Annotated in this window: 47 protein-coding genes (1 of these 47 running past the window's edge); 27 read left to right on the forward strand and 20 right to left on the reverse strand. The window is 70.9% G+C overall.

All coding sequences use genetic code 11. The annotated features are described in order from the left end of the window. The coding region (locus GTY96_RS36245) for a DUF2380 domain-containing protein (protein ID WP_161667095.1) at positions 1 to 884 on the forward strand (884 nt) is incomplete at its 5' end. Continuing rightward, positions 881 to 1,351, forward strand: a complete 471-nt coding sequence (locus GTY96_RS36250) for an NUDIX hydrolase (RefSeq protein WP_161667096.1) — start codon at positions 881 to 883, stop codon at positions 1,349 to 1,351. The genes GTY96_RS36245 and GTY96_RS36250, both read left to right, overlap by 4 nt. A 202-nt stretch (positions 1,352 to 1,553) precedes the next feature. On the opposite strand, the gene GTY96_RS36255 is transcribed toward GTY96_RS36250, so the two are convergent. Further along, complete coding sequence (locus tag GTY96_RS36255; RefSeq protein WP_407926997.1) at positions 1,554 to 2,279, reverse strand: SIMPL domain-containing protein; 726 nt, start codon at positions 2,277 to 2,279, stop codon at positions 1,554 to 1,556. A gap of 153 nt (positions 2,280 to 2,432) precedes the next feature. After that, positions 2,433 to 3,080, reverse strand: a complete 648-nt coding sequence (locus GTY96_RS36260; RefSeq protein ID WP_161667097.1) for a hemerythrin domain-containing protein — start codon at positions 3,078 to 3,080, stop codon at positions 2,433 to 2,435. A 303-nt stretch (positions 3,081 to 3,383) separates the two neighbouring features. Between GTY96_RS36260 and GTY96_RS36265 the strand changes: the two genes are divergently transcribed. Continuing rightward, positions 3,384 to 4,355, forward strand: coding sequence for a PDR/VanB family oxidoreductase (locus GTY96_RS36265; protein ID WP_161667098.1), 972 nt, complete (start codon positions 3,384 to 3,386; stop codon positions 4,353 to 4,355). Between the two features lie 114 nt (positions 4,356 to 4,469). Further along, positions 4,470 to 5,123 carry an RDD family protein gene (locus GTY96_RS36270; RefSeq protein ID WP_235686122.1) on the forward strand — a complete coding sequence of 218 codons (654 nt, stop codon included), beginning with the start codon at positions 4,470 to 4,472 and terminating at the stop codon, positions 5,121 to 5,123. A 27-nt stretch (positions 5,124 to 5,150) separates the two neighbouring features. Here the strand turns inward: GTY96_RS36270 and GTY96_RS36275 are convergent, their stop codons facing one another. Further along, complete coding sequence (locus tag GTY96_RS36275) at positions 5,151 to 7,451, reverse strand: serine/threonine protein kinase (RefSeq protein WP_143903374.1); 2,301 nt, start codon at positions 7,449 to 7,451, stop codon at positions 5,151 to 5,153. 344 nt (positions 7,452 to 7,795) lie between these two features. Here GTY96_RS36275 and GTY96_RS36280 point away from each other — a divergent pair, with 344 nt between their 5' ends. The 3 genes from GTY96_RS36280 to GTY96_RS36290 all read left to right on the forward strand — a co-directional run bounded on the left by GTY96_RS36280 (position 7,796) and on the right by GTY96_RS36290 (position 11,483). Further along, entirely contained in the window at positions 7,796 to 9,550 is a 1,755-nt protein-coding gene (locus GTY96_RS36280) for a S8 family serine peptidase (protein WP_161667099.1), read from the forward strand. 233 nt (positions 9,551 to 9,783) lie between these two features. Then, positions 9,784 to 10,188 (forward strand): hypothetical protein, encoded by a 405-nt coding sequence (locus tag GTY96_RS36285; RefSeq protein ID WP_143903371.1) that lies wholly within the window; start codon positions 9,784 to 9,786, stop codon positions 10,186 to 10,188. A gap of 131 nt (positions 10,189 to 10,319) precedes the next feature. After that, entirely contained in the window at positions 10,320 to 11,483 is a 1,164-nt protein-coding gene (locus GTY96_RS36290; protein WP_143904213.1) for a cytochrome-c peroxidase, read from the forward strand. Here the strand turns inward: GTY96_RS36290 and GTY96_RS36295 are convergent. The 3 genes from GTY96_RS36295 to GTY96_RS36305 form a co-directional block, all read right to left on the reverse strand. Further along, positions 11,480 to 12,919: a M24 family metallopeptidase gene (locus tag GTY96_RS36295; RefSeq protein WP_143903369.1), complete on the reverse strand. Its 1,440-nt coding sequence runs from the start codon at positions 12,917 to 12,919 to the stop codon at positions 11,480 to 11,482. The two genes, GTY96_RS36290 and GTY96_RS36295, sit on opposite strands and share 4 nt — an antisense overlap. Positions 12,920 to 13,066: 147 nt before the next feature. Then, positions 13,067 to 14,089, reverse strand: coding sequence for a Kelch repeat-containing protein (locus tag GTY96_RS38465; protein ID WP_328701122.1), 1,023 nt, complete (start codon positions 14,087 to 14,089; stop codon positions 13,067 to 13,069). Between the two features lie 258 nt (positions 14,090 to 14,347). Further along, positions 14,348 to 14,662 (reverse strand): DUF2171 domain-containing protein, encoded by a 315-nt coding sequence (locus tag GTY96_RS36305; RefSeq protein ID WP_143903366.1) that lies wholly within the window; start codon positions 14,660 to 14,662, stop codon positions 14,348 to 14,350. A 212-nt stretch (positions 14,663 to 14,874) separates the two neighbouring features. Here GTY96_RS36305 and GTY96_RS36310 point away from each other — a divergent pair, with 212 nt between their 5' ends. The 4 genes from GTY96_RS36310 (at position 14,875) to GTY96_RS36325 (ending at position 19,344) form a co-directional block, all read left to right on the forward strand. Then, positions 14,875 to 15,072 (forward strand): hypothetical protein, encoded by a 198-nt coding sequence (locus GTY96_RS36310; RefSeq protein ID WP_143903364.1) that lies wholly within the window; start codon positions 14,875 to 14,877, stop codon positions 15,070 to 15,072. A 548-nt stretch (positions 15,073 to 15,620) separates the two neighbouring features. Then, positions 15,621 to 17,942 (forward strand): glycosyltransferase, encoded by a 2,322-nt coding sequence (locus tag GTY96_RS36315; RefSeq protein ID WP_235686124.1) that lies wholly within the window; start codon positions 15,621 to 15,623, stop codon positions 17,940 to 17,942. Next, positions 17,939 to 18,667: a WG repeat-containing protein gene (locus tag GTY96_RS36320; protein WP_161667102.1), complete on the forward strand. Its 729-nt coding sequence runs from the start codon at positions 17,939 to 17,941 to the stop codon at positions 18,665 to 18,667. Before GTY96_RS36315 ends, GTY96_RS36320 begins: the two co-directional genes overlap by 4 nt. Next, complete coding sequence (locus GTY96_RS36325; protein WP_161667103.1) at positions 18,664 to 19,344, forward strand: hypothetical protein; 681 nt, start codon at positions 18,664 to 18,666, stop codon at positions 19,342 to 19,344. The genes GTY96_RS36320 and GTY96_RS36325 overlap by 4 nt, the downstream gene beginning before the upstream one ends. A gap of 14 nt (positions 19,345 to 19,358) precedes the next feature. On the opposite strand, the gene GTY96_RS36330 is transcribed toward GTY96_RS36325, so the two are convergent. After that, entirely contained in the window at positions 19,359 to 20,372 is a 1,014-nt protein-coding gene (locus tag GTY96_RS36330; protein WP_161667104.1) for an ABC transporter ATP-binding protein, read from the reverse strand. Positions 20,373 to 20,592: 220 nt separating this feature from the next. Between GTY96_RS36330 and GTY96_RS36335 the strand changes: the two genes are divergently transcribed. Further along, positions 20,593 to 21,636 carry an oxygenase MpaB family protein gene (locus GTY96_RS36335; RefSeq protein WP_143903360.1) on the forward strand — a complete coding sequence of 348 codons (1,044 nt, stop codon included), beginning with the start codon at positions 20,593 to 20,595 and terminating at the stop codon, positions 21,634 to 21,636. A 1-nt stretch (position 21,637) separates the two neighbouring features. Here the strand turns inward: GTY96_RS36335 and GTY96_RS36340 are convergent, their stop codons facing one another. Further along, positions 21,638 to 21,922, reverse strand: a complete 285-nt coding sequence (locus GTY96_RS36340) for a DUF427 domain-containing protein (protein ID WP_161667105.1) — start codon at positions 21,920 to 21,922, stop codon at positions 21,638 to 21,640. A 39-nt stretch (positions 21,923 to 21,961) separates the two neighbouring features. Then, a complete protein-coding gene (locus GTY96_RS36345) occupies positions 21,962 to 22,789 on the reverse strand; it encodes an alpha/beta fold hydrolase (protein WP_143903355.1) in 828 nt (275 codons plus the stop codon). 155 nt (positions 22,790 to 22,944) lie between these two features. Here GTY96_RS36345 and GTY96_RS36350 point away from each other — a divergent pair, with 155 nt between their 5' ends. Beyond that, positions 22,945 to 25,002 carry a HEAT repeat domain-containing protein gene (locus GTY96_RS36350; protein ID WP_143903353.1) on the forward strand — a complete coding sequence of 686 codons (2,058 nt, stop codon included), beginning with the start codon at positions 22,945 to 22,947 and terminating at the stop codon, positions 25,000 to 25,002. 4 nt (positions 25,003 to 25,006) lie between these two features. Here GTY96_RS36350 and GTY96_RS38470 read toward each other — a convergent pair whose 3' ends face one another. Continuing rightward, entirely contained in the window at positions 25,007 to 25,132 is a 126-nt protein-coding gene (locus tag GTY96_RS38470; RefSeq protein ID WP_268904003.1) for a hypothetical protein, read from the reverse strand. 319 nt (positions 25,133 to 25,451) lie between these two features. On the opposite strand from GTY96_RS38470, the gene GTY96_RS36355 reads away from it, so the two are divergent. From GTY96_RS36355 to GTY96_RS36385, 7 genes are all read left to right on the forward strand, one after another. Beyond that, positions 25,452 to 26,972, forward strand: coding sequence for an FG-GAP-like repeat-containing protein (locus tag GTY96_RS36355; protein WP_161667106.1), 1,521 nt, complete (start codon positions 25,452 to 25,454; stop codon positions 26,970 to 26,972). 171 nt (positions 26,973 to 27,143) lie between these two features. Further along, positions 27,144 to 28,757, forward strand: coding sequence for a TolC family protein (locus GTY96_RS36360; protein ID WP_161667107.1), 1,614 nt, complete (start codon positions 27,144 to 27,146; stop codon positions 28,755 to 28,757). Continuing rightward, entirely contained in the window at positions 28,745 to 29,947 is a 1,203-nt protein-coding gene (locus GTY96_RS36365; protein ID WP_143903347.1) for an efflux RND transporter periplasmic adaptor subunit, read from the forward strand. The genes GTY96_RS36360 and GTY96_RS36365 overlap by 13 nt, the downstream gene beginning before the upstream one ends. A 9-nt stretch (positions 29,948 to 29,956) precedes the next feature. Further along, positions 29,957 to 33,157 (forward strand): efflux RND transporter permease subunit, encoded by a 3,201-nt coding sequence (locus tag GTY96_RS36370; RefSeq protein ID WP_143903345.1) that lies wholly within the window; start codon positions 29,957 to 29,959, stop codon positions 33,155 to 33,157. Positions 33,158 to 33,244: 87 nt separating this feature from the next. Beyond that, positions 33,245 to 35,116, forward strand: coding sequence for a cyclic nucleotide-binding and patatin-like phospholipase domain-containing protein (locus GTY96_RS36375; RefSeq protein ID WP_161667108.1), 1,872 nt, complete (start codon positions 33,245 to 33,247; stop codon positions 35,114 to 35,116). Beyond that, on the forward strand, positions 35,113 to 36,081 hold the full coding sequence (locus tag GTY96_RS36380; protein WP_161667109.1) for a 3-oxoacyl-ACP synthase III family protein: 969 nt from the start codon (positions 35,113 to 35,115) through the stop codon (positions 36,079 to 36,081). The genes GTY96_RS36375 and GTY96_RS36380 overlap by 4 nt, the downstream gene beginning before the upstream one ends. Then, entirely contained in the window at positions 36,078 to 36,833 is a 756-nt protein-coding gene (locus tag GTY96_RS36385) for a lysophospholipid acyltransferase family protein (protein WP_143903339.1), read from the forward strand. Before GTY96_RS36380 ends, GTY96_RS36385 begins: the two co-directional genes overlap by 4 nt. Here GTY96_RS36385 and GTY96_RS36390 read toward each other — a convergent pair. After that, on the reverse strand, positions 36,815 to 37,357 hold the full coding sequence (locus tag GTY96_RS36390; protein WP_143903337.1) for a DUF2378 family protein: 543 nt from the start codon (positions 37,355 to 37,357) through the stop codon (positions 36,815 to 36,817). The genes GTY96_RS36385 and GTY96_RS36390 overlap by 19 nt on opposite strands. A 278-nt stretch (positions 37,358 to 37,635) precedes the next feature. Between GTY96_RS36390 and GTY96_RS36395 the strand changes: the two genes are divergently transcribed. The 3 genes from GTY96_RS36395 to GTY96_RS36405 all read left to right on the forward strand — a co-directional run bounded on the left by GTY96_RS36395 (position 37,636) and on the right by GTY96_RS36405 (position 42,195). Then, entirely contained in the window at positions 37,636 to 39,906 is a 2,271-nt protein-coding gene (locus GTY96_RS36395; RefSeq protein ID WP_143903335.1) for a hypothetical protein, read from the forward strand. 27 nt (positions 39,907 to 39,933) lie between these two features. Then, positions 39,934 to 41,193 (forward strand): tetratricopeptide repeat protein, encoded by a 1,260-nt coding sequence (locus GTY96_RS36400; RefSeq protein WP_161667110.1) that lies wholly within the window; start codon positions 39,934 to 39,936, stop codon positions 41,191 to 41,193. Positions 41,194 to 41,334: 141 nt separating this feature from the next. Next, the gene (locus tag GTY96_RS36405) at positions 41,335 to 42,195 is read left to right on the forward strand and encodes an SDR family NAD(P)-dependent oxidoreductase (protein WP_143903331.1); all 861 of its coding nucleotides are present in this window, start codon (positions 41,335 to 41,337) and stop codon (positions 42,193 to 42,195) included. Here the strand turns inward: GTY96_RS36405 and GTY96_RS36410 are convergent. Further along, the gene (locus tag GTY96_RS36410) at positions 42,185 to 43,054 is read right to left on the reverse strand and encodes a methyltransferase domain-containing protein (protein WP_201756725.1); all 870 of its coding nucleotides are present in this window, start codon (positions 43,052 to 43,054) and stop codon (positions 42,185 to 42,187) included. The genes GTY96_RS36405 and GTY96_RS36410 overlap by 11 nt on opposite strands. Positions 43,055 to 43,061: 7 nt before the next feature. Continuing rightward, positions 43,062 to 46,541, reverse strand: a complete 3,480-nt coding sequence (locus tag GTY96_RS36415) for a serine/threonine-protein kinase (RefSeq protein ID WP_235686125.1) — start codon at positions 46,539 to 46,541, stop codon at positions 43,062 to 43,064. 260 nt (positions 46,542 to 46,801) lie between these two features. On the opposite strand from GTY96_RS36415, the gene gor reads away from it, so the two are divergent. Beyond that, positions 46,802 to 48,232 (forward strand): glutathione-disulfide reductase, encoded by a 1,431-nt coding sequence (gene gor / locus GTY96_RS36420; RefSeq protein WP_161667112.1) that lies wholly within the window; start codon positions 46,802 to 46,804, stop codon positions 48,230 to 48,232. Positions 48,233 to 48,307: 75 nt separating this feature from the next. On the opposite strand, the gene GTY96_RS36425 is transcribed toward gor, so the two are convergent. Both GTY96_RS36425 and GTY96_RS36430 read right to left on the reverse strand, forming a co-directional pair. Continuing rightward, complete coding sequence (locus GTY96_RS36425) at positions 48,308 to 48,778, reverse strand: NUDIX hydrolase (protein ID WP_161667113.1); 471 nt, start codon at positions 48,776 to 48,778, stop codon at positions 48,308 to 48,310. Continuing rightward, entirely contained in the window at positions 48,775 to 49,965 is a 1,191-nt protein-coding gene (locus GTY96_RS36430; protein ID WP_328701124.1) for a DUF2380 domain-containing protein, read from the reverse strand. Before GTY96_RS36430 ends, GTY96_RS36425 begins: the two co-directional genes overlap by 4 nt. A 595-nt stretch (positions 49,966 to 50,560) precedes the next feature. Here GTY96_RS36430 and GTY96_RS36435 point away from each other — a divergent pair. Next, positions 50,561 to 50,698, forward strand: a complete 138-nt coding sequence (locus tag GTY96_RS36435) for a hypothetical protein (RefSeq protein ID WP_161667115.1) — start codon at positions 50,561 to 50,563, stop codon at positions 50,696 to 50,698. Between the two features lie 87 nt (positions 50,699 to 50,785). Here GTY96_RS36435 and GTY96_RS36440 read toward each other — a convergent pair whose 3' ends face one another. Further along, positions 50,786 to 51,115 carry a hypothetical protein gene (locus GTY96_RS36440; RefSeq protein ID WP_143903321.1) on the reverse strand — a complete coding sequence of 110 codons (330 nt, stop codon included), beginning with the start codon at positions 51,113 to 51,115 and terminating at the stop codon, positions 50,786 to 50,788. A 381-nt stretch (positions 51,116 to 51,496) separates the two neighbouring features. On the opposite strand from GTY96_RS36440, the gene GTY96_RS36445 reads away from it, so the two are divergent. Continuing rightward, complete coding sequence (locus GTY96_RS36445; RefSeq protein WP_161667116.1) at positions 51,497 to 52,102, forward strand: RICIN domain-containing protein; 606 nt, start codon at positions 51,497 to 51,499, stop codon at positions 52,100 to 52,102. A gap of 88 nt (positions 52,103 to 52,190) precedes the next feature. Here GTY96_RS36445 and GTY96_RS38475 read toward each other — a convergent pair whose 3' ends face one another. Continuing rightward, positions 52,191 to 53,438, reverse strand: a complete 1,248-nt coding sequence (locus GTY96_RS38475) for an RNA polymerase sigma factor (RefSeq protein WP_161667117.1) — start codon at positions 53,436 to 53,438, stop codon at positions 52,191 to 52,193. A 1-nt stretch (position 53,439) separates the two neighbouring features. Further along, positions 53,440 to 53,811: a YciI family protein gene (locus GTY96_RS36455; RefSeq protein WP_235686126.1), complete on the reverse strand. Its 372-nt coding sequence runs from the start codon at positions 53,809 to 53,811 to the stop codon at positions 53,440 to 53,442. Positions 53,812 to 54,208: 397 nt separating this feature from the next. Here GTY96_RS36455 and GTY96_RS36460 point away from each other — a divergent pair, with 397 nt between their 5' ends. Next, a complete protein-coding gene (locus tag GTY96_RS36460) occupies positions 54,209 to 54,865 on the forward strand; it encodes an NAD(P)-binding oxidoreductase (protein WP_143903315.1) in 657 nt (218 codons plus the stop codon). 20 nt (positions 54,866 to 54,885) lie between these two features. Here the strand turns inward: GTY96_RS36460 and GTY96_RS36465 are convergent, their stop codons facing one another. Together GTY96_RS36465 and GTY96_RS36470 are read right to left on the reverse strand one after the other, a co-directional pair. Further along, positions 54,886 to 55,695 carry a carbohydrate ABC transporter permease gene (locus GTY96_RS36465; RefSeq protein WP_143903313.1) on the reverse strand — a complete coding sequence of 270 codons (810 nt, stop codon included), beginning with the start codon at positions 55,693 to 55,695 and terminating at the stop codon, positions 54,886 to 54,888. Beyond that, on the reverse strand, positions 55,692 to 56,465 hold the 3' portion of the coding sequence (locus GTY96_RS36470; protein ID WP_201756730.1) for a carbohydrate ABC transporter permease. It continues 51 nt past the right edge of the window; the window shows 774 of its 825 coding nt (coding positions 52–825); the start codon falls outside the window, past its right edge; its stop codon occupies positions 55,692 to 55,694. The genes GTY96_RS36465 and GTY96_RS36470 overlap by 4 nt, the downstream gene beginning before the upstream one ends.

Genomic DNA, 56,465 nt, shown 5'->3' on the forward strand with positions numbered 1-56,465 from the left:
CGATGTGTAGCGTCGAGAAGCTGTTCGCCGACCTTCATCGCGTGCAGGGAATGATGGAGCCCACGCTGGCGGACCTCGCTTCCCTGGACCCGGAGCGGGTCGAAGCGGCGACCCTCGCGATGCCCGAGTTGATGGGGAAGCTGACCCGTGAGTTCGGCACGCTCCAGCGAGAGACCCGCTCGACCATGAAACTCGGCGGGCAGGTCATCGCGGCGATGAAGGCGTTGGAGATGGTCGCCATGATCTCCACGCTGAAGATGTCGCTGCCACGGCTACCTCCCGCTGCCCCCGCGACGCTCGGTGTCGGCCTCGTGATGAGTTCGGGTGGAGTCATGGTGGGCTCACGGATTGTCGTCTCCGCCGAGTGGGTCGAGATGATGCGAAGGCTCGTGCAGGCGGGCGTCATCTCCGTGCCCGCCGTCGGCGCGGCCGTCCTCATTCAGGGCGGACAGGTCCTGATGGCCCAGGCGCATCAGGACCTACCCAAGGGTGTGCGCGACGCGCTGGGAGACAGCCCCGAAGTGCGCGGCATGCACGAGACCGGCAGAGCGGGGGCGGGCATGTCCGACGCACCCAAGCACCACGTGTTGCCGCAAGAGCACCGCGAGTGGTTCGAGCAGCGCGGCTTCAAGGGCGACATGGACATCGACCAGTTCTGCGTCCGGTTGGAGCAGGCTCACCACGAGGCGATCCACGGTGGAGGGAACTGGAAGCTGGGACGCATGTGGCCCGGTGAATGGAACCGGATGATCATGGAGACTCTGATAGATGCCGAGGTTGAAGCCGGACGAATGTTGACGCGGAATCAGGTCCTGGACATCGTCGCGGAGCGTATGAAGGGCTACAAAGTCCCGATCACGTTCACGACAGGGCGGAGCCGATGACCGACGGACGTTCATGGGACGGCAACTGGAAGGCCCGCTTGTATGAACGCGTCCGCGAACGGGGCTACGACTCACTCACGGCATTTGCCGAGGCCCGTCCCACCGCATCGTTGGTGGCGCTGGCCGAGGAGCTGGGTCCGGACGACGTTGCCGGAATTCAGGTGTACGACGGATTGGTGGCTGAAGCAGTGCGAAGCAAACGAGTGACCCGCTTGGTACGTGGACAACTTGTGCGCGAGCTGTGGGGGAGCATCCCTGAGGGTTGGCCGACCGTGTTGGATGACGACAACCGATTCAAGGTCGCCAAGGCGCTTGGCCTTTGGTCCGGCATTGTCCCAGAAACGCATAAGGCGAGGGTTCGACTGGCTAGGGAGGCACTCCGCGCCAATCCCCCCCCTTCAGGCTGGCGTCCGCTCGGTCCCGACGACGAGCTTCTCCGCACGCTCTTGCCGGACGAAGAAGCCTGACCGGAAGCGGCGACCCTGCGAGCCGGTGCGGGAGCCGCCATGTGCCCCCAGTGTGCCCCTCCAGCATGGAATGAGGGTGCACACCAGGGGACGGCGTGAGACGGGACGGGATAGCGAGCCCGAGTGAAATCAGGGCGATAGGGGGTAACGGCGCGTCCTGCCTGGGGCTTCCTATCGTCCTGACTACCGCACGGGCCCGCGACTACTGGATCGCGAAGATGAGCGTCACCTTCGCCTGCACCGTCTGCTCCTCCGGCTGGATGGACGTGGCGGGTGCGGCGCGCGCCCCGGCCATGTCCATGGCGAAGGTGGCCGGGTACAGGCGCGGAGCCTCCGTCACCGTGCTCGCGTCCAGCACCGCGCCCAGCTTCACGTTGAGCGCCGAGGCCAGCACCTCCGCCGACTTGCGCGCGCGCGTCACCGCCTGCCGCAGGGCCTCTGCCTGCACGGCGTCCTGACGGCTCAGCCCGAAGCGCACCGAGTCCACCCGGTTCGCCCCCGCCGCCAGCGCCTTGTCCAACAGTCCGCCCACCTTGGACAGGTCCGTCACGTGGACGCTGACCAGGTTGCTCACGCGGTACCCCTTGAGCTTCGGCTCTCCCCCCTGGGGCGGTGGCGGCATGTACTCCGGATAGACGTTGTAGTTGCGCGTCTGCAGGTCGCGCTTCGCGATGCCCGCGGACGTCAGCGCCGCCAGCACCTTCTCCATCTGCTTCGCGTTCTCCTCCCCCGCGGCCTTCGCGTTCGCGGCGGACGTCTCCACCGCCACGTCGATGAAGGCCTCATCTGGCTGCGCCTTCACCTCCCCCGTGCCCTCCACCCGCAGCGTGCGCACCTGCGGATCCACGGGAGGCCGCGCCTGCGGCGAACCGGGCGGCGGGACCTGCGCTTGCGCGGCGGCGGTGAAGCCCGCGAGTACCACCAGCATCGACAACATCCTGCGAACAGCGGACATGGCGCCTCCTTCCCAAGGCGAAACCGGGACCGTCCCGCGTCTAGCGCGAAAGCCCCCTGTCTCCAAGACGCCCCGGCCCGGCGGACATTCACCGGCCCCGGGGCGTCTGGCGCCCGTCGGGATCGACTAGTGGGGAAGCGACTCGCCCGTCCGGCCCAGCGACGCGACCGATTCCAGCGGCTTCTTCAGCGGACGCCGCGCGGCCTTGCGCACCTGCGTCTCCGCCTTGCGGCGCGCGGTGCGCAGCGCGTCCCGGCCCATGTCCATCACCGCCGCCACCGCGCCCGTCAGCAGGTTGCCCGGCGGGCTGTCCGGCAAGGCCGGGTGCGGATGCGTGGGCGCCGCCTTCTTCGCCTGCGCCAGCGCCTCCCCCATCTGCCGCAGCTCCTGCGGCTTGAAGACCTTCTTCACCTCCGGGAAGAGGTACTGCTCCTCCTCCGTGACGTGGGCGCGCACGCTCTCCATCAGCACGTGCACCTTCGCGTCGAAGCGCTCCGACTCCGGCGGCAGCACGTCCAGCTCCGACAGCACCCACTTCATCACGTGGTGCTCCTCCAACGCGCGCAGCACGTCCTGCGACAGCGCCTCCGCCCGCGCGCGCACCGCCGGATAGAAGACCTGCTCCTCGATGGCCGCGTGCACGGACAGCTCCCGCACCATCTGTTCCACCAGCCTGCGCTTGTGCGCCAGCGCGTGGTCCCCCGCCTTCTCGAACTTGCGGAACAGCTGCTCCACCGTCTTGTGGTCCGCCTTCAACAGCATGATGGCATCCATGGGCCGTCTCCCTTCCTGCATCGGGGGGCCGCGCCACCCCCTGATGAGCGCGCCCGGGCCCCCTGAACCCTGGCACAGCGCGGCACGGAGTGAAGGGTGGGGATGGATTCCCGGCCGCGCCCACCCGTGCCTCCCTGCCCCCCGCGTCCGGATGGAGGGCAGGCGGACAGGAGCCCCCGGAGTGTCCAGAAGGCGTCGCGAATACCGCCCTGCCCCCCACTCCCCAGGACGCGGCGGCATGCACACCGTGCGCGCTCAGATTCGGTCTCGCGCGGGCGGCGGGCAAGGGAGCGGGGGCATACCGTGACGACGAAGACGCTGCGCGTGCAGGTGGCACGCATCCTCCGCGAGGCGGAGGGCATCCAGTCCTACGAGCTGGTCGCCGAGGACGGCGGCGCGCTGCCCGAGTTCGAGGCCGGCGCCCACCTGGACGTGCGGGTGCCGGGCCTGGACGGCATGCGCCAGTACTCCCTCTGCAACGACCCGGGCGAGACGCACCGCTACGTCATCGCCGTGCAGCGCGACGCCCAGGGGCGCGGCGGCTCCAAGGCCATGCATGACCGCGTCCGCGAGGGCGACGTGCTCACCGTGAGCGCGCCCCTCAACGACTTCCCGCTGCTGTACGGCCGCAGCTACGTGCTCATCGCGGGAGGCATCGGCATCACGCCGCTGCTGGCCATGGCTCGCGTGCTGGAGCGCACCGGCGCGGAGTGGGTGCTGCACTACTGCACGCGCAGCCAGGACCGGACCGCCTTCACGGAGCTGTTGTCCTCACCGTCGTTCGCGGGCCGCGTGCACGTGCACCACGACGGAGGGGACCCGGCGAAGGGGCTGGACGTGCGGGCGCTGCTCGCCAGCCGGGGCCCGGGCACGCGGCTGTACTGCTGCGGCCCCGCGGGCCTGATGAAGGCCGTGCGCGAAGCGGCGACGCTGCACAAGTGGCCCTGGGAGAAGGTGCACTTCGAGGCCTTCACCGCCGAGGGCACCGCCGCCACCCACGCGAAGCCGGAGGAGGACTTCGAGGTGGCGCTGAAGAGCACCGGCCAGGTGCTGCGCGTCCCGGCCGGCAAGAGCGTGCTCAACGTGCTGCGCACCCACGGAGTGAAGGTGGAGAGCGACTGCGAGGCCGGCTCCTGCGGCACCTGCGTCACCCGCGTGTGCGAGGGCACCCCCGACCACCGCGACACCTTCTTCCAACAGGAGCCCGCGGGCGACGCGCGGATGCTCGTCTGCGTCTCGCGAGCCCGGTCCAAGCGGCTGGTGCTGGACCTGTAGCCGCCCCTCGACACGCGGCGATGCATTGAAGCGCGCCTCCACGCGGCGGGCCGCCTATGCTCGCGCCCCGCTCGCACACAAGAGAGGCTGATGAGCCACGGGATGTTGTTCACCATGGACACCCCTCCCACGGAGGCCCGCTACCAGGGCCGGCTGTGGGTGGCGGATCTGCTGGACCTCACGGGCGCCGCGCTCGTGGGCTGGGGCGCGTTGCGCGCGGCGGAGCAGGTCTCCACGGCCGGCAAGCTCGCGCTGGCGGGCGTCGCCGCGTGGCTGGTGCTGTCCGGCGTGGGCGGGCTCACGGGCCGCACCCCGGGTCGTCACGCGCTGGGCCTGAGGCTGGAGCGCGCCGATGGCGCCGCGCCGGGCCTGGGCACGGGGCTCGTGCGCGCGCTCACCGCCCCCGTGGAGCTGCTGCTCCAGGTCGTGCTGCAGCGCCGGCCCCTGGACGAGCGGCTGGGGGTGCACGCGGGCGCGATTCCAGGGGGCTTGCGCGGCTGGCTGCGCGGCCTGCCGCTGCCGCTCGTGGGGACCGCGCTGCTCGCGGGCGCGGTGTGGAGCATCGTCACGCCCACCCACCAGGAGATGCTCCAGTACCTGGACCGCACGCTGACCGGCTGGCACTGCTGCCACGGCACGCGCGAGGTCACCTGGCAGTGCCGCACGTCCTTGTCCCGCGCGGTCCGCGACGCGAAGGGCGGCGACACGGAGGTGGCCGGCTTCCTGCGCACCGAGTGCCCCGTGGCCGCCGCGCGGTTGGCGCCTTGAGGCGCGGGGCTCCCTGAGCCCGCGCGGCTACTGCTTGCGCAGCGGGAAGTCCGCCTGGCCTTCCTTGCAGATGACGCGGACCACCTGTTCGGCCACCATGGGGGCGCTGGCCTGCACGGAGAAGTAGGGCGCCCCCGTCTTCACCTTGTGCTCCCGGTAGGGCTCCAGCCCCGCCATCAGCGCCTGCTGCCGCCGGGCCAGGATGATGCGGCACTGCGACCAGGAGATGGTGTCGTCGTTGATGAGCGTCAGGGTGCGGTTGAAGTTGCTCCCCAGCAGGCCATCCACCAGCGCCTTGCCCAGCAGTTCGCGCGGCGCCGCGGGCTTCTCCTCGCGCACGGGCGCCGCGACCGGCGTGGGCTCCGCTGGAGCCGGAGCCGCCACCGGGACCGAGGCCGCGCGCGTGGCCAACACCACGAAGCGCGGCTCCTTCGCGGCGTCCGCCTCCGCGTCCAGCCGCAGGGTCATCCGCTTGCGGTCCGGCTTGATGTTCAACACGGTGGCCGTCCCCAGCAGCGGGTGCTTGCGGGCCCCGCGCGCCCGGGGCCCCACCACCTGGAACACCGCGCCCGCGTTGATGCCGGACGGCACGGACGTGTTCGCCACGCGCTGGCCGCCGCCCGTCTCCTTGATCTCCACCAGCGGCGCGTCCACGGACACCAGGAGGGCCTGACGCACGGGCCGCTTCGTCCCCGGAGCCGGCTTCACCCCCGGGTGCGTGTCGCCTCCGCGCACCGCCTCCACCCCCATGCCCGCGTCCGGCGCCGCGCTGTCGGCGATCACCGGCGGCTCCTCGGACGGAGCCACCACCGGCGGCGGGGGCGGTTCGACCTTCGGGGGCGTGGCCACCACCGGCTCGGCCGGAGGCGGAGACCGCACGGCGGGCGGAGGCCGCGCGGGCGTGCTCGATGACCGGAGGACGTACGTGGTGAGCCCCACGGAGGCGCCCACCAGCAGCAGCGCGGCCATGGCGATCCGCGCCACCGGCCGGCCGCGCTCGGGCCGCGCCAGCGCCTGCTCGGGCGCCGCGGGCGTCCCCACCGCGGCGGCGGCCTGCCCCGTCGTGGCGGGCAGGTGCACCGCGGTGGCGCCCAGCGCGGCCGCGTCCACGGCGTCGTTGTTCCGGGCCACGCCGCCAGAGCCGGAGGAATGGGACACGAACGTGCCGCTGGGCCCCCGCGCGGAGCCCTCCGTTTCGATGCGCCCCGTGTCCCGCCGCCCACCGTCCGGCGGCCCCACCGTGCGCAGCGCCGTGGCGTCGAAGGCGGCCCCGTCCGCCGCGTTGCCAGCGCCATACAGGCCGGTGCCCGACGAGCCGCTCCTCGCGGCCGGTGACGGCGTGCGCCGCTCCCCGTGCACGCCGGACGTCAGCTTGCGCTGCTCGGCGAAGGCCTCCGGGCAGACGGCGCGGACGAACTCGCCCACCTCCTCCGCGCCCACCGGCGCGCCCGTGCGCAGCAGCTCCGCGTTGAGCGAGCGGCCGAAGTCATCCGCCCGCGCGTACCGGTCCGCTGGCAGCGGCGCCAGCGCGCGGCGCACCGCGGCCTCCAGCGGCGGCTCCACGTCCGGCCGGAAGTCCGTCAGCGACGGCACCACCGGGTTCGACATGGCCGCCATCATCTCGCCCACCGTGCCGTGGGGAACCAGCCCACGGCCCGCGAGCATCTCCCACACCACCACGGCGCAGGAGTAGATGTCGCTGCGGTGGTCCAACGGCTCGGCGCGCACCTGCTCCGGGGACATGTAGCCCAGCTTCCCCATCACCGTGGACGGCAGCGTGTACTTGCTGCGCGCGGTGGACTTCGCGAGGCCGAAGTCGATGACCTTCACCTCGCCCTCGTACGACACCATCACGTTGTGCGGGGACACGTCCCGGTGGACGATGCCCAGCGGCTCGCCGTCCGTGCCCGTCTTGCGGTGCGCGTACCCCAGCCCCTCCGCGATGCGCTGGCCGATGTAGAGCGCCACCGGCGCCGGCACCGCCCGCCCCTGGGAGCGCGCCTGCTCCAGCAGGTACCCCAGGTCCACGCCCGCCACGTACTCCAGGGCCATGTAGTACGTGCCGTCCGCCTCACCCATGTCGTACACCTGGGCGATGGAGGAGTGCACCAGGTGCACCAGCACCTTGGCCTCGTGGTGGAACCGGTCCAGGAACTGCCGGTCCTTCACCAGCCCCGGCAGGATGGTCTTCACGATGCAGGGCTTCTCGAAGCCCGCGGCCCCGGACAGCTTCGCCAGGTACACCTCCCCCATGCCACCTTGGCCCAGGAGGTGGACGAGCTCGTAGCGCCCGAAAAAACGGGGGGACTCTGTGGGTGCGGTGCTCATGGACTCGGCTCCGGAGCGCAGCACGGACTCCCCCATGGAATCAAGCCGCGCACCACGCGCCTCCCCTTCTTCTCAGAACCCAGACACCTCGCGCGTGGAAAAGAGAAAGTCCCGGGGCCGACGGAATTCCCGAGGCCCTGTTCCGGCTGACAACAGGTGAGGTGTGCACCCGAGCACGTCCCACCGCCCGCGCCCCCCGGGACGTTGCGACTCCGACCCCAGATGCGTTCCCTCGGAAGAGCGCATCGCTTCCTTCCCCTGGGAGGGAGGCGTGCAGCTCCCAGCCCCCTGGCGCTTGGGGGTGCCGCCCTGCGGAAGGCCGTCCTGCCGGAAGGAGTCGCGTCATGAAGCAATGGGGAATCATCGGGTTGCTGGCGCTGGTCGCGTGTGGGCCCGAGTCGTCCACGGGGACCTCGGTCCAGGGACAGACATGCCCCGGGGTCGTCGCCGGAGGAATGACCGCGCGCCAGGGATTGGACGACATCCAGCCCTCCGGGGCCGTCAGCGACGGGCGCATGCCGGTCATCATCCGCTTCCGCTCCCTGGGCCACACGCAGGCCTCGCGAGTCACGGCGACCGGCGCCCAGCTGACGGCCAGCACCGGCGCGAAGGTGAGCGCCGTGTACCGCAACATCCCCGCGGTGGCCGCGCGCGTGACGCCCCAGGAACTCCGGACCCTGGAGGGGAACGAGTGGGTGGAGAGCGTGGAGGTGGACCAGGTCTGGTCCGCCCAGGCCCTGACGCCCGGGCTGCTCTCGCCGCTGCCGCGCCAGGTGATGGCGGCCACCCCCGGACCGCTCGACGAGTACACCGAGGGGCTGCGCCTGGTGCAGGCCCCGGAGGTGTGGGACGCGGACGGGGACGGCGTGCTGGACGCGGGCGCGCCCACCGGCGAGGGCGTGCGGGTGTGCGTCATCGACAGCGGGCTGGACATGGACCACCCGGAGTTCCAGGGCGCGGTGGTGGGCAGCCACGACTTCCTGGACGATGACGGCGACGCGAGCGACCGAAGCCCCCAGGGCGAGTGGGGCCAGGGCCACGGCACCCACGTGGCGGGCATCATCGCGGCCCGCATGGGCCAGGGCGGCGTCACCGGCCCCCGGGGCTACCCCGGCGGCATGGTGGGCGTGGCGCCCCGGGCGTCGCTGCTCATCGCGCGGGTGCTGGACCTGCGGGGGAAGACGCAGATGAGCCTGGTGCTCTCCGCCATGGAGTGGTGCGAGTCCCAGAACGCGCGCATCGTGTCGCTGTCGCTGGGCGGAGGCACCCCCACGCGCAGCACGGTGGATGCGTTCCGGGCCATGCTGGACCACGGCCTGCTGGTGGTGGCCGCCGCCGGCAACGAGGGCGGACCGGTGATGTACCCCGCGTCCGACCCGTCCGTCCTCGCGGTGGGCGCGGTCGACGCATCCGAGCGGCGGGCGGGCTTCTCCTCCGTGGGCGTGGAGCTGGGGCTGATGGCGCCGGGCGTGGACGTGCTGTCCACCTTCCCCCGCGGGCTGGGCGCCTCCGCGGAGATGTCCGTGAACGACGCGTCCCCCACGTCCCGCTCGCTGCTGTACTCCCCCACGGGAGACACCGCGGGGAAGCTGCTGGACTGTGGCCTGGGGGACTCGCTCGCGTCGTGTCCGGGCGCCACCTGCGACGGCTTCATCGCCTACGTACGGCCAGGCGCGCTGCCCGTGAACCAGGCCATGGCCAACGTGATGATGCAGGGCGCGCGCGCGGTCATTTTCGGCGCGAACGGCGGTCCCGCGGGCGCCACCGTGGACATCTTCTCGCTGCCCCGGAGCGGCCACTGGGCCCCCGCGGTCAGCGTCAGCCAGGCCGCCAGCACGGTGCTCCAGGAGCGCCTGGGCGCCAACGCGCGGCTGAGCCTGCTCCCGGTGGACTACACCCACGTGTCCGGCACCTCCATGGCCGCGCCCTACGTGAGCGGCGTGGCCGCCCTCCTCTGGAGCGCGCGGCCGGAGCTGACGCCGCGCCAGGTGCGCGAGGCGATGGAGTCCTCCGCGCGCGACCTGGGCACGCCGGGCAAGGACCCCGTGTTCGGCCACGGCCTGGTCCACGCGCGTGACGCCTTGTTGCGACTGCAATGAACGCGGTTTCTCAGCGCCTGGGAGGCCGAGCAACACGGAGCGCATGGATGTTGAGCAACACGGAGCGCGAGGAGTCGGGCGTGCGGGAAAAAAGCGCCACGTAACGAAATCGAGAACGCACTTCTTCGTGGAATGAATGCGCGCCTGGGTTGTACGTGGCGCGCGCCCAATGGCCGCCGGGAAGGCAGCCAACCGGCGCGAAAAACCCTTTCATTCTTGAATTGAGGACATCCATGTTGCGAATTGCTGTTGCCGCCCTGGTCGTTGCCGCTACGGGTTGCGCCGGGTCGAGTGGCGCGACGGTCGCGGGTCGCGGGGGCAACGCCACCGTCACGGGCAGCATCACGTATCCGGCGAGCGGGCTGCAGGGCGACCCGTGCACGTCGGTGCGCGTGAAGGTGACAGAAGGGGAGGCGGCGGCGCCGGGGGCGGCCGAGGTGAAGCAGAGCCGCAACAACCGCTGCAGCTTCATCGTGGCCGGGCTGCCGGACGGCAAGGACCTGAACGTGGAGCTGGTGGCGGACGCGAGCCTCAAGTGCGCCAGCGGCGCGGCGCCCGTCATCACCCCGGGCCCGACGACGATGAAGATCGCCAAGTACGCGGCGCCGGTGGTCAGCTTCAAGCTGGCCTGCGAGTAGGGCCCCACACAGCGGAAGCAGGTCGGGGCGCGCCTGGGTGCGCGCGGCCCCGGCCTTCGTGCGGGTGAAGCTAGACGTCAGGACAGGGACCATTGCTTGCCGCACTCAAGGGCGCGAAGCTGCCGCGGCCCATGATTGCCTTCCGTCCGCGTACCGCGCTGCTCGCCCTGGCCCTGCTGGGCGCGGGTTGCGACTCCGAAGTGCCGTTCCCCACCGAGGATGAGCTCGACCAGCTGAGCGGCCTGCATACGCAGAGCGCGAAGCCGGAGGTGGACCCGACCAACAAGTGGGGTGACAACCCGGACGCGGCGGCGCTGGGCCACCGGTTGTTCGAGGACCCCGGGCTGTCGCGTTGCGGGACGGTGTCCTGCAAGAGCTGCCACACGGGCGAGTCCTACACGGTGGAGACGGCCACGGCGGAAGGCTGTGGGGGCAACCAGACGGTGCGCAACCCGCCCAGCCTGCTGAACGCGGGCTACAACCGCTGGTTCATGTGGGACGGGCGCGCGGACCGGCTGTGGTCCCAGGCGGTGCTGCCGCTGATGAACCCGCTGGAGATGAACTCGGACGCGCAGGTGGTGCGCGCGCGGCTGGTGGCGGACCCCACGTACACGGCGGCGTACACGCAGCTGTTCGGCAAGGCGCCCGCGGACGAGTCGGACTCGGACCGGCTGCTGGCCAACGTGGGCAAGGTGCTGGCGGCGTACCAGCGCACGCTCAACCGCACGGACGCGCCGTTCGACGCGGACGTGCGGCGCTTCCTCCAGGCGGTGGAGGCGGGCACGCAGGAGAAGGACCCGGCGTACCTGGGGCTGAAGACGTTCATGCGCAAGGGCCAGTGCGTGGTGTGCCACAAGGGCCGCTCGCTGTCGGACGACAAGTTCCACAACCTGGGGCTGAAGGACTCGGGCGGTGGGCGGCGGGGGCAGGCGGACGCGGTGGACGCGCTCCTGTCCTGGAAGTTCAACGCCGGGGGCGCCTACAGCGACGCGCCGACGGGCATGGACGCGGCGCGGCTGTCCACGCTGAAGGCGCAGGCGCAGAGCAAGCCCACGGAGGTGGAGGGCGCCTTCCGCACGCCGTCGCTGCGCAACGTGGCGCTGACCGCGCCGTACATGCACACCGGCGCGGAGAAGACGCTGGAGGACGTGGTCGACTTCTACGACAAGGGCGGCGACGCCGTGGGCACCTTCGCGGGCGTGCGCACGGAGACCATCGTCAAGCTGGACCTGAGCAGCGAGGAGAAGCAGGCGCTGGTGACGCTGCTCAAGTCCATGACGGGCGCGGCGCGCTAACGCACCAGGTGGAAGGCCGTCTGGCGTTGGAAGGCCCAGTGCACGGCGCCTTCCGCGTCCAGCACCACGTCCTCCTCCTGGGCGGAGCGCACGGGCTGGCCGTTCCACTCGGGGACGGGGCTCGTCGCCTGCAGCTCGATGGAGAACCAGGAGCTGGGCATCACCTTGTGCTCGCCGTTGCCGGGCACGCCCTCCTGGCGGTCCCACATGCCAATCATCGGGCCGGCGCCGTGGCCGTGCAGGCCAATGGGGTGTGAGTACACGGTGCCGTCGATGCGTTCGGCCTTCATGCGCGCGAGCGAGGCGCGCAGCACCTCGTTGCCGGTGCGGCCCGGCTTGATTTCGCCGGTGACGATGTCCTGGAGCCGGTTGGACGCCTTCAGCGCGGCCTTGAGCCCTTCGGGGACGTCCGTCTCGCCTTCGCGCAGCACGTAGCCCATGTGCTGGGTGTCGGTGTTGAGGCGGAGGGCGGTGATGCCGTAGTCGCAGTGGAGCACGTCGCCGCGCTGGATGACGGGGGCTTCGCCCAGCTGTTCGTCGGTGAAGCCCTGGCGCTGCACGTCCACGTCGGGCTGGAACCAGGTGTCCAGGCCCTCATCGGCCAGGCGCTGGCGCATCCACCACTCCACGTCCTTCGTGGTGGTGGTGCCGGGGGTGATGACGGCGTTGGAGAAGGCGGTCTGGATGATGTCCCAGGCGTGCTTCGTGAGGTCCTCGTAGAAGCGGACCTCGTCGGCGCTCCGCCAGCCGAGCACGTCCAGGGGCAGGCCCCCGGCGGGCTTGAAGCGCTTCACCCAGGTGGGGCCCAGGGCCTGGGCCATGCCTTCGTATTCGCCGTGGGTGAGGCCGTCGGCGAAGGCGATGGCGGGCGACACGTTGATGGCGATGGAGTCGGGCTTGCGCTCCTCCACCACCTGCTTGAGCAGCTGCCACTGTTCGGGGCCCAGGAGCTCCGCGGCGCGGCGGGCCCCGCCGCGGTCCACCAGCTGCGGGGCGCGGCGGGCTTCATAGAGGCCCCCCTGCGTGCTGCCGCCCAGGGCCAGCCGCTCCACGCCCTGGCCCTCGCCGCGGTCGAAGAAGACGTAGATGGTGCGGCGGCGCGCGGCGAAGGTCGTGGGGGACACGAGCGCCTTGAAGACGGGGTCCTCGTTGTACTCGCGCATGGGGACGATCCACATGCGCACGCCATGCTTGCGCATGAGCTGGGGCAGCGCGGTCTCCAGGCGCTCGCGGAGCCACGCCTGCTGGCGGTCGGCCTGCTCGCGCAGCGTGCCGAAGGGGCGCACCGGCGCGGCGGGAGCGGGGGCCGCGGACACGGGAGCCACGGGCGCGATGACGGCGGCCGGGGCCTCGGGCTTCGAGGGCGCGACGGGCGCGGTGGCGCAGGCGGAGGAGCAGACGAGCGGGACGACGAGCAGGTGTTTCCAGGAGCGCATGGGCGCGCAGTCTGTCACGCGCCCTGGTACGCCGTCGCACCGATGCGCGGCGGCGGGCTCCGCGTTGCCGGTCAGCCGTGGAAAAGCCAGACATGCTGTCCTGGCTTCACTTTGAATCCATGGAGTGTCTGTCCAAGAAATTCCGGATCATGGCTCTTGCGGGGCCTGGGCCACGACGGGCGTGGCCGGGACGTACTCCTCGCTCGTGTCCAGGGTGCCCAGCTCATTCACCCCGCCCACCACCAGCACGGTGCCCCGGTGCAGCCACACCGCGCCGGCTTCGCCTCGCGGCTCATGCAGCGTGGGCGCCTGCGCCCAGATGCCGCGCACTGGATCGAAGCGCTCCGCGGACGCCAGCGTGCCTCGCGAGGAGTGCTCGCCGCCCACCATCAGCACCATGCCGTCCCCCGTCAGCAGCGCCGCATGGTGCTCTCGCGGAACGGCCGGGTCCTCCACCCGCTCCCACGCGTTCCGCTCCGGCACGTACACCTCCGCCGTCTCCGCCGCCCGCGACGTGATGCCCCCCACCACCAGCACGCGCCCGTCCGGCAACAGCGTCACGGTGTGCCCCAGCCGGTGCGTGCCCGCCGCGCCGCCCACCGCCCCCGCCTTCTCCCAGTGCCCCGTCGCCGGGTCGTACAGCTCCGCCTGCAAGCCGCTCGCGAAGAGCACCTTGCCCGTGCGCAACACCACCGCCGTCCCTGAACCTCCTCGCACGAAGCCCGGCGCCTCCGCGGGCCGCCACGTCCCCGTCGCCGGGTCGTACAGCTCCGCAGAGCGCACCGGCCGCAGGTCCACGTCCGTCCCTCCCGCCACCAACACCCGCCCGTCCGGCAACACCACCGCCGCTGGATCGTTCCGCGCCTCTCCCATGGGCGCCGCCGCCGTCCACGTCCCCGCGTCTGGCGCGTACAGCTCCGCGCTCGCCAGCGCGCCCACCGTCACGCCGTTGGAGCCCCCCACCACCAACACCCGCCCATCCGCGAGCCGCACCGCCGCGTGGTTGCGCCGCGACGTGCGCAGCGCCCCCGTGGGCCTCCACCGCCCCGTGTCCGGCTCGAAGACCTCGCAGCTGCCCAGCGTGCGGCTCCCGTCATGCCCCCCCGCCGCCAACACCCGCCCGTCCTCCAACAGCACGTAGGGCAACAGCCGCCGCGGCGTCGACAACACGCCCGGCACTGGCGCCTCCACCCCGCCCGCATCCGCTCTCGGACCGGGCCCGCACGCCAACACCACTCCCAACCACAGTATCGTGACGCAAGATGTCGAAAACCGTCGCATGACCCCACCGGGACGTCTGGCCGAGGGGTCCGTTTACCGGGCCGGTCTGACATGCAAGCCGCGCAAGGCCTTGTGATTCCAAGGCTTTGTCCTGCCCTCCAGGTCGGATTCCCCGGACGCCCGAAGGGCGGAGGCGCCGTTCCGGCGTCAGTGCCGCATGGGACCCAGGGGGTCGCTCGAGGGCTCCGCGTCCAGGCCCTCGCTGCTTCGCGGCGGCAGGGCCCCGCCGTCGTCATCCACCTCCAGCGTGAGCTGGGAATGGTCAGCGGGCTTGAGTTGGATTTCATCCCCGCGCACGGAGTCCACGTCGCTGAACTCGACGAGGTAGTCGCGCCGGGGAATGGGCACCAGCCCCTGCTCCAGCTCGAAGTGCGTGGCGCCCACGCCCGCCACCCGGCCCAGCGACTGTCCGTCGGCGGTGCGCACCGCCATGCCCTCGCGCACGTCTCCCGCGTGAATCATCGTGTCGCTCCTCGCGCTCGAAGGGCCCGGGAGGCGGGGCGCCGCGTCCGGGCCCGGGGGTCCTCACCAAGAGTGGGGCCGCTCCCGCCGCCGTGCGCGCCCCGCCAGGCGGCCCAAGGAGCCCCCGCGCCGCTCCCCTCCACGGCGGGAGGACAGCCCCTCGCGCGACACCGGTGCGCGGTGCCTAACGTTCCCGCAGGAGGCCTCCCGCCATGCTGCTGGAACTGTCGAACGACGAATCGCGCGTGCTGAAGGACGCCATCGATTCCTCCCTGCACGCCCTGCTGGAAGAGCTCGCCCACGCGGAGCAACGCGAGTTCAAGGAAGCCCTGCGCCAGCGCTATGACCGGCTGGAGGCGCTCCAGCGGCGCCTGAACCCCGCCGTGGAGAGCGAACAGGTCTACGCCTGACTCCTCTTCAACTTCAACCCCAAAGCTCGTCAGCGTAAGCAGGATTGCAAGTCACAACTGCCTATGCATTTCTTGCAGCACTCACATGGAAACGAGCCTAGACAGGTTTTCCAACCACATGGATCCGTGGACGTCGGTTTGGGCGGAGGCTTTATTGGCCGTCGAGTCCGGCATGACCATCGATGCACCATCGGCAACTCCGACACTGGGGATGACCCATGAGCAAGTCATCGAAGCAGCACAACCCCTCGCAGGCGGAGCTCGACAACCACTCACGCCAGCGAAACTCCCGGGATGATGCGTACTGGCAATCCCGAGGCGAATCGGGTCGCCCCTTGAATTAGGAAACGGATGCGGCGAAACCCCAGGCTCGCAGGCCCCTCAGCCCGCAGTGAAGGAGCGGTCCGGCCACACAACGTGGCTCGGCTTCGCACAAGCGAGCGGAACTGACGCCTCGAAATCCTCTCACACCAGAAGTATCGTGGCGCAAAGCGCCATGGCAGCCGGGCCCATTCATGCGAGTCCTCCAGGTCATCCATGGCTATCCCATGCGCTTCAACGCGGGCTCCGAGGTCTATACCCAGGCACTGGCACAGGGACTGTCCTCTCGAAACGAGGTCCAGGTCTTCACGCGCAGAGAAGATCCGTTCCTTCCAGACTACGAACTGACGCACGAGTGCGACCCAGACGACCCCCGCGTCGTGCTGCACTTGGTGAACCTTCCCAACAGCCGTGATCGCTACCGGCATGAGGGAGTCGATAAGCGGTTCGCGGAGGTCCTGGATGACTTCCGGCCGCACGTCATCCACGTTGGCCACCTGAACCACCTGTCCACGTCCCTGCTCGCTGTGGGCGCCGCACGTGGGATTCCCATCGTTTTCACCCTGCACGACTACTGGCTCATGTGCCCCCGGGGCCAGTTCCTGCAGATGCATCCCGCTCCCTCTAAAGAGCCCTGGTCCACCTGCTCGGGCCAGGAGGATCGAAAGTGCGCGGAGCGCTGTTACGCACGGTACTTCTCCGGAGCACCCGAAACCCGCGAAGACGATATTGCCCACTGGAGCCACTGGGTCCATGAGCGGATGGCGCACGTACGGCAGATGCTGGAGCACGTCGCCCTCTTCATCGCCCCCTCCCGCTACCTGCGGGAGCGATTCCAGCAGGACTTCGGGCTGCCTGCCGCCAAGGTAGTGCATCTGGATTATGGCTTCGATGTGGAGCGCCTGCGCCACCGTCAACGGAAGCGTGAGCCCAACATCGTCTTCGGCTACATCGGCACCCATATTCCGGCCAAGGGCATCCATCACTTGCTCCAGGCTTTCGGGCAGGTGCAAGGCAATGCCCGGCTGAAAATCTGGGGACGACCTCGCGGCGAGCACACTGAAGCCCTCAAGTCCTTGGTACACACCCTTCCCGGTGACGCTAGCACACGCGTGACCTGGCATCCCGAGTACCGCAACACGGACATCGTGCGGGATGTGTTCAACCACGTGGACGCCATTGTCGTGCCCTCCATCTGGGTGGAGAACTCTCCGCTGGTCATCCACGAGGCCCTTCAGGCTCGCGTGCCCGTCATCACTGCGGACGCGGGGGGCATGCGCGAGTACGTGCGAACTGGAGAGAACGGACTGCTCTTCGCCCATCGTGATCCGTCATCACTTGCCCAGGCCATGCAGCGGTTGGTCAATACGCCTGAGCTGGCAGCCCAGTTGGGCAGTCGTGGCTTCCTCCTGGGCGAAGGAGGAGACGTTCAGGGGATGCCCGCCCACGTGGAGGCCGTGGAGGCCCTGTACGCGCGCGTCATCCGGGAACGCCGAGCCAGCCGCCCCCCCACCCGGAGCGGCCCCTGGCGCATCACCTTCGATACCAATCCCGACGACTGCAACCTGCACTGCATCATGTGCGAGGACCACTCGCCCCACAGCGACACCCAACGCCAGCGCAGGGAAGCAGGGCAGCCGAAGCGCCGCATGCCCCTGGAGCTGCTGAGACGAATCATGGCGGACAGCGACGGCACACCGCTGCGGGAAATCATTCCCTCCACGATGGGGGAGCCCCTGCTCTACCCGCACTTCGACGACATCATCGACCTGTGCGTCGCGCACGGCGTGTGGTTGAACCTCACCACCAACGGGACATTTCCCAGACGTGGAGCTCGCGGATGGGCACGTCGGCTAGTGCCCATGACCTCCGATGTGAAGATCTCGTGGAACGGCGCCACGAAGCAGACCCACGAAGCGGTGATGGTAGGGACGCGCTGGGAACAGGTTCTGGAGAACCTCCGTCAGTTCTTGGCCGAGCGAGATGCGCATGCTCTCCAAGGCGGCCATCGCTGCAGGGTGACACTCCAGCTCACGTTCCTGGAGACGAACGTGGGCGAGTTGCCGGACATCGTGCGGCTGGCAGCGGGACTGGGCGTCGACCGGGTGAAGGGGCATCACCTCTGGGCCCATTTCGCGGCCATCCAGCCCCTGTCCATGAGACGAGACACCTCGGCGATCCAGCGATGGAACGAGGCCGTTCAACAAGCCCACATCGTCGCGGAGGAGCACCGGCGTCAGGATGGGAGCAAGGTGCTCCTGGAGAACATTCTTCCCCTGCGAGCGGAGGCCGTCACGGACCTGGCGCCTGGTGCGCGCTGCCCCTTCCTCGGGAAGGAGGCCTGGGTGAGTGCCGTGGGGCGCTTCGACCCCTGCTGTGCTCCCGACAAAGAACGGCGAACACTCGGCAACCTGGGCAACTTGAACGAAGTTGGCATCCACGAGGTGTGGACGGGACCGGCCTATCAGCGGCTGCTGTCCAGCTACCAGGATCAGCCCCTGTGCCGTGGTTGCAACATGCGTCAGCCCGTGACGAAGGAGACTCCTTGAGCACCTGGGCCCGAACACGCGTCTCGCCAGAGAGGACCCACCATCTACTGGGGGAGATGCCGCTGTATGCTTCGCGCTTCATCGACGTCCTGTCCTTTCACGAGCCCGGACTCGCAGCCGTGCGGGATACCTCGGGTGCGTTCCACATCGACATGAGGGGAAACGCGCTCACCTCCCGCCGCTTCACGCGAACGTTTGGCTTCTACGAGGGGCTCGCTGCGGTCATGGGAGTGGAGGGCGCGTTCCACCTCCGCACGGATGGACAAGACCTCACGGCGCGGCGCTTTGCATGGTGCGGCAACTTCCAGGATGGGAGATGTACCGTCAGGGCGGAGGATGGTCGGTACTTCCATATCGACGCGCAAGGAGAGCCAGCCTACGGAGAGAGGTATGCCTACGCAGGAGACTTCCGCGAAGGTTTCGCGATGGTCCAGGACGCAACTGGCCTCCATCTCCATATCGACCGGCAGGGATGCCCCTTGAGCGGGCTCCGGTTCCTGGATCTGGATGTCTTCCACAAAGGCTTCGCACGGGCACGCGACGCATGTGGCTGGCACCACATCGATACGATGGGGCTCCCCCTGTATCCGCAACGTTTCGCCACCGTGGAGCCCTTCTATAACGGTCAAGCCCGTGTGGAGACACGGGATGGTGCGCTCCAGGTCATCGATGAGCGGGGCCTCCTCATGCGCGAGCTGCGGGCGCGCCTTCCGGAAGTGCCGTGAAGCCTCTGCTGGATGCCGCAGTGGAGCTCCTTCCGCGAGCTTCTCTCATCGGGTTCGCGCAGGCCCTGCTCTCCCCGGTCGTTCACCCGTCCTTTCCAGGTCGCTTCTTCCTGGCAGGAGGCGCGTTCAAGTCGTTGCTCCACGGCCGCCCCCCGCATGACCTTGACCTCTGGCCGGCGAGCCCCCTGGATCGAAACGAACTGCTAACCCACATCGAAGCGCAGGGGGGCCTGCTGCTCGAGAACAACCCACCCTTCCAGACGACCTTCCTGCATTCAGGGCTTCGGATTGAAGTGACCTATGACTGCGCACCTCGCAGTCTGGAGGAGCGCCTGTCCCAGTTCGATCTGGGCCTCTCCGCCATGGGTGTGGAATACGCAAGTGGGCGCTGGCGTGAGCATGTGCACCCCCTGGCGAAGGAATCCGTCCGTCGGCGGGAAGTGCTGCTGCTCCTGCCACTGGCCAATTGGAAATACCTTCTGGCCACCCTCGAACGATTGCGTCGCTATGGAGAAGAGCTTGGGTACGGAATCCCGGCCTCGGAGGAGCAATACCTCTGGGACATGTTCGACTCCCAGCCTCGCGCCATCCAGCAGTCCTTGATGGCGCGCCATGTCCGAGTGGCTCGGGAGGGAGGAAGCGTGCTGGCGGAAGCCCGTGCGCGACTCCATCCCTGAAGCCCCGGCGTCGCTCACATCGCGCGCCCCGTGCCCGCGTCGAACCGGCGCAGGTACCGGGCGTCGTGGCGCAGCCAGACGGCGTCCCCGCTCGCGGCGCGGAAGTCCCCGGGCGCCCGCGCCACCATGCGCTCCCCTCCTGTCTCCACCGTCACCCAGACCTCCGCCCCCATCGGCTCCACCAGGTACACGCGGCCCTCGCGCGCATCCGGAGGCACCGGGCCCTGCCCCACCTGGAGGTGCTCCGGCCGCAGGCCCCACACCGCGTCACCCGCCGGCAACCCCAGCGTCTGGGGCTTCACCAGGTTGATGCGCGGCGAGCCGAAGAAGCCCGCCACGAACAGGTTCGCCGGCGCGTCGTACAGCTCGCGCGGCGGCGCCACCTGCTGCACCTCGCCCTGGCTCATCACCACCACGCGGTCCGACAGCGTCATCGCCTCCGCCTGGTCGTGCGTCACGTAGATGAACGTGGCCTTCAGCTGCTCGTGCAGCTTCTTGATCTCCCCGCGCATCTGCGTGCGCAGCGCCGCGTCCAGGTTGGACAGGGGTTCGTCGAAGAGGAACACCTTCGGCCGGCGCACCAACGCGCGCCCCAGCGCCACCCGCTGCCGCTGCCCGCCCGACAGCTCCTTCGGCCGGCGCGCCAGCAGCGCCTCCAACCCCAACACCTGGGACACCTCGCGCACGCGCGCGTCCACGTCCTTCGCCCCCATCCCCGCCACCTTCAGCGGGAACGCCAGGTTCCCCGCCACATCCAGGTGCGGGTAGAGCGCGTAGCTCTGGAACACCATCGCGATGTCGCGCTCGCGCGGCGACAGGTCGTTCACCACCTGCCCGTCGATGCGCAGCTCCCCACCCGACAGCTCCTCCAACCCCGCGATGAGGTTCAACGTCGTGGACTTGCCGCACCCGGACGGGCCCACCAACGACACGAACTCGCCGTCCGCGATGTCCAGCGTCACGCCCTTCACCGCCGCCACCCCGCCCCGGTACACCTTGCGCACGCCCTGCAGGGACACCGTCGCCACCGCGCCGCACCTCCACCGCACCCCGCGGGACCACCCCACGCCCGGGTCCGGAAAAGCCCCCAGCATCGCCGCTCCCTCCCTCCCGTGAAGCCCGCCGCGCGCCGCGCCGTCACACCCAGGACATCCCCTACCTGTCTGGTTTTGCAATTGGAGCGGTTTGTTACAGGGTCAACACTTCCCTAGACTCCCGAGGGAACGCGCCGCCGCTGGAGCCCCGCCCATGCCCTTCACCTTCCGCCACCAGCACCTGGACGCCCTGCTGGGTGACCCGCTCACGGCGGCGAACAGCCTCTACGGCATCATGACCGCGGCGGAGCCGGAGCTGATGGAGGGGCTGCGGCTGCACTGGAAGAAGCACATCCGGGAGACGCCCGGGGTGGGGGGCACGCAGTGGCGTCCCGCGCTGAAGGCCTTCAGCGCCATCGAGGGCTTCTGGGGCAACACGTACAGCGACCACCGGCTGGCGAAGGTGCTCTACGAGCCCGCCTCCTCCGCGGCGACCACGGCGGTGACGGGCGTGCCCTCCTCGGCGCAGTTCCTGCGCGACTTCGAGGCCGCTCGCGACGAGGCCTTCTACATCTTCTTCCAGGCCACCTCCGTGAACGAGCTGGCGGGCGTGTCCTTCAAGGCCACGTACTACCACAAGGACGTGTCCTCGCTGTTCGAGCAGCGCCCCCACAGCGTCATGCGCGACATCGTGTCCCGCCGGGTCATCGAGACGGCGCAAATCCTGCTGCGCATCCTCTACGGCAACATGAGCATGGGCTGGGGCAGCCTCTACAGCACGCGCACGCTGGCGACGACGCTGCTGCTGGCGCAGATGCACAACTCCGCGCTCGGCCACTACCGGTCGCACTACACGGGGCGGCGCTCCTACAACCAGAGCGGGGTCGCGTTCACGCTGCTGACGTTCGCGTACATCGTGGCGCAGGCGTGGCGGGACAAGGGCTACGAGTTCAACGAGCAGCGCTGGTACTTCTTCTGGAAGCTCGTGGGCTCGCTGCTCGGCGTGGACACGCGCCTCATCCCGGACGACCACGCGGAGGCCGCCACCCTGTGGGACCTCTTCTTCGCCCGCGGCGAGTGCTTCGGCGGCCTGCCCGCGCCCTACCCCACGAACCTGGACGCCCACCGCATCGACCCGGGCCTGCTCGGCGGCTACGCGGTGAAGGCGGAGGCCAACCTGCTCCAGTGGATCCCCGCCTTCGTCGTCACCCAGCTGCGCAACGCGGGGCGCTGGGCGACGTACTTCCGGGGCGGGTGAGTCAGCGCTCCACCGTCACGCCCTTCCAGAAGGCCACGTACCCCTGGATGTTGGACGCGGCCGACTTGGGCGCCGGGTAGTACCAGGCGGCGTCCAGGTTCGTCTTCCCGTCCACCTCCAGCGTGTAGTAGCTCGCCTCGCCCTTCCAGGGGCAGTGGGTCCGCGTCACGCTGGCCTTGAAGAGCTCCCGCTTCAGGCTGTCGGGCGGAAAGTAGACGTTGCCCTCCACCACCTCGAAGCGGTCGCTCTGGGCGAGCACGACGCCGTTCCATTTCGCGACGGGCATGGCAATGACCTCCTGGGGATGAAGGGGGGTAACGGCGCCTCAACCGGTGTGCGCGGCGCCGGTGGAGGCATGCCGGGTGAGGAAGGGGGCGAGCTCCGCGTTGACGAGCGCCGGCTCCTCCACGCACGAGGAGTGGCCGCCGCGCGACAGGCGCACCAACTGAGAGCCGGGGATGAGCGAGTGGATCCGCTCCGCCTTCGCGGGCACCGTGGCGCGATCCTCCTCGCCCACGACGACCAGCGTGGGGGTCTGGATGCGCGGCAGCTCCTCCGCGACGCCCTTGCGCTTGAGGACGCCGTTGACGGCCCGCCAGATGTCGCGGCGGTTCTCGCTCAGGCGCGCGCGCCACAGCGCCCGCTCCGCCTGGCGGCCCGGGTCGGTGAGGAACGACGTGCCGAACATGATGCGCATCACCGGCGTGCTCACGGGCCCAAGCCCCAGGTAGCGCGCGACCAGGTTGAGCACGGTGTAGCGGGGCACGTTGGCGGGCGGCTCGGGGTCCGCGGAGGTCTCCAGCAACACCAGCGAGCGCACCAGGTCCGGACGCCGCGCCGCGAGCCGCATGCCCACGAAGCCGCCCATGGACAGGCCCACGAAGTGGACCGGTGCCACGCCCAGGGACTCGATGAGCGCCACCGCGTCCGCGTACACCGTCTCCATGTCGATGGCCGGTTCGGGCGGCACGTCGCTCTGGCCCTGCCCCCGGTGGTCGTACGCGATGCAGCGGAAGCGGCCGCGCAGGGCCTCGACCTGCGGGTCGAACAAGCGCGTGCTCCACAGCAAGCCGTGGCTGAAGAGCACCACGTCCCCAGCACCGCCGGTGTCCTCGTAGTACAGCCGGGTTCCATTCACGGACCGCATGGGCATACACGGACCTCCCTTCGCCAGCCGGGACCCTAGTCCATGGTTCGCCGGGAACGCAGTCCTACCCGGGAGGGCAGTGTCCACTGGAGGAGACGGGAACACGCGGGGCACCGCTTGTGCCGTCCGGCGCTTGGGAGGAGCATGGGTGGCACCTCCGGATGCGCACCTCTCGCCCTGTCCTCGTCACCGTCGCGGTGGTCGTCCTCGCCGTGGGCCTGTTCCTCGCACTGCGCTCGTCAGCGCCCTCCGCGCCACCAGCGCCAGCGCCAGTGGTTGCCCAGGCTCCCGCGCCGCCGTTGGACGCGGGGAGCACGGTGGCGCCGGCGCCGGTGAAGACGGTGGAGGCGCCGCCCGCGAAGCCGAATCACTTCGTGGGCTCGCAGGTGTGCGCGGACTGCCACGAAACGCAGCACGCCGGCTGGAAGCACGACTGGCACGCGCGCGCGCTTTCGCCCGCGGCGAAGCCATACGTGGTGGGCACGTTCGCGGCGGGCACGCATTTCCAGGGCGAGTCCAGCGAGGCGTGGATGCGCCGCGACGGGAAGAACTACCTGATGCGCACCAAGGGCGCGGACGGGAACCTGGGCGAGTGGCCGGTGCAGTGGGTGGTGGGCGGCAAGCGGATGCAGGACCCCATCACGCTGCTCCCGGACGGGCGCTGGCAGGTGCTGCCGGTGTACTTCCACGTGACGGGCAAGGGCGAGTGGGTGGACTACTCGGAGAAGAAGCAGGGGGCGCTGGCGCCGGACCACCCGTTCTTCTGGGCGAACTTCCGCCGCAGCGCGCAGCATGCGTGCCTGGATTGCCACGTGACGGGGCTGGACACGCGCTATGACCGGGCGAGCCACCAGTGGGAGACGAAGTTCGCGGACGCGGGCGTCGCGTGCGAGTCCTGTCACGGGCCCGGGGGGCGGCACGCGGAGTCGCAGGCGCCGGCGGACATCATCCAGCCGCGGAAGCTGCCCAAGGAGGAGGGCTTCGCGGTGTGCGCGCAGTGCCACGGGCCGCGCCGCACGCTGTTCCCCATGCTGGACGCCGAGCACCGCTTCCAGCCCGGCCAGCGCTATGACGCGAGCTACCAGCCCATGGTGCTGCTGGTGGGCAACGAGCGCTCCGGTGACTTCTTCACCGACGGGCGCCCCAGCACCTCCAGCTTCGAGTACCAGGCGCTCATCCAGTCCCAGTGCCACCTGAAGGGAGGGGCCACGTGCCTGACGTGCCACGCGGCGCCGCACGACCCGAGCGCCCCCAACGAGGTGAAGAAGCCGAAGACGGCCGTGGCGCGCACGGCGGTGAACGCGGCGACGTGCCAGGGCTGTCACGCGGAGGTGATGGCGCAGGGAGAGAAGCACACGCACCACAAGGCGGCCGCGGCGCAGGACTGCCTCGCGTGTCACATGCCGCCGGTGGTGTCGGGCGTGCTGGACCACTTCGCGGACCACGCGCTGGACGTGCCGGTGCCGCGGAACACGGCGCGCCATGACGTGCCCAACGCGTGCAACACCTGCCACACGAAGGAGACGCCGGACGCGATGGAGCAGGCGTTGACGAAGTGGTGGCCCCAGGCGGAGGTGCGTCAGCAGCGGCGGATCCGGCTGGCGGACGCGTTCGACGAGAAGACGGCGGCGGCAAGCCGGGGTTCGCTGGAGGCGGTGCTGGCGGACACGGCGGAGGCGGCGACGCTGCGGGGCGTGGCGGCGCAGCTCCTGGCGCGCCGGTTCAAGCACGACGCGGTGCCGGCGCTGCGGGCGGCGCTGAAGGGCACGACGGACAGCACGCTGCGCTCGGACATCATCGACGGGCTGGGCAGCGCGAACGCGCGTGAGGCGACGGAGGACCTGGTGGCGCTGTTGCAGGATGGCTCGCTGTGGGTGCGGCAGGGCGCGGCGCTGACGCTGGCCGCGTTCGGAGACCGGCGGGGCGTCCCCGCGCTGGAGATGCTGGCCCAGGCGCCGGAGACGCGGGGGCTGGTGCAGCCGCACGTGATGCTGGGGCAGCTGGCGATGCGCCGCCGGGACGTGGCCACCGCGACGCGCGAGTTCGAGCAGGCGCTGGACCTGCAGCCCTACAACGCGGATGTGCTGGTGCGGCTGGCCGACCTGTACATGGTGCAGGGCGACGTGGCGAAGGGCCGCGAGCGGCTGGAGGAAGCGCTCCGCTTCGACCCGCAGAGCCGCCCCGCGAAGCAGCGGCTGGGCATGATGCCGGCGCCGTGAGCGCTCAGTTCCGGACGGCGAGGATGCGCCGCCCCGGCACGTCCACGGCGTAGGTCGCGCCCATGTCCATGAGGGGCCCCTGCTTCTCGCAGAGCTGGGGCTTGAGCGCGCGCGGATGGAGCGCAGGCACACAGCCAGGGGCAGCCCGCGCATCCAGCGCCCCCCGTGTCGCGGATATCCAGACGTGGATTCCTTCCTCCCAAGCACTTGAGAGGAATTGAACCTTCGCCCAACCCCACCGGGAAGTCGCACCGTCGCTCGGCGGAGATGGCGCTCAACCTCGTCACGGTGCGGGCGGAGGAGGAACAGACCAGGGCGGAGCTCCGCGACGTCATGCCCTCTGGCGCACGGACCTGAACTCGCTCCCTCCCTCCAGGACAGAAGCCCTTCCGACGCACGCGACGCACCTTGGGCCGACCCCTGTTGCAACCCACGCGTCAGGACGTGCCATGAACTCGCGAATCAGGAAGCACCCCCGCTCCTCTCCGCAGACCCTCCTGTGCCTGGGATTGCTGGGCCTCTCCGCTCCCGCCTGGGCGGCGGCCCCCCTCGGCTTCGCGCCCCCCGTGAACAGCGTCACCTCCCCGGGCCCCGAGGCCGTCACCGTGGGTGACTTCAACGCCGATGGACGGCTCGACGCCATCACCGCCAACCCCTCCGACAACAGCCTCTCCGTCCTCCTGGGCAACGGCGCCGGCGGCTTCGCCCCGGCCCCGAAGCGCGTGCCCTTCAACCCAGACACCTTCCCCAACGCCGTCATCACCGGCGGCTTCGGCGGGGCCAACACGCTCGACGTCGCGTACGTGGGCACCCGCGTCCTCGAGACGCTGAACGGCGACGGCGTGGACGGCTTCACGTCCTCCAGCCAGACCCTCATCCTCCCCCAAGGGGAATCCCTGCGCGGCATCACCTCCGCGAACTTCAACGGAGACACGCGCATCGACGTGGCGACCCTGTCCGCCCAGCCGCGCGTCGTCATCCTGCTCAACCAGGGGACGGGGGCGCCGCCGCAGACGCTCTTCCTGCCGCTGTCCGCGCCCGCCGTGGACCTCGCGGCGGCGGACATCACCGGTGACGGACACCCAGACCTCGTCACCGTGGACGCCTCCGGCCTCGTCACCCTCCTGGGCGGCAGGGGCGACGGCGCCTTCTATCCAAACAAGACCTATCCCAGCGCCGGGGGCGCGACCCGCGTGCTCCTGGCGGACGCCACCGGGGATGGCCGCAAGGACATCCTCGTCGCGGGCAACGGCTTCGTGTCCGTCCTGCCCGGCAACGGCAACGGCGAGTTCGGCGAGGCCCGCACCCTCTCCACCCAGGTCAACGCCACCGCCTTCGCGGCCGCGGACCTGAACCTCGACGGGTTCGTGGACGTGGCCCTCGCCTCCAGCGCCGCGTCCGGCATCACCGTGCTCCTCAACCCGGGCGACGGGGTCTTCGGTCAACCCACGACCCTGCCCACGAACCACCCGGTCTCCGCGCTGACGACGGGCGACTTCAACTCCGACGGGAAGCCGGACCTCATCGCGGCCCAGCGCGCGGGCAACACCGTCTCCGTGTTCCTCAACACCTCCACGGCGCTGAAGGCGGACGCCCGGGTGCAGCTCTTCGCCGGGCCCAACCTGGGCCTGCTCACGCCCTACATCCGCTACGAAGTGCGCGTCACCAACAACGGCCCCGCGGTGATGAACGCCGCCACCGTGCGCTCCGCCCTGCCCGCCGGTCTGTCCGCCAGCTCCAGCGAATGCACGGCGTCCTCCGGCACCGTCACCTGCGGCTTCGGGCCCCTGGCGGTCGGCGCCACCCAGTCGCGCTTCTTCACCGTCCCCCTGGGCCTGCTCAACATCGGGCTGCCGTACACCGTGACGGCCACCCGCGTGGCGGGGGAGCCCGAGGATCCGAACGCCGCCAACAACCAGGACTCGCGCCGCTGCACCGCGATCAGCATCCTGCTCGTCTCCTGCGATTGAGGGCCGCGGCCCTGGCATGTCCTGGGTCCCGCGGTGCCATCCGGGACCCCGGGCATGTCTGTCCATTCACTGATGAGCAGTCACCCGCATGTCTGTGTTGTCCATTGGAGCAGTGGGGGCGCGAACCCGTGGCGGGGGGGTGGCTTCGCCCCTACCTGGGGAGCACCCCTTATGAACGCACTTCTGTTCGCAGCCCTGCTGGCCCAGACCGGAACCCCCGGCGCGGTTCCCGCTCAGCCCGGCTCCGGACACCCCGTGGCCCTGGCGCAGAACACCGCGCCCATGCAGCGCGCCCCCCAGGCTCCCGCGCCGGCCACGCCCACCGCGCCCGCGACGAACGCGCCCCCGCCCACCGCGCCGGCCCCCAACGCGGCCTCGCCAAACACGCGGGCGCCTGTCCCCCGCGCGCCGAACGCTCCCGCACGGGAAGCCCCTCGCGCCGGCACGCCCGCGGCCCAGGACCCGGACTCCGTCCCGGAGGTGCCACCCCCCTTCCACGCGGACGTGTCGGATCCGCTGCTGGCGCCGGTGCCTCCCGCCCCCCTTCAGCTCCAGTCCTGGAACGAAGCGCTCACGCTGCTGCGCCAGCGCTCCACCGACCTCCAGGCGGCGCTGGGCCAGGTGGAGGCGGCCGCGGGCGCGTGGCGCATCGCGCTCTCCAACCTGCTGCCCAACGTCAGCGGCAACCTGTCCGCCCAGTACAACCTGCTCAACCCGAGCTTCATCTTCTTCGACGGGGGGACGGTGCCGACGAGCGGGGCCGGCAGCACCCCCACGGACCTGCTGGGCGTGGGCGTCCTCAACGCGACCGTGCCGGTGGTGGACCTGGCCAGCCTCTATGCCCTGGGCAGCGCGAAGCAGACGCGGCGCACCGCCGCCCTGTCCCTGGCGGAGACGCGCCGGCAGCTCACCCGGGGGCTCGCGCAGGCCCTGGTGTCGGTGTCCTCCATGGAGCGGCTGGCGGAGGTCAACCGCGTCAACCTGCGCACCGCGCTGGAGCGGCTGTCGCTCGCGCAGCGCCGCTTCGACCTGGGCGCCGGCACCCGGCTGGACGTCGTGCGCGTGGAGCAGGACGCGCAGACCGCCCGCCGCAACCTCGTCACCGGTGACGAGAACCTGCGCAAGGCCCGCGAGTCCCTGGGGCTCGCCCTGGGCACCCCGGGCGCGGTGGGGCTCAGACAGGGCCTGGAGCTGACCACGCTCCTCCAGGGCACGAGCCAGTCCTGTCACACGCTGGAGTCGCTGTCGAACCGGGCGGACATCGCCGCCTCGCGCTCCCGGCTGCTGGTGGCGGAGCGCGCCATCGGCGAGGTGAAGCGGCAGTACGCCCCCACCCTGGACCTCACCAGCGGCACCTATGCCTTCACCGTCAACCCGGGCTTCGCCAAGGTCCCCATCTGGAACGTCGGCGCCAGCCTGGTGCTGCCCTTCTGGGATGGCGGCGCGCGCGAGGGCCGGATGCGCCAGGCGCGCGGCCAGCTGGAGCAGGCCCACGCGGACATCACCGCGCGCGAGCGCAACATCGCCGTGGAGGTGACGCAGGCGAAGCGCGCCGTGCAGGTGACGCTGGCGACGCGCGAGTTGGCGGACCGCGAGCGCCAGCTGGCGGAAGAGAATGACCGGCTCACCCGCCGCAGCTTCGAGGTGGGCACCGGAACAAGCCTGGAGCTGGTGGAGTCGGCCGGGGCCCTGCGGCAGGCGGAGCTGGATCTGGTCATCACCGACTTCCAGTTCCACCAGGCCCAGGTGGATGCATTCCTGTCGGAGGCAGCATGCGATTGGTGAGGGGCGGTTGGGGTACGTGGGGGCTCGTCCTCGCGCTGGCGGGAGCATGCAGCGGCAAGGACCCCGGCCAGTCCACGCCCGGCGGGGGGCCGCAGGCGGGCAAGCAGAGCCAGGGCGGCGGCAAGCCCGTGTCCGTGCAGGTGCTCCAGGTGAAGCCCGGCACGGTGCGCGACATCGGCGAGTACGTGGGCACGCTCATCTCCCGGCGCAGCATCACCATCTACCCGCAGGTGGCCGGCTACGTGAAATCCATCCCCATCCGCCCTGGCGTCCCGGTGAAGACCGGGCAGGTGCTGCTGGTGGTGGATCCGCGCCAGGAGCAGGCCAACCTGCGCGCGACCCAGGCCCAGAAGTCCTCCGCCGTCGCCAGCCGCGAATACGCGCGCCGGACGCGCGAGCGCAGCGCGCAGCTGCTCAAGGAAGGGCTCGTCAGCCGCCAGGACTACGAACAGGCCGTGGCCCAGGCGGAGCAGGCCGACGCCCAGGCCCAGGCGGTGGAGGCGCAGATCCAGAACCAGCAGGTGCAGCTGGGGTTCTTCAACGTGAGCGCCCCCTTCGACGGCGTCGTCGGCGACATCCCGGTGAAGCTGGGCGACTACGTCACGCCCCAGACGGGCCTCACCATCGTGGACCAGGCCGAGCTGCTGGAGCTGTCCGTGCAGGTGCCGGTGGACCAGGCCGCGCGCGTGAAGCTGGGCCAGACGCCGCTGGAGGTGGTGGACGTGGACGGGAAGGCGCTCGTGCGCGCGCCCGCGTTCTTCATCGCCAGCACGCCCAACCCCACCACCCAGCTGGTGGAGGTGAAGGCCGCCTTCCGGAACACCGGAGGGCTGAGGGCCGGCCAGCTGGTGCGCGCGCAGCTGGTCTACGACGTGCGCGAGGCCTTGACCATGCCCACCACCGCGGTGACACGGCAGGGCAGCCAGTCCTTCGCCATGGTGGTGGGCCAGGGCGACGCCGGCACCGTGGCGAAGCGCCAGCCGGTGACGCTGGGGCTCGTCGAGGGCAACGACTACGAGGTCCTGAAGGGCCTGGACGCGGGCACGCAGGTGGTCATCAGCGGCGTGCAGCAGCTGCGCGACGGCATGCCCATCCAGCCCAGGCCCGCAGAACCGAAGCAGGGCCAGAGCGAAGCCATGCCCCTGCCGCCGCCACAGGGCACGGGCGGCGGCGCGGACGCGGGTCGGTAGGGGGCCGCCATGCACTTCTCCGACTTCTTCATCCGGCGCCCCGTCTTCGCGAGCGTGGTGTCCATCCTCATCACGCTCGTGGGCGCCATCTCCATCCCCGGCCTCCCCATCGAGCAGTACCCGGAGCTGGCGCTGCCGCAGGTGCAGATCACCGCCACGTACACCGGCGCGTCCGCGGAGACGGTGGAGAGCTCCGTCACCACGGTGCTGGAGCGCCAGCTCAACGGCATGGAGGGCATGCGCTACCTGGCCTCCACCAGCACCGACGACGGCCAGTGCTCCATCATCGCCACCTTCGACCCGTCGCGAGACCCGGACCTGGCGGCGGTGGACGCGCAGAACCGCGTGGCCACCGCCACGCCGCAGCTCCCCGCGCAGGTCAACGCCCTGGGCATCACCGTGCGCAAGGCGCAGACGCAGCTGCTCGTGGCCTTTGGCATCTTCGACAAGGAGAAGCGCTACGACCCGGAGTTCCTCAGCAACTACGCGGACGTCTTCATCCGCGACGCGCTCCTGCGCGTGAAGGGCGTGGGCGACGTGCGCATCTTCGGCGAGCGCCGCTTCGCCATGCGCCTGTGGCTGGACCCCACGGAGCTGGCCCGGCGCAAGCTCACCGCCCAGGACGTGGTCCTCGCGCTGCAGGAGCAGAACGTCCAGGTGGGCGCGGGCAAGGTGGGCCAGGCGCCCACCGCCAGCGACCAGGCGTACCAGCTGTCCCTCCAGGTGAACGGGCAGCTGTCGTCCGCCAAGGAGTTCGAGAACATCGTCGTGCAGCGCGGGGCGGACGGCGCCCTGGTGCGCATCCGCGACGTGGGCCGCGCGCAGCTGGGCGCGGAGAGCTACACGCAGCTCCTGCGCTTCGACGGGCAGGACGCGGTGGGTCTGGGCATCACCCAGCTGCCGCGCTCCAACGCGCTGCAGGTGCGCGAGGGCGTGGAGGCGGAGCTCAAGCGGCTGTCGGTCAACTTCCCGCCCGGCCTCACCTACAAGGTGGCGTTCGACACGACGCTCGCGGTGAGCGCGTCCATCCGGGAGGTGCTCCAGTCGCTGGGCGAGGCCATCCTGCTGGTCATCATCGTCATCTTCATCTTCCTGCACGGCTGGCGCAGCGTGCTGGTCGCGGTGACGACGCTGCCGGTGTCGCTGGTGGGCACGTTCATGTTCGTGAACGCGTTCGGCTTCTCCCTCAACACGCTGACGCTGTTCGGCCTGACGCTGGCCACGGGCCTGGTGGTGGATGACGCCATCGTCGTCATCGAGAACGTCGAGCGCGTGATGGAGCACGACAAGCTGGACGCGCACACGGCCACCTCCCGAGGCATGCAGCAGGTGTCCGGCGTCGTGGTGGCCACCGCGCTGGTGCTCTCCGCGGTGTTCATCCCGGTGTCGTTCTTCCCCGGCACGACGGGCGCCATCTACCGCCAGTTCGCCCTCACCATCGCCTTCTCCATCAGCCTCTCCGCGCTGGTCGCCCTCACCCTGTCCCCCGCGCTGTGCGCGCGCCTGCTGCGCGCCAACGAGGGCAAGAAGTTCCTGCTGGCGCGCAAGTTCGACGACGGGCTGGATTCGCTCCGGCGCGGCTATGGGAAGCTGCTGGGCTTCATGCTGGGCAAGGCGCGCTGGCTCGTCGTCGCCGCGTTCGTCGTGTTCCTCGCCGCCACGGGGCTGCTCTACCGCTCCGTGCCCAGCGGCTTCATCCCGGACGAGGACCAGGCCTACCTCATCGTCGCGGTGCAGGGCCCGGAGGGCACGTCGCTGGAGTACACGCGGCAGGTGCTCCTCCAGGTGGAGGCCATCCTCCACAAGCAGCCGGAGGTCATCGACATCTTCACCGTGGGCGGCTTCTCCCTGCTGGGCACGGGCGCCAACTACGGCTCGCTCTTCATCAACCTGAAGCCCTGGGAGGAGCGCAAGAAGAAGGAGGAGAGCGTCGCGTCCATGGTGGAGCGGCTGCGCGGCCCGCTGTCGCAGGTGGGCGGCGCGCGGGTGCTGCCGCTGCAGCCGCCCGCCATCCGGGGCGTGGGCAGCGTGGGCGGCTTCGAGTTCGTGCTGGAGGACCAGGAGGGCGCCCACTCGCTGGAGGAGCTGGCGCAGGCGACCCAGGCGCTGGTGGGCAAGGCGAACCAGGAGCCCCGGCTGCGCGGCGTGTTCTCCGCGTACTCCGCGGGCTCGCCCCAGCTCAACATCGAGGTGGACCGCGAGAAGGCCAAGGCGCAGGGCGTGCCCCTGAGCGCGGTGTTCTCCACGCTCCAGGTGTACATGGGCAGCCAGTACGTGAACGACTTCACCTTCGCCAACCGCGTCTACCGCGTGTTCGTGCAGGCGGCCATCCCCTTCCGCGACAACCCGAAGGACATCGGCAGCTTCTACGTGCGCTCGGACTCCGGAGGCATGGTGCCGCTGGAGGCGCTGGTGAAGCTCACCCCCGTCGCCACCGCGCAGACCATCAGCCACTACAACCTCTTCCGCGCCGCGAACATCAACGGCCAGGGCCGGCCCGGCGTCAGCACGGGCCAGTCACTGCAGATCATGGAGAACCTGGCCCAGCAGACGCTGCCCCCCGGCTTCACCTACGAGTGGACCGGCCTGTCCCTGGAGCAGAAGAGCGCGGGCAACACGGTGCTCGTCATCTTCGCGCTGGGCATCATCTTCGTCTTCCTGGTGCTGTCCGCCCAGTACGAGAGCTTCGCCCTGCCCTTCGTCGTCATGCTCGCGGTGCCCGTGGCGATGCTGGGCGCGCTGCTCCTGCAGACCCTGCGCGGGCTGGTGAACGACGTGTTCTGTCAGGTGGGCCTGGTGATGCTGGTGGGGCTCGCGTCGAAGAACGCCATCCTCATCGTGGAGTTCGGTGAACAGCTGCGCGCCCAGGGCCAAGGCGTGGTGGAGTCCGCCATCAACGCGGCGGAGACGCGGCTGCGCCCCATCCTGATGACGTCCTTCGCGTTCCTCTTCGGCGTGGTGCCGCTGATGCTGGCCAGCGGCGCGGGCTCCGCCGCGCGCAAGTCGCTGGGCACCACCGTCTTCGGCGGGATGCTCTTCTCCACCTTCGTCAACCTCATCTTCATCCCGGTGCTCTACGCCATCGTCGAAGGCGCTCGGACGAAGATCCTGAAACATCGAAAGCACGGCAACTCCACGGGCGGTCCACCGTCCCCGCCGTCGCCGCCACTCCCTCCCGAGGAGGAGCCGCCGCGACCCCAGCCCGCGTAGAAACCAGTCGGGAAGGACCCGCACTGCGAGCAAGCACTCTGGTGCGCTATCCGGCGCCGGAGCGCCTTGGTTATCCTTGGCCGACGCATGGCTTCTCCCCTGACTGTCGATGAGCGGCGTCGGTGGCTGTACACGTTGAAGCAGGCGCCCGCGCTGCGCCACACCCGCGCGTCCGTCCTCCTTCGCCTGCTGGGAAGGGCCCGGCTGGTGGAGCCCGCCGCGGGTGACGGCGTCTGCCGGGAAGGCGAGGAGGTGGACGGCATCTACCTCCTGCGCTCGGGCGAGTGGGAGGTGACGGCGGGAGGGTCCGTGCTCTTGCACCTGCGCTCGGGCATGTCGCTGGGCGTGGAGGCGCTCGCGCGGGGCACGTGGCCCGTCACGGTGACGGCGCGGTCCGCGTCGCACGCGCTGTTCATTCCCCGCGCGGAGCTGGACGCCGTGGCGGCCGCGCCCCGTCACGGCGGGGCGGGAGCGGGGAGCGGGCCGCGCGCGGAGGTGGTGACGTTCCGGACGCAGGGCCTGGAGCTGCCGCCCGCGGTGCTGTCCACGCTGGTGGAGCTGGTGGCGAAGGTGATGGTCCACGACTTCGGGGACCGGGTGCTGCTGGTGCGCGCCGGGACGAAGCGGACGGAGGGCGCGGTGCGCGGCGCGGATGGCGTGTACCGCCGCGCGGTGGGCCCGCGTACGCGGGAGGCCGGGGGCGCGCCGTTCGTGGCCCCGGACGAGGACTTCGACTGCGTGCTGGTGGACGGGCTCGCGGTGCCGGAGGGCCTGGCCACGCGCGAGGTGCGGCTGGTGCCGCCCGAGGGCGAAGCGGACGCCGGGGAGCTCTCGCGAGCGCCGGTGCTGTCCACGGTGCTGCTGTCGCCGTGGCGCTCGCAGGGCAGCCCGACGCTGCGGGGCCGCTCGCTGCCGGACGAGGACGGCTGGGACGAGGCCGCGCCGCCGCCCGGGTGCCGGCTGCGGCTGGACTGGGAGCGGCTGGTGGCGCGCAGGGGGGATTCGCGGCCCCTGGCCGCGCTGGGGCTGGACGCGGGGACGCGGGATGCGCTGTCGCGGTGGGCGCGCGCCATCACCGGCCGGCGCGTGGGGCTGGCGCTCAGCGGCGGCGGCGTGTGGGGCTTCTACCACGTGCACCTGCTGCGGCGGCTGGCGGCGCTGGACGTGCCAGTGGACTTCCTCAGCAGCTCCAGCATGGGCTCCCTGGTGGGCGCGTACTTCTGCGGCACCGCGCGCGACGGGCGCGAGGGCCTGGATGGCCTGCGCCGGCTCCAGCACCGCGCGAAGGTCGGGCACCTGTCCGCGGCGGCGCTGTCCTCCGTCGTCACCACGCAGGCCATGGAGTGGCTGGTGCGAGGCGACCTGGGGGACCTGGCGCTGGAGGAGCTGCCCACGGCCTTCCTGCCGGTGACGACGGACCTGTCCACGGGCCGGTGCGTGGTGCTGGAGAAGGGGCCGCTGGCGCTGGCGGTGCGCGCCAGCGGTTCGGCGCCGGGCGTGTGGGCGCCCACGCTCCAGCCGCCCGCGCGCTACGTGGACGGGGCCTTCACCAGCATGGTGCCGGTGGACGTGCTGCTCGACGCGGGCGCGGACCTGGTCTTCTCCAGCAACATCTTCCCCATGGGCCACCACCACGCCGCGCGGCCGCTGCTGCCCGGGGCGGTGGGGCTGTTCCTCTCCGCGCTCAACCCGGTGGCGCGGGCCAAGGACCTGCTGGCCAGCGGCGTGCTGCTGCTGCACCGCAGCGGCGACCTGGAGTCGGCGCGCGGGGACCTGCGCTATGACGTGGGCCCGCGCGACCATCCGCTGCTCGGGTCCATGCGCTTCTCGCACGTGGACGACGTGCTGGACGAGGCCGCGCGCGACATGGACCTGGAGCAGAAGCTGCTGGAGCTCAAGCAGGCCTGGGAGTCGCTGCGCGTGCGCCGCAACACGGGCGGCGGAAGGAGGGCCGCGTGATTCCCGTCCGCATCCTGGGCACCGCGAGCGTGCTCCCCGGCCCGCCGGTGACGACCGCCGCGCTGTGCGAGCGCGTGGGGCGCGACGCGGCGGAGGTGGAGAAGAAGACGGGCATCCGCACGCGGCACTTCGCCCCGGCGGGCACGCGGGCGGCGGACCTGGGGGCGCAGGCCCTGCGAGGCGCGCTGGAGGCGGCGGGCCTGGAGGCGTCCGCGCTCAAGCGCATCCTCTTCGTGTCGTCCATGGGCGGGGACGTCACCACGCCGGCCAACGGCAGCCGGGTGGCGGCGGCGCTGGGGCTGTCGGGCACCTGCGACGCCATGGACGTGGGCAACGCGTGCATGGGGTTCCTGAGCGCCTTCGACCTGGCGGCGCGCTCGGTGGCGACGGGGCTGGGGCCGGTGGGCGTGGTGTCCGTGGAGCTGCTGTCGCGCACGACGCGGCCGGAGGACCCCCGGCCCTACCTGGTGCTGGGCGACGCGGCGGCGGCGGTGGTGCTGGGCGACGCGCGGCCGGGCGAGGGCGTGCTGGGCGCCGCCTTCGGCAACGACGGCACGCTCCCGCCGGACGTCGTGCTGGAGAACCCGCACATGACGGGCCGGCCGGAGGGCATGCGCTTCCTCACGCCATCCCGGGACATGACGCGCGTGGCGCTGGGAGCGCTGAAGCGCGCGGCGTCGGAGGTGCTTCAGCGGGCGGGGCTGACGGTGGCGGACGTGGCGTGGGTGCTGACGCACCAGCCCAACGGCAGCATGCTCGCGGCCATCCTCCAGGCGCTGGAGGTGCCGCCCGAGAAGAGCGTGACGGTGGTGGACACGGTGGGCAGCGTGGGTTCCGCGTCCCTCGGGACGGGGTTGGACCGGCTGTGGCGCACGCGGCCGGTGAAGCCCGGGGACCGGGTGCTGCTGGTGGGCGTGGGCGCGGGCGTGGCGCACGGCGCGGTGCTGTACCGGGTGGGCGGATGACGGCGGTGGCCGTGGCGGCGAGGGCCGCGTGGCTGGGGACGTTCCGCCTGCTCCAGCGCTACCACCGCTACGAGGTGGTGAACCTGGAGCCGCTCCTGAGGCCGGGCGCGAAGCTGCTGGTGGGCTACCACGGGCGGCCCCTGGCCACGGACCTGTGCATGCTGACGGTGACGCTGCACGACCGCCTGGGCTACCTGCCCCACGGCATCGCGCACGGCGCCTTCGACAGCATCCCCGGCATGCGGCAGGTGGCGGACGGGCTGGGCTTCGTCACGGGCGACGGGCCGCTGCTGGAGGAGGCGGTGGCGCGGGGCGAGCATGTCCTGGTGCAGCCGGGCGGCACGCGCGAGGGCTGCCGCGACTTCCGGCACCGCTACCGCGTGGACTGGGGGGACCGGCTGGGCTACCTGCGGCTGGCCGTGCGCCACCGGCTGCCCATCATCCCCATCGCGGGCCACGGCATGGACGACGCGTACGTGGGGCTGAATGACGGCTATGCCTGGGGCAAGCGCGTGGGGATGCCAGGACGTCTGCCGTTGTGGCTGGGCGTGGGCGCCACGGGGTTGTGGCCCCTGTCCCTGCCGTTCCCGGTGAAGATGACCCAGTGGGTAGGAGAGCCGCTGGCGTCCCATCTGGTCCCGGGCTTCGACGCGGGAGACCGGGAGTCCCTGCGGGCGGTGCACCGGGAGGTGACGGGCGCCGTGCAGGGGCTGCTGGACGCGGCGCGCGGCGGCTACCAGCGGACGCGGTAGGTGGCGGCGCGGCCCTCGCGCAGCTCCACCACCGTGGTCAGGCCCTTCACGCCGGTGGTCAGCGTTCCGAAGTGACAGATGGCGCCGATGAACTGCGGGTACGTCCCGCCCTCGTTCACCTTGATGCGGTAGTCCCGGTCCGCCAGCCGGTCCACCTCCACGTGGAGGAAGTTGCTGCCGGAGGCCAGGTTGCGCGACGTGCGCTCCAGGGCCCGCGCGGGGCCCAGCAGCTTCAGCACGCCGTGCAGCGCGCGGCCCATGTTCGTCTCGAAGTAGCCCGTGACGAACCGCTCGCCCAGCAGCCACTGCGCCTCGCCCATGGGGACGCCCGGGAACAGCTCCTCCGCGCCAATCTGGAGCAGCCGCTGCCAGATGGCGTTGGGATACGCGGGCTCCAGCTTCCGGTCCAGGTCCAGCCCCGCGGCCTTCAGCTTCGCGCGCAAGGGGCCTTCCAGCCGGCCCTTCAGGGCCAACAGCAGACCTTCGACCGTATGGCCGAAGACGATCTCGGACGGGTTCGACACAAGGGGCTCCTGTGACACGTCTCGGGGGATGACGTGGCTCGGTGCCCACTGGTTAGACCGTCGCGGACTTGTGAACAACCCCTACATCCCCAGGGTGATGACGATTTCGACCGGGAGACACCCTGACAGGTCCCGTGCCGCGTAAAGCCCCCGCCCCTGCTTCGTGGACTCATCAACAGACACCCCTCCCTGACGTCACACGTCGTTTCGCGGCCCGTTGCGGCAATGATTGCCCGTCTGTCCAAGGGACAGGATGACACTACGACTGGGGGGACATCATGAGCTGGAGCATCAACATTCCCGTGGTGAGTACTCTCAAGCTCGCCCTGGGCAATGCCGCGCACGACCAGGCGCTGGGCAACGCGGACCTGGGCGGGAGCAAGCCCATCCCCATTCCGGGCGGACAGGTGTCCCTGGGGGCGGCGCTGAAGGCCTCCGTGGAGCTCTTCAACGACCCGGATGACAAGGACGCGCACGGCATCATCGGCGTCGCCCCGAAGGAGTCGGACGGCTCCACGGTGGAGCCGCTCTACTCACCGGATGGGACCGCGTGCTGGCTGAAGTACGCGGCCCAGCTGGACGCGGAGGCCACGGGCGTGGGCCCCTTTCCCTTCGTCGAGCTGAGCGGCGGGGGCACCGTCCAGGTGCTGGTGACGGACTACCGGCAACACACCGCGACCCAGACGCTGGAGGCCGCGCTGGGCGCGGACGCGAAGTCCCTGCGGCTGCCCTTCCTGGTGGGGGACGTGCAGGCGCTGCGGCCCGGGGACGCGCTGTCCTTCCAGTCCGCCCTGGAGCTGAAGGCCGGGGTGAAGGTGTCCTGGTCCATCCTCAGCGGCTCCCTGGCGTCCGCGCTCGCGAAGCGCCTGGCCGGGAACCTGGTGTTCGACTTCAAGGTGGAGGCGGGCGCGTCCATTGGAGGCACGGTGTCGCTCAAGGACGAGTTCCGGCTCGTCTTCTCCCGCCCGACGGTCGACGGGCCGTTCCGCGTGTCGGTTCGCAAGGCCACCTCGGACTCCGCCGGGACCCAGGTGGGGGTGGGCGTCACGCTGCAGTACTCCTCGCCGCTGCTCGCCGCGATCCTCGGCGCCGTGGACTCGCGGGTGCAGGACGCGTTGAAGCTCGTGGAGGGGCTGGAGAACAACGCCCTCACGCCCGTGCTCCTCCAGGTCGCGGGCGCCGCGCTGAAACAGCTGGGCTTCCTGAAGTCGTCGGACCTCACGCTGGCGTCCATCCGGGCCGCCTACGACGAGCTGAAGGCCTTCGTCGATTCGGTCGTGAGCGGGGCGCTCAAGGCCGCCTTCACCTACGAGTACGTCCGGAGCACCGAGGACTCGACGCTGATGGAGCTGGAGGTCCCCGCGGATCAGCTGGCGGCCGCGCACGGCGACTTCATCTCCGGGGACCTCGCCTCCATCCAGAGCCGCGTGAAGAACGCGTGGCTGAAGCGCTACTTCCACATGAAGACCGTCGAGTCCGAGCGCTCCTGGGGCCTGGGCCTGAGCTGGCGCGACGTCAACTTCGCCACGCAAGAGGACCGGCGGAAGCTCAAGGCCGTCGTCCAGCACGCGTCGCGCGACCACCGCAACGGCCCGCGCCGCTACGCCTTCCTGGGCGCCCGGAGCTATTCCAGCTCCGGCCTCCTGTACGGGGGGAGGACCTCCAGCTGGGGCACCGACTTCAGCGCGCAGATGCCGCGCTACTCGCTCACGCCCAGCGCGGATGAGTTCGAGTTCGCCTTCTTCGCCCAGCGCAAGGTGGAGGACGCGCTGTCGAAGGAGCTGATCCAGGGCGAGCTGGACGCCGCCACCGTCTGGGGCGTCCTGCGCCCCGAGGACCTGGTGGAGCTGGTGGAGCGCTTCTTCCGCGTGGCCCCCGGCGGCACGCAGGCGTCCTCGCGGCTGGAGCTGCGGGTGGACACCGACAGCTTCCGGAAGCTGCTGGCGAAGCTCGGCACGGAGCCCGTCCTGGAGCGACAGGCCTTCGCGCGGGCCCTGGCGCGCGCGCTGCCCCGGGCCAACCAGCCCGTGCGCAGGAACATCGACCGGAGGGAAGAGCTCTACACGCCGCTCTGGGACGCCTACCTGAAGGACGGCGGGAGGGATTGGACGCGGGACCGCGCCAGGGCGAACGTGGGGTATCACCTGAAGACCCACGCCGGGGCGGACGGCGCCTCCGCCGCGCAGTGGGAGTTGAGCGGGCTCACCGGCACGTTCTCGGACGTGCTCGAGCAGTCGTCGCGCTACGGGGGCGACATCGGAGGCAGGCCGTACGGGAAGGTGCATGCCTTCTGGAAGGACCTGCTCGACAAGCTCAGCGCGCTGAACAAGGCCATCCAGAGCGAGACCGTCATCCCGGAGAGCGACGCGACCTCCGTCGTGCAGCAGGCCTTCGTGGCCCTGGACGACCTGGTCTGCGACGACTTCCGCGTCGCCGCGTTCATGGGCTGGCTCGACATGCTCGGCAAGCGGTGGGGCCTGGAGGCGGGCATGCAACGGAGCCTGACCATTGAAGTGGGTGAAAAGCGGTTCGTCACGTCGCACGGCTGAAGTCCCTTCCGGAAAGACCGAACCCCCATGGCGACCTTCTCGGATACGACCACGCGCCGGATTCAACTGGGTGCGCTGGCGCTGTTGCTGACGGAAGTGCTCCTCTGCGCCCTCCAGGTCGGAGGCCTGTCCCCACAGAGCGTCGGGCTGGCGGTGTTCTGGCCGCTGGCCTGGCTGGGCCTGGGCGGGCTCCTGGGCTTCCTCTTCGGAATTCCCAAGGTGCTCCAGCAGGAGGCGGCGGACCCCACGCCGGGCTCCTCCCGCTACGTGCTCGGGGTGAACACGAACCTGGAGCAGATCTCCGACTGGCTCACGAAGCTGCTGATCGGCGTCGGGCTGGTGGAGCTGTCGCGCCTGCCCACCGCCATCGCGACGGTCGCGCTGGAGATGACGGGCAACACGCCGGGCCTGACCAAGTCCCTGGCGGAGGCCATCATCGTGCTCTTCTCCGTCGAGGGCTTCATCGGCGGCTACCTCTGCACGCGGCTCTATCTCCCGCGGGAGCTCCGCCGGGCGGATCAGGCGACGTACGACGAGGAGACCCGGGAGGCGCTCGCGCAGGCCCCGGTGCCCGTCCCCGAGGAGCGGCCGGAGGTCTCCGAAGCGCAGCAGAAGGCCGCCGAGCTTGTCACCGAGCGGCCCCTGCGGGACGTCCGTGGGCAGGACGTCCCCCTGTGGGCGCGCGCGCAGGCCATCCGGAACAACCCGGGCGAGGCCATCACCGCCTTTCGCTCGGCCATCGAGCTCGACCCCAAGAACCCCAAGCTCCGGGTGGAGCTCACCCGGCTGCTGAATCTCACCGGGAACCGGGAGGAAGCCTGGAGGCAGGTGCAAGAGGCCCATGCGCTCTTGAAGCCCCCCGGAAGCGTCCGGCTCGCGGAGAGCGTCTACGACTGGCTGACGTACCTGCCGCTCTGGGAGGGCGCGGAGGGTGTCGCGAAGACGGTCCATTACGTCGACGAGTTCCGCGAGCGCTACCCCGGTGTCGCCGTGCCGGGCAGCATCCTCGTCAACCTGACCGCGGCCCATGGGCAACAAGCCCGCGCCCTGCTGGAGAAGGGCGTCCCCCGCGAGGCGCCCGAGTTCCGGGAGGTCCGTGCGAAGACCCTGAAGGCGCTCAACGAGACCCTGACCACGGGAGGGAGCAGGTGGGCACCCCGGCTGCGGCAGCTGCTCGACCCTCGCGCTCGTGGCAAGGCGCCCGACGACAACGACCTGGAGGTCTTCGAGTCGGACAACGAGTTCCGCGTCGCGCTGGGGCTCGCGCCCGTCCAGCAGGCCGCCTGACCCGGCGGACCTTGGGCCCCTGACGGACCTCGCGAAGGCCCGTCTCCCGGAGTTTCACGGAGGGCGCGGGCGGATCCGTCCCGCCCTCCCCTCCGTCGAGGCCCCCACCGTCGCGCGCTGCTTCCTATGATTGATGGCACCATGCATGTGCCACGAGAAGCAGACGGGTCCCCTCCAGCCGCCACGGAGGACGCGTCAGACCCGGCGTGGGCGCTCATCCTCGGCGCCTCCTCCGGCACGGGCGCGGCCATCGCGAAGGCCGTCGCGCGCAGGCCAGGGCTCAACGTCTTCGGCGTGCACCGGGGCCGCTACCCGGACACCGCGCTCGAGCTGGAGGCCCGCGTGCGGGAGGCGGGCCGGGACGTGCACCTGCGGCAGGCGGACGCCTCCACCCCCGAGGCCGCCGAGTCCGGCGCGGACGCCCTGCTCGCGCGCGCGGGCCCCCGGAGCGTGAAGCTGTTCGTCCACGCCATCGCCGGCGCGTCCGTGGGGCACTTCCTCTCCGAGGGCCCGGACCGGCTGCACCCGCGCCGCGTGCAGCGCACGTTCGACTGCATGGCGCACTCGTTCGTGTACTGGGTGCAGGCACTGGTGCGGCGCGACCTGCTGGCCCCGGACGCGCGCCTGCTGGGCCTGCAGAACCCGCTGGACGAAACGCACCTGGGCAACACCGGCCTCATCAGCGCCGCCAAGGCCGCGCTGGAGATGTACGTGCGCCATCTGGCGATGGAGCTGGGCCCGAAGGGCCACCGCGTCAACCTGCTCAAGTTCGGCACGGTGATGACGCCCGCCCTGCGCCACGTCTATTCGCCGGAGGCGCTGGCCCGGTTGGAGTCACGCCACGCGGCCATGCACCCCGCGGGGCGCATGGGCACGGTGGAGGAGGTGGCGCGCTTCGTCACCGTGCTCGTGGGCGATGACGCGGCCTGGTTCAACGGCGCCACCATCGACTTCTCCGGGGGCATGACGCTGCGGCTGCTGGACCTGCTGCTCAACCCGTGACGGCCGGCCCCGGAACGCGGAACGTGAGGCAATAGTAGAAGGGTGACACCTGCTCCTCGATGACGCCCTCCGCGTCCGGGGGCAGCAGCGCGCGCGGGCTCCTCGCCTCGCGCGTGTAGAACGTGAGGGCGCGGAAGGCGGCGCGCTGGAACAGCGACGGCCGGAAGTCCGCGTCCATCTGCTCATCCACCACCACCAGCGGCGTGCCGGGACGCGCCACGCGCGCCATCTCCCGCAGCGCCACCGCGGGCTGGTGGTAGCCGCCGATGCCGCCCACGTGGAAGACGCGGTCGAACGTGGCGTCCCGGAACGGCAGCGCGTGCGCGTCCGCCACCAGCAGCCGCGTGTCCTTCACACCCCGGCCCCGGCGCAGCCGCTTCTCGCACTGGGCCAGCATGCCGGTGCTCAAGTCCATCCCCCACACCTCCACGCTCAGGCCCGGCGGCAGGGCCCCCCGGATGCGCGGCAGGTTCGCGCCCGCGCCCACGCCCACCTCCAGCACGCGCACCGGCTGCCCGTCCTCATGCCGCTTCAGCGAGCCCAGCTCCAGCCGGCGCATGTACCCGTCGCGCATCCGCGACTCGGAGACGGACTGGAACAGCGGCGTCAGCACCGCCGTCAGCGGGTCATGCAGCGAGGGCAGCCCGTCGTAGATGTGGCGCATCAGCCGGTCCGTGCCCCGCACGCGGTCCTCGCGGTAGAGCCGGGCCAGCCCGTCCTCCACCTCCCACGTCTCGCCGCAGCCGCCGCAGCGCAGGCGCCCCTCGTCCAGCCGGTCGTCCTCGCTCTGCCCGTGCCACACCAGCCGGCCCCGACAGTCCGGACACGCCAGCAGCCCCACGTCCTGCACACGCATCATCGCCTGCTCACCCCGCGGTGCCCTGTTCGGCCAGCGCCTGCGCCAGGTCCTCGCGCGCCTCCAGCCGGGTGAAGTCCTCCACCGCCCGCCGCAGCAGCTCCGCGCGCTCCGGGTCGCCATCGGGCAGGTGGCGGGCCCACTCCAGCCGCGCGCGCCCGGCCTCGTAGGGCGTCCGCCGCTTCTCGGACTCCACGATACAGCGCCTCCACGCGCGGAAGGCCTTGCGCTGCTTGCCCGCGAGCCACGCCTCGCAGCCGCGCCACAGCCACGCGGCGGGCTCGCCGAAGGGGAACACGCCAGCAAAGACCTCCAGCGCCTGGAGCGCGGCCCGAGCGCTGTGCGCGAGCGACTGCAAGCCCGGCCCCGGCATCTCGCGCGCCCACAGCGTGAGCAGCACCTCCGCTACCGCCGTCGCGCCGAAGTAGACGAAGTGCGCCACCGGCTTGCCCGCCGACAGCCGCACCAGCGCCTTCTCCGCCGCGGCGCGCGCGCCCACGCTGTCGCCTTCGCGCAGGCACAGCAGCGCCAGCGTGCCGTCCACGATGATGCGGTCGGTGACGCCGCCGTGCGCCTCCGTCCACGCGAGCGCCGGCTCCAGGGCCACGCGGGCCCGCGCGTGCTCGCCCAGCCGCAGCAGGATGTGCGCGCGGTAGTGCATGGCCCAGTGCTGCGTCTGCACCGCGCCCCGGCGCACCGCGGACGCCTCCAGCCAGTCCATCAGCGGCAGGCCCCGCGCGAACTGGCCCCGGTAGAGCACCGACACGGTGAGCAGCGCGCGGCACTCCTCCGCCAGCCGCAGGTCCCCCACCGAGTCCACGATGGCCGTCGCCCGCGCGAGCCAGGCCTCCACGTCGTCCCAGTGCCCCTGGTACACCGCGCACACCGCGTTGCGGTTGAGCACATAGGCCAGGTCCGCCGGGCGGCCCACCCGCTCCGCCACCTCCTGCGCCCGCTTCACCCACGCGTCCGCCACGCGGTGCAGCGGCACCGTCCCCGCCACCACCGCCATCACCGTGTAGCCGCGCGCCAGCTCCGGCGTGGGGCCCGCGGGCTCGCACAGGTTGAGCATGCGCAGGCCGCTCCAGAGCACCGGCAGCGCCTCCTGCGCGTAGATGAACGCGTCGGTGAGCCGCATCAGCAGCCGGCCCGCCACCCGCCGCGCCTCGCGGCGCCGCGCGGAGTCATCCACGTACGCGTCCGGCCGCGCGCTCTGCGCGACCCGGGACAGCACCTGCCCCAGCGTGCCCAGCACCCACGCCGCGCGCGTCGTCGGCACGCGCCAGCCGAAGTGCGCGAGCGCGGCCTCCGCGTGCACGCGGAAGGCCGCCAGGTCGCCCAGCTGGAAGCGCGCCTCCGCCAGCAGCGCCTCCAGGCCGCCCAGCTCCAGCGGCGTCGCGTCCGGGACGGCCGCCAGCGCCCGCGCGAGCAGCGGCAGCGCTTCCCGGCACGCGCCCACCGCCAGCGCCTCCTCGCCCGCGCGCCGCGCGTGCAGCGCCTCGCGGGCCACGTCCTGGGCCTGTCCCCAGTGGTACGACAGCGCCGCGGCGTGGCCCGTGGGGTGGGCCGCCTCCAGCGCCTCCGCCGCGCGCCGGTGGAGCGCGGGCCGGGACGCGGGCGACAGGTCCTCCAGCAGCCGCTCGCGCAGCTTGTCGTGCGCGAAGCGCCAGCGCTCATCCGCCACGTCCAGCACCGCCGCCGCCGCGCAGTCGGTGAGCCACGCCTCCACGTCCACGTCCGGCGCGGCGCGCTGGAGCACCCCCAGGTCCAGCTCCCGGCCCAGGAGCGCCGCCAGGTCCAGCAGCCCCCGCGCCTCCCGGGGCACCTTCTCCAGCCGGCGCTGCACCAGGGCGCGCATGCCGCCCGCCCACACGCGCTGGGGCAGCGCGCGGGCCCCCAGCCGGTCCAGGCCGCCCGCGTCCTCCGCCAGCGCGCGCACCACCTCCACCAGCAGGAAGGGGTTGCCCTCCGATTCGCGGAGCAGCAGCTCCACCACGTCCGGCCTGCGGCCGACGGTGCCCAGCATGGACTCGCCCAGCAGCGCGATCTCCTCCGCGTCCAGGCGGGGCAGCCGCAGCACGCGGGCGCCAGGGAGCTGCCCCGGCAGCTGCGGGGACTCGTCGTCGCGGAAGCTCGCGAGCAGCAGCAGCCGCAGCCCCGGGGCCCGCGCCGCCAGCTGTCCCAGCAGCTGGAGGGACTCGGCGTGCGCCTGGTGCAGGTCCTCCAGGATGATCACCGTGGGCTGTGGCAGCCGGGAGAAGAGGTCCTCCACCGTCTGGTGCAGGCGCAGCTGCACCATCTCCGCGTCCACCTCCGGGGCGGCCGGCACCGCGTGGCCCAGCAGCGACTCCAGGTCCGGCACCAGGGGCCGGAGCACCCGCGCCTCGCGGTCGGACAGCTCCGTGAGCATGGGCAGCCAGCGCAGCACCGCGCGCCACTCCTGGTACGGCCCGCCGCCGGTGTCCACCGCCTGGCCGCGCAGCACCACCGCGCCGCGCACCAGCGCCAGCGCGCGCAGCTCGTCCAGCAGGCGCGACTTGCCCACGCCGCTCTCACCGCCGATGAGCCACGCGCCGCCCTGGCCGGAGAGCGCCTTGTCGAGCACGTCCGTCAGGTGCTCGCGCTCCTTCACGCGGCCCACGAAGCGCGCGGACTGGAGGAAGCTCTCGCGCGTGGCGGCGGACTCGGCGGGCGGGGACTGGCCGGAGGCGTCGCACAGCGCGGCGATGACGGCCTCCGCGTCGCGCGGCCGGCGGTGGGCGTCGGGCGCCACCAGCCGCTCCAGCACGCCCTTGAGCGCGGGCGGGAAGCCCGGCGTCGCGAACACCTGACCGGCGTGAGGCAGGCGCCCGAAGAACATCTGGCACGCCATGGCGCCGAAGCCGAAGAGGTCGGTCTGCTCGGAAGGGGGTTGGTCCTCGAAGAGCTCCGGGGCCAGGTAGCCCGGCGTGCCCGCGGGGTGCGCGCGCCGGCCCTGCTGGTCGCGCCCCACCGCGAGGCCGAAGTCCAGCACCTTCACCTGCCCGCGCACCACCAGCACGTTCCCGGGCTTCAAGTCGCGGTGGATGATGCCGCGCCGGTGCAGGTACGCGAGCGCCTGGAGCGTCTGGATCAACAGCCCCACCTGGACCACCAGGGGCGCGTCCGCGCCGGCCTCCACCAACGTGCGCGCGTCCTCCAGCAGGTCCATGGCCAGGTAGGGCCGGCCCTCCACGTCGAAGCCGTAGTCCAGCACGCGGATGACGTGCGGGTGGCGCAGCGACACCAGCGTCTGGAACTCGTGGGCCAGCGACAGCGCCATGCCCTGGGTCGCGAAGGCGGAGGGGGTGCCCCGCCCGGGGCGCCGCGCCAGGTCCGCCACCGTCTTGTGCAGCCGCTTGAGGGCCACCGGGCCGGACAGGCCGTCCTGCGCGCGCCACACCGTGCCCGCGCCGCCTCGGCCCAGCAGGTCGAGGATGCGGTAGCGGCGCCCCACCACCTCCGGACTCATGCCCGGGGACGTGTCGGAGTCCTCCGGCGAATCCGCGCGGGGGGAAGTCTGGCAGGAAGGAGGGTGAGACATGAGGGGGGGCCGCCCTGCCCGTGAGGATATCTCCCCTTCCCGTGCGGGAGGGGATTGAATGTGACGAGGGCAGGCGAAGCAGTTGGCGCTTCGGACCCCGGGGGGGCGGCCCGGCGGGCAGGGCCCGGCAGGCCCCTCTCCCGTGGGGTGATGAAACACCCTGTTTCAACACACGGAGGAGGACATCGATGGAGGGCTACGACTTCGATTTGTTCACGCTGGGAGCGGGGTCTGGCGGCGTGGCGGCCAGCCGGCGCGCGGGGGCCTCCGGGGCGCGGGTGGCCATCTGCGAGGAGGGGCGCGTGGGTGGCACCTGTGTGCTGCGGGGGTGCGTGCCCAAGAAGCTGCTCGTGTACGCATCACACTTTCGCTACGAGCTGGAGGACGCGGCGGGCTACGGCTGGACGGTGAACGGGCCCGCGCTGGACTGGAAGCGGCTCCAGGCGGCGAAGGCGAAGGAGCTGGACCGGCTGACGGGCATCTACGGGCGGCTGCTGCGCGACGCGGGCGTGACGCTGGTGGAGGGCCGAGGCCGGGTGGTGGACGCGCACACGGTGGAGGTCGCGGGGAGGCGCTACACGGCGGAGCGCATCCTGGTGGCGACGGGCGGACGGCCCTACGTGCCGGAGGTGCCGGGCATCGAGCACGCCATCACGTCGGAGGAAGCCCTGGAGCTGCCGTCGCTGCCGCGCCGGGTGGCGGTGGTGGGGGGCGGCTACATCGGCGTGGAGTTCGCGGGCATCTTCGCGGCGCTGGGCGTGAAGGTGACGATGCTCATCCGCGGCGACACGGTGCTGCGCGGCTTCGACAATGACATCCGCGCGGCGCTGACGCAGGAGATGCGCAAGAAGGGCGTGGACATCCGGACGGAGACGTTCATCTCGGACATCGAGAAGCGCGGCGACGGCACGCTCAGCCTGATGACGCGCATGGGGGACACGCTGGAGGTGGACGCGGTGCTGTACTCCACCGGGCGGATCCCCAACACGCGGGGACTGGGCCTGGAAGAGGCGGGCGTGAAGCTGGACGCGCGGGGCGCGGTGGTGGTGGACGGGCAGTCGCGCTCATCGGTGGAGAGCATCTACGCGGTGGGGGACGTCACGGACCGGCTCAACCTCACGCCGGTGGCCATCGCGGAAGGCCGGGCGATGGTGGAGACGCTGTACCGGAACAACCCGGTGACGATGGACCACGAGAACGTGCCGTCCGCGGTGTTCAGCCAGCCCCCGGTGGGCACGGTGGGGCTCACGGAGCGCGAGGCCATGGAGCGCTACGGCAAGGTGGACGTCTACGTCTCCAGCTTCCGGCCGATGAAGCACACGCTCACCGGCCGCGATGAACGGTCGATGATGAAGGTGGTGGTGGAGCGCGGCACGGAGCGCGTGCTGGGCTTCCACATGGTGGGCGCGGACGCGCCGGAGATCATCCAGGGGCTCGCCGTCGCGCTGAAGTGCGGCGTGACGAAGAAGCAGCTCGACGCCACGGTGGGCATCCACCCCACGGCCGCGGAGGAGTTCGTCACCCTGCGCGACAAGCGCCCGGACCCGGCGGAGAGCGCCACGATGCTGGAGCTGGGGCGCGAGGTGGTGGCCACGCCTCCGGGGGATACACGGGAGTGAAGCGACTCCCGGGTGTGTCCCCTCGTTCCACGGTGGAGGGGCACACTGGGGGCACATGGCGACTCGCTGGGCGGGTCAGGCTTCCTCGTCAGGAAGGAGCGTCCGGAGCAGTTCGTCATCGGGACCGAGCGGTCGCCAGCCAGGTGGTGGTGGATGGGCGAGGAGTGCATCTCCGGCCCGCCTTACACGCTCTTCGTGCGTTTCTGGCGTGTAGGACGACCAACGACCGAGAGCCATGGCGACCTCGAAACGGTTTGCGTCGTCCATCACGACCGGCCAACCATCGGGGAGTCCCTCGGCCAGTTCACGCACGAGCACATCGCGGACGAAGCGTGTGACCTGCTTGCGCTGTTCCGCCTCTGCAAGCAATCCGCTCAACACCTGCACCGCCGCAACGTCATCTTTGCCAAGCGCGTCGGCTAACACGTACAGCGGAACGGCAGGGTGCGCCTCGGCAAAGGAGGTGAGTGAGCTGTAGCCACGCTCCCGGACCCTTTCGTAGAGACGTGCCCTGACGTTGCCCTGCCAAGCTTCTCCGCCGCTCATCGGCCTCGCCCGGGAGTGAAGTTCATTGGAACTCTATAATCCCGCATGTTTTTCGCGACGAGCCTCAGGATTTCGTTCCGCGTCAACATCCGACCAGTCCTAGCCTCCGCGTCGCGCAGGGCCTTCATGATCATCTGGTTCCACTCGCCGGGCCATGTGCGCCCCAGCTTCCAGTTTCCCCCGCCGTGGATCGCCTCGTGGTGAGCCTGCTCCAGCCGGACGCAGAACTGGTCGATGTCCATGTCGCCCTTGAAGCCGCGCTGCTCGAACCACTCGCGGTGCTCTTGCGGCAACACGTGGTGCTTGGGTGCGTCGGACATGCCCGCTCCTGCCCTGCCGGTCTCGTGCATGCCGCGCACTTCGGGGCTGTCTCCCAACGCGTCGCGCACGCCCTTGGGTAGGTCCTGATGCCCCTGGGCCATCATGACCTGTCCGCCCTGAATGAGGACGGCCGCACTGGCGGCAGGAACGGAGATAACGCCCGCCTGCACGAGCCTTCGCATCATCTCCACCCACTCGGCGGAGACAACAATCCGCGAGCCCACCATGACTCCACCGGAAGTCATCACAAGGCCCACGCCGAGCGTCGCCGGAGCCGCAGGCGGCCCCCGTGGCAGTGACATCTTCAGCGTGGAGATCATGGCGACCATCTCCAACGCCTGCATCGCCGCGATGACCTGCCCGCCCAGCTTCATGGTCGAGCGAGTCTCTCGATGGAGCGTGTCGAACTCACGGGTCAGCGACCCCATCAACTCGGGCATCGCGAGGGTCGCCGCTTCGACCCGCTCCGGGTCCAGCGAAGAGAGGTCCGCCAGCGTGGGCTCCATCATTCCCTGCACGCGATGAAGGTCGGCGAACAACTTCTCGACGCTGCACATCGGGCAGTTTCTGAAAATGGCGTCAGCGAGGTGGAGGAAGTCGACCCAGGTGGCAAGCAGGAGGGTCCCGAACTGGGCCGCCTGGAGCTTCGGCCCTGTCATGCGCAGCAAGCCCAACTCCAGGTCCGTGTCACCGGCTTCCGAGGCCGCATCCGTCAACGCGGTGGCACTCCCGAGCGCGTCACGAAGCCACGTCAACTGATTGGAGCCCTGGTCGAGGTATCGCGTGAAGACGCCGGTGAAGCCCCATCCCACGAGGGCTGGAGGACGGGACGCCAGTTTGAAGAGCGCGGCTTCGTGGCTGTCCATGGAGTCCTTCACCTCTCCGATGGCCGCGAGGACGGCTTGGCGTGTCAGGACGGCGCCCTGCCCCCCGCCCCCAACGGCTACAACCCTGCTGCCGTCCCCAGCGCCTGTCGCGTCGTCGCGTGGCCCCTGGCGGCGCAGCAGCCGTTGGTACATCCCAGGTCCCGAAATGGAGGACGGTGGGGAGCGCAATGCGCGTGGAGGCTCATCCCCCGGAGCCTCCACCCACGCGGGCGCAGGAGCCCCACGCGGCGCATGGCTCAAGCTCCGGCCATGCCCGGGAGCCTGCGGCACGGAGGCGCATCCCGTGGCCAGCATCGCCACGGCCAGCAACAGGGCCTCAGCGCGCATTGTCCACCCCCAGGCCCACCGAGGCGAAAGCACCAGGCCGCAGCGTCCCTTCCAACAAGGGGAACAGCAGCCACAGCCATACCGCCCAACTTCGCGTCATTCGCATACGCGTCTCCTGTGAATGCCCCGACGAAGGGAGCAAAGGACACACGTCTGACGTTCACCTTGGCCCTGACCGGCTGCGTTGCTGCTCGTGGGTGAGGGAAAATGGAGGCCGGCCGTGTCGGGCCGACGGGTGCGGGGGTTCATGTCTCGGACAGACGATGCATTACGCCCACCCCGCACCTCCCCGCGCGACAAGCGCCCGGACCCGGCGGAGAGCGCCACGATGCTGGAGCTGGGGCGCGAGGTGGTGGCCACGCCTCCGGGGGATACACGGGAGTGAAGCGACTCCCGGGTGTGTCCCCTCGTTGAAGGACCTCCTCGCCGCGGGCATGAGGCCCTGCGAGAGCCTCATGCCCGCGGTGGTCCCTCAGAGCCGCTCGACGCTCGTCTTGAAGCCCATGGCCAGATAGGTGATCTGGTAGGACACGGACTCCTTCAGCGCCGCCTTGGCGGCGTCATCGAGCTTGGCTTTCCTGGCGGCCAGCGCCACCTGCTGGAGCACCTCGACCGCGTCATCGACGGACTTCTGAAGCTTCTTCAGGTGCGCCTGGAGCTCCGGAGCGGTCAGCCTGTCGATCTTGGCATCGGCCGCATCGCGGATGTGCTGGAACTCGGTGAAGGAGACGCGATTGTCCGAGTTGATTCGGTCAAGCTCCTTCTTCAGTTCGGCATGCTGGGTCGTGATGTTGAGGCTCATGGGGGTTCTCCTTGGGATCGGGCGATTCCGGGTGGATGCGGCGACACGGCCTGTTGCTGCGAACTCAAGACACGCTGTGTTGTCGAGGAGCACGGGCCGCGCTGGAGACCTAGCACTCGCCTCATGAGCGGGTGTTCGTGCGCTCGCGGGAAGTGCAGGCGGGCCAACGCTTCAGCGGGGAAGCGTTCACGGAGCGACCTTGAACCACCCTCGTGTCGCTACGACGCCGGCCCTGTCTCATGGCCTCGATGGGACCACGAGCAACACAATCCCTGGGCGCAAAGCCAATTGCTCGCAAATCACCCCACCCTGAACATGAGAACCCGGGCGCATCCCGCGCTCAATGGCGCCCATGCGGTGCCTTTCCAGAGACCGACAGACATGACCACGAAAGAGATTCTCATCAGCCTTCTCCTGACGATTCCGCTCGCGGCCCATGGCGCAGGGGACGAAACAACGAGCACCGCGAACACACCCAGCCCCACGGCCGAGGACCCACGGCTCATCGTCGAACACGAGGACGCCGTCCCAACCGACGGGACTCCAGAGGGCGGAGACTCGAGGCTCGGCGGGTCCGAAGACAGCCCGGCTTCCTTTGCCTCAATCTTCACGCTCCGCAGCTCCATGAACAACAAGTGCCTGGAGATCTACGCCTTCAACAACAACAACGGCGCCCGCTCCGGCATGTGGGACTGCTGGGGCGGCGCGAACCAGAAGTGGTACTGGAACGGCGAAGAGATCCGCAACACCATGAACAACAAGTGCCTTGAGGTGCTTTCATTCAACAACAACAACGGCGCCACGGTTGGCATGTGGGACTGCTGGGGCGGCGCGAACCAGAAGTGGTACCGAGACGGAAACCAGATTCGGAGCAGGTTCAACAACAAGTGCCTGGAGATCTACGCACTCAGCAATGACAACGGTGCCCGCGGCGCGGTCTGGGACTGCTGGGGTGGCGCCAACCAGCAATGGTACTTCGGCCCCTGACAGCCCCATCCGTGAGCACCCAGCCCGGAGATGGGCAACGCGGCTGAACGCCGTCTCCGCCGCTCCGGATGTCCCGCCGGGATGAGGCTCACGCGCAGGCGCGAGCCCGGGCGAGCAGGTACTCCCGCTGCGGCGGCGTCCGGGCCAGCGCGGCGGCCTGCCGGAAGCAGTCCGCCGCCCGGCTCCGCTCCCCCACCTGCTCCAACAGCGTGCCCTCCACGGCGAAGCGGTACGGATACCGCCGCAGCACCGCGTCCGTGCGCAGCGGCCCCAGCGCCTCCAGCGCCGCCGCCGGTCCCCGCACCCGCCCCAGCGCCACCACGCGCCCCAACGCGATGATGGGCGACGGCTTGAGCGCGAGCAGCGCGTCGTACAACCCGAGCAACCGCGCGCGGTCCTCCGGGCCCGGCACCGGCGCCTCCGCGTGCACCAGGGCGATCTCCGCCTCCAGGTGCAGCGGCGTCAGCGCCGGCCCCATGGACGCATGCAGGTGCCGCAGCCCCCGCGCAAGCAACAGGGGCGAAGCCTCCGGGCCCTCACGCGCCTCCTGCGGCACGAACGCGCCGTTCGCGTCCACGCGCCCCGGAAGCCGCGCGACGCGGAAGCAGAACAGCGCGGCCAGGGCATGGCCCTCCGGGGTCGCGGTCCCCGGGTGCGCGAGCAGCACCTCCACCAACCGCAGCGCCTCCACGCACAGCTCCGCGCGAGACAGGTCGTGGCCCTCGGAGGCCTCGTAGCCTTCGTTGAAGAGCAGGTAGAGCGCGGAGTGCACCGCGCCCAGCCGCTCCGGCAGCGCCTCCGGGGACGGCACCTCCAGCGTGGCGTGACAGGCCCGCAGCGTCCGCTTGGCGCGCACCCACCGCTGCGCCACGGTGGGCTCGTCCGCGAGCAGCGCGGCGGCGGTCTCCCGCACGGAGAACCCACACGCCACCTTCAACGTGAGCGTCACCTGCATCTCGCGCGAGAGCGCCGGGTGACAGCACGCGAAGAGCAACCGCAGCCCGTCGTCCGGAAGCTCGGCCGCGTAGCGCGTGGCCTCCGGCTCGGGCCCCGCCGCATCCGGGGACGCGGCCTCCTCCGGGACTTCGGGCGCGCGCTGCCGCATCAGGTCCGTCAGCCGGTTCAGCGACACCCGGAGCAGCCACGCGCGCGGTTGCGCAGGAACGCCATGGAAGCTCCAGGTCCTCGCGGCCTGGAGCATGGCGAACTGGACCGCGTCCTCCGCCACGTCCAGCCGGCCCAGGCCCACGCGCCGGGCCAGGGCCGCGACGAGGCCCGCGGACCACTGGCGGAAGGCCAGCTCCAATGCATCCCGGGCCTGCGTCGTGGACGGCACGTCAGACCTCGTCGATGGCGCGCAGCTCGACTTCCCCGTGGCGCAGGTGGGGGCAGGTCCGGGCCAGGGCCACCGCGGCGTCGTACGACTCCGCCGACAGGATGAAGAAGCCGCCCACCACGTCCTTCACCTCCGCGTACGGTCCGTCCGACACCAGGAGCTGTCCGTCCTGCTGCTTCAGGCGCCGGCCGCCCTCGTCGCGCAGCTTCTCGCCCTGGAGCAGGCGGCCCTCCTGCTGGAGCCGCTGACTCCACTGGATGTACTCCTCCAGGATGGCCTGCAGCTCGGCGGGGGACATGGGGGCGAAGTGGGCGGGCGTCTCGTGCAACAGCATCAGGTAGCGAGCCATGGGGATGAACCTTTCGGGAAACATCAGGGGTTTCATCCAGAAAGACGGCCCACGTCGCGGAAGATCGACATGGCCTTGAAACACGGCGCCCGCCTCCTCACCGCTCGCTGCGCACATCCACGCCCTCCAGCTACGGGCAGGCGGGTTCACTCGGAGCGGAGCTCGCGACGGCGCTCCACCCCACGACGGGGGGCGGATGGGACCGCGCGACCGCGGCCGGGGGGCGAACCACGCGAGGGAGGAGGAAGACGCCCGGGCCCGCGCCTCCAACCCACCGGGATACTCGCTGACGGCCGGGCCGGGCGCTGACGTCCGCTGTCCGCTTTCTCGCGGGGTGGTGGGAAGCGCTGGGCAAGCGGCGGTGCGGTGTGCTCAAGAGGCGTGCGGGGGCTTCGCGGGTCGAAGCCCGGGAGGCATCGCCATGAGCAGTGCAGCTCCTCGTCATCTCTTCGTCGCGGGCGCCACGGGCGCCACCGGCCGCACGCTGATGCGACAGGCCCTGGCACAGGGCGTATCCGTGACCCCGCACGTGCGCCCCAAGAGCGCGAACACGGAGCCCGCGAGCAGCTGGCCGAAGAAGGCCGTGCTGGAACTGGCGGACGCCCCCGCGCTGGCGGAGGCGATGCGCGGCAGCACGACGGTGCTCCAGCTCATCGGCACGATGCGCAAGCGCTTCGCGGCCGGGGACACGTACGAGACGAGCGACATCGGCACCACGCGCCAGCTGGTGGACGCGGCGAAGGCCGCGGGCGTGGACCACTTCGTGCTGCTCACGTCGGTGGGCGCGGGCAGTCCGGTGGGCGCGTACCTCAAGGCCAAGGCGGAGGCGGAGCGCATCGTCCGCGAGAGCGGCCTCGCCTACACGATGGTGCGCCCGCCCGCGCTGGAGGGCGAATACCACGCGCCTCCCGGCGTCCTGCACGCGCTGGGCAAGCTGCCCCTGCTGCTCAACCTCAAGCCCATGCACCTGGATCAACTGGCCGCCGTGCTGCTGCGCGTCTCCGAGCGGCGCGAGCCGCTCAACGCGGTGCTGGAAGGCAAGAACCTGTGGGCGGAGGTGGCGGCGGCGGGCCGGTAGTCAGCCCACCCGGGAGCGCATCACTCCTTCACCGCCCCGGCCGTGAGCCCGGACACGATGCGCCGCTGGAACAGCACCGTGAGCACCACCAGCGGCAGCGTCGCCACCACCGACGCCGCGGCGATCTCCCCCCACGGCTCCTTGTACTCGCTGGCGAAGAGGCTGATGGCCACCGGCACCGTGCGCTTCTCCGGCGTGGACAGGAACGTCAGCGCGTAGAGGAACTCGTTCCACGCGAAGATGAAGACCAGGATGGCCGTCGTCGCCAGCCCGGGCGCCGCCAGCGGCAACAGCACCCGGCGGAACGCGCCCACCGGCGTGCACCCATCCACCCGCGCCGCGCGATACAGCTCGTCCGGCAGCTGGCGGAAGAACGACGTCAGCACCCACAGCGTCAACGGCAGCGCGAACGTCGTGTACGGCAGCGCCAGCCCCACCAGGCTGTCCCGCAGCCCCACCGCGCTGAGGATGAGGTACAGCGGGCTCACCGTCGCGATGGGCGGAAACATCGACACGCCCAGCGCCGCGGACAGCAGTAGCCCGCGCCCCCGGAACTCCAGCTTCGCCAGCGCGAACGCCGCGGACGCGCCCACCGTGAGGCAGAACACCGTCGTCAACGTCGCCACCACCAGCGAGTTCAACACCGCCCACAGGAACGGCCGCCCGAACAACACGCTCTGGTAGTTCGCGCCCGTCAGGTGCGAAGGCCACGGCCGCGTCAGCTCTCCATCCGGCCACAGGCTCGTCAGCACCTGCCACAGGAACGGGCCCAGGAAGAACGTGAGGAACGCCACCACGGCCAGCGCCGTGCCCAACCCCGGCCGCTTCATTCCCGCGCCTCCTCGCGCCCCAGCCACTTCAGCCACACCGCCGCCAGCAGCACCACGCCCAGGAACGTCGCCACCGCCAGCGTGCTGCCGTACCCGAAGTCGCCTGAGCGCATCAGCGTCTTGTACGCGTAGATGCTCAGCGTCTCCGTCGTGTTCGCCGGCCCGCCCTCCGTCAGCACGTAGATGGCGTCGAACACGCGGAACGCATCCAGCGACCGGAACAGCACCGCCAGCAGCAGCGCGGGCTTGAGCAGCGGCAGCGTGATGGAGCGGAACTGGCGCCACGGCGACGCCCCGTCCACGCGCGCCGCCTTGTAGAGGTCCTCCGGAATGCCTTGCAGCCCGGCCAGCACCAGCAGCGCCACGAAGGGCGTCGTCTTCCACACGTCCACCAGGATGGCCGCGTGCAGCGCATACCCCGGCGCCCCCAGCCAGTTGATCTCCGCGCCCCCCAACAGCCGGTTGATGAGCCCGGAGTCCGGGTTGAACATCCACGCCCACAGCCGCGCGCTCACCACCGTGGGGATCGCCCACGGCACCAGCACCGACGCGCGCAAGAGCCCCCGCCCCGGGAACGCGCGGTTGAGCAGCACCGCCAGCGGCACCGCGAGCAACAGCTCCACCGCCACCGCCACCGCCGTGAAGTACACCGTGTTTCCCAGCGCGGACCCGAAGCGCGCGTCTCCCAGCAGGTAGGCGTAGTTCGCCAGCCCCGTGAAGCGCCGCTCGCCAAACACCAGGATGAAGCGGTGCAGGCTGAGCCACACCGC

The organism is Corallococcus silvisoli (genome assembly GCF_009909145.1).
GTDB lineage: Bacteria > Myxococcota > Myxococcia > Myxococcales > Myxococcaceae > Corallococcus > Corallococcus silvisoli.

Excerpts from the sequence above, each read along its gene's own strand:
- GTY96_RS36250 (WP_161667096.1), top strand. The coding sequence starts at position 881 with ATGACCGACGGACGTTCATGGGACGGCAACTGGAAGGCCCGCTTGTAT.
- GTY96_RS36255 (WP_407926997.1), bottom strand. The coding sequence starts at position 2,279 with ATGCTGGTGGTACTCGCGGGCTTCACCGCCGCCGCGCAAGCGCAGGTC.
- GTY96_RS36260 (WP_161667097.1), bottom strand. The coding sequence starts at position 3,080 with ATGGATGCCATCATGCTGTTGAAGGCGGACCACAAGACGGTGGAGCAG.
- GTY96_RS36270 (WP_235686122.1), top strand. The coding sequence starts at position 4,470 with ATGGACACCCCTCCCACGGAGGCCCGCTACCAGGGCCGGCTGTGGGTG.
- GTY96_RS36275 (WP_143903374.1), bottom strand. The coding sequence starts at position 7,451 with ATGAGCACCGCACCCACAGAGTCCCCCCGTTTTTTCGGGCGCTACGAG.
- GTY96_RS36280 (WP_161667099.1), top strand. The coding sequence starts at position 7,796 with ATGAAGCAATGGGGAATCATCGGGTTGCTGGCGCTGGTCGCGTGTGGG.
- GTY96_RS36285 (WP_143903371.1), top strand. The coding sequence starts at position 9,784 with ATGTTGCGAATTGCTGTTGCCGCCCTGGTCGTTGCCGCTACGGGTTGC.
- GTY96_RS36290 (WP_143904213.1), top strand. The coding sequence starts at position 10,320 with ATGATTGCCTTCCGTCCGCGTACCGCGCTGCTCGCCCTGGCCCTGCTG.
- GTY96_RS36295 (WP_143903369.1), bottom strand. The coding sequence starts at position 12,919 with ATGCGCTCCTGGAAACACCTGCTCGTCGTCCCGCTCGTCTGCTCCTCC.
- GTY96_RS36305 (WP_143903366.1), bottom strand. The coding sequence starts at position 14,662 with ATGATTCACGCGGGAGACGTGCGCGAGGGCATGGCGGTGCGCACCGCC.
- GTY96_RS36310 (WP_143903364.1), top strand. The coding sequence starts at position 14,875 with ATGCTGCTGGAACTGTCGAACGACGAATCGCGCGTGCTGAAGGACGCC.
- GTY96_RS36315 (WP_235686124.1), top strand. The coding sequence starts at position 15,621 with ATGCGCTTCAACGCGGGCTCCGAGGTCTATACCCAGGCACTGGCACAG.
- GTY96_RS36335 (WP_143903360.1), top strand. The coding sequence starts at position 20,593 with ATGCCCTTCACCTTCCGCCACCAGCACCTGGACGCCCTGCTGGGTGAC.
- GTY96_RS36340 (WP_161667105.1), bottom strand. The coding sequence starts at position 21,922 with ATGCCCGTCGCGAAATGGAACGGCGTCGTGCTCGCCCAGAGCGACCGC.
- GTY96_RS36345 (WP_143903355.1), bottom strand. The coding sequence starts at position 22,789 with ATGCCCATGCGGTCCGTGAATGGAACCCGGCTGTACTACGAGGACACC.
- GTY96_RS36350 (WP_143903353.1), top strand. The coding sequence starts at position 22,945 with ATGCGCACCTCTCGCCCTGTCCTCGTCACCGTCGCGGTGGTCGTCCTC.
- GTY96_RS36355 (WP_161667106.1), top strand. The coding sequence starts at position 25,452 with ATGAACTCGCGAATCAGGAAGCACCCCCGCTCCTCTCCGCAGACCCTC.
- GTY96_RS36360 (WP_161667107.1), top strand. The coding sequence starts at position 27,144 with ATGAACGCACTTCTGTTCGCAGCCCTGCTGGCCCAGACCGGAACCCCC.
- GTY96_RS36365 (WP_143903347.1), top strand. The coding sequence starts at position 28,745 with ATGCGATTGGTGAGGGGCGGTTGGGGTACGTGGGGGCTCGTCCTCGCG.
- GTY96_RS36370 (WP_143903345.1), top strand. The coding sequence starts at position 29,957 with ATGCACTTCTCCGACTTCTTCATCCGGCGCCCCGTCTTCGCGAGCGTG.
- GTY96_RS36375 (WP_161667108.1), top strand. The coding sequence starts at position 33,245 with ATGGCTTCTCCCCTGACTGTCGATGAGCGGCGTCGGTGGCTGTACACG.
- GTY96_RS36385 (WP_143903339.1), top strand. The coding sequence starts at position 36,078 with ATGACGGCGGTGGCCGTGGCGGCGAGGGCCGCGTGGCTGGGGACGTTC.
- GTY96_RS36395 (WP_143903335.1), top strand. The coding sequence starts at position 37,636 with ATGAGCTGGAGCATCAACATTCCCGTGGTGAGTACTCTCAAGCTCGCC.
- GTY96_RS36400 (WP_161667110.1), top strand. The coding sequence starts at position 39,934 with ATGGCGACCTTCTCGGATACGACCACGCGCCGGATTCAACTGGGTGCG.
- GTY96_RS36405 (WP_143903331.1), top strand. The coding sequence starts at position 41,335 with ATGCATGTGCCACGAGAAGCAGACGGGTCCCCTCCAGCCGCCACGGAG.
- GTY96_RS36410 (WP_201756725.1), bottom strand. The coding sequence starts at position 43,054 with ATGATGCGTGTGCAGGACGTGGGGCTGCTGGCGTGTCCGGACTGTCGG.
- GTY96_RS36415 (WP_235686125.1), bottom strand. The coding sequence starts at position 46,541 with ATGAGTCCGGAGGTGGTGGGGCGCCGCTACCGCATCCTCGACCTGCTG.
- gor (WP_161667112.1), top strand. The coding sequence starts at position 46,802 with ATGGAGGGCTACGACTTCGATTTGTTCACGCTGGGAGCGGGGTCTGGC.
- GTY96_RS36425 (WP_161667113.1), bottom strand. The coding sequence starts at position 48,778 with ATGAGCGGCGGAGAAGCTTGGCAGGGCAACGTCAGGGCACGTCTCTAC.
- GTY96_RS36430 (WP_328701124.1), bottom strand. The coding sequence starts at position 49,965 with ATGGACAGCCACGAAGCCGCGCTCTTCAAACTGGCGTCCCGTCCTCCA.
- GTY96_RS36435 (WP_161667115.1), top strand. The coding sequence starts at position 50,561 with ATGTCTCGGACAGACGATGCATTACGCCCACCCCGCACCTCCCCGCGC.
- GTY96_RS36440 (WP_143903321.1), bottom strand. The coding sequence starts at position 51,115 with ATGAGCCTCAACATCACGACCCAGCATGCCGAACTGAAGAAGGAGCTT.
- GTY96_RS36445 (WP_161667116.1), top strand. The coding sequence starts at position 51,497 with ATGACCACGAAAGAGATTCTCATCAGCCTTCTCCTGACGATTCCGCTC.
- GTY96_RS36455 (WP_235686126.1), bottom strand. The coding sequence starts at position 53,811 with ATGTTTCCCGAAAGGTTCATCCCCATGGCTCGCTACCTGATGCTGTTG.
- GTY96_RS36460 (WP_143903315.1), top strand. The coding sequence starts at position 54,209 with ATGAGCAGTGCAGCTCCTCGTCATCTCTTCGTCGCGGGCGCCACGGGC.
- GTY96_RS36465 (WP_143903313.1), bottom strand. The coding sequence starts at position 55,695 with ATGAAGCGGCCGGGGTTGGGCACGGCGCTGGCCGTGGTGGCGTTCCTC.